The 57443-nt window shown below is 71.4% G+C and carries 49 protein-coding genes and 1 pseudogene (2 of these 50 running past the window's edge); 15 read left to right on the top strand and 35 right to left on the bottom strand.

The window, feature by feature from the left end:
* Positions 1–593, bottom strand: partial view of a class I SAM-dependent RNA methyltransferase gene (locus PZB75_RS24885; RefSeq protein ID WP_275537516.1) — the 5' portion only. 736 nt of this gene lie to the left of the window's left edge; 593 of the gene's 1329 nt are visible here — the first part of the coding sequence; the start codon lies at positions 591–593; its stop codon lies beyond the left edge, outside the window.
* A 127-nt stretch (positions 594–720) separates the two neighbouring features.
* Positions 721–2769, bottom strand: coding sequence for an APC family permease (locus PZB75_RS24880; RefSeq protein WP_275537515.1), 2049 nt, complete (start codon positions 2767–2769; stop codon positions 721–723).
* Positions 2770–3121: 352 nt separating this feature from the next.
* Between PZB75_RS24880 and PZB75_RS24875 the strand changes: the two genes are divergently transcribed.
* Together PZB75_RS24875 and PZB75_RS24870 are read left to right on the top strand one after the other, a co-directional pair.
* Positions 3122–3790 carry a TrkA family potassium uptake protein gene (locus PZB75_RS24875; RefSeq protein ID WP_275537514.1) on the top strand — a complete coding sequence of 223 codons (669 nt, stop codon included), beginning with the start codon at positions 3122–3124 and terminating at the stop codon, positions 3788–3790.
* Positions 3790–4467, top strand: a complete 678-nt coding sequence (locus PZB75_RS24870) for a TrkA family potassium uptake protein (RefSeq protein WP_275537513.1) — start codon at positions 3790–3792, stop codon at positions 4465–4467. The genes PZB75_RS24875 and PZB75_RS24870 overlap by 1 nt, the downstream gene beginning before the upstream one ends.
* Positions 4468–4616: 149 nt before the next feature.
* Here the strand turns inward: PZB75_RS24870 and PZB75_RS24865 are convergent, their stop codons facing one another.
* From PZB75_RS24865 to PZB75_RS24845, 5 genes are all read right to left on the bottom strand, one after another.
* Positions 4617–5366, bottom strand: coding sequence for a DUF3159 domain-containing protein (locus tag PZB75_RS24865; RefSeq protein WP_275537512.1), 750 nt, complete (start codon positions 5364–5366; stop codon positions 4617–4619).
* Positions 5367–5369: 3 nt separating this feature from the next.
* Entirely contained in the window at positions 5370–5795 is a 426-nt protein-coding gene (locus PZB75_RS24860; protein ID WP_275537511.1) for an OB-fold nucleic acid binding domain-containing protein, read from the bottom strand.
* Between the two features lie 389 nt (positions 5796–6184).
* Entirely contained in the window at positions 6185–6877 is a 693-nt protein-coding gene (locus tag PZB75_RS24855; RefSeq protein ID WP_275538858.1) for a response regulator, read from the bottom strand.
* A 59-nt stretch (positions 6878–6936) separates the two neighbouring features.
* Positions 6937–9483 (bottom strand): ATP-binding protein, encoded by a 2547-nt coding sequence (locus PZB75_RS24850; RefSeq protein WP_275537510.1) that lies wholly within the window; start codon positions 9481–9483, stop codon positions 6937–6939.
* Between the two features lie 394 nt (positions 9484–9877).
* Entirely contained in the window at positions 9878–10612 is a 735-nt protein-coding gene (locus PZB75_RS24845; RefSeq protein WP_275537509.1) for an ABC transporter ATP-binding protein, read from the bottom strand.
* Positions 10613–10903: 291 nt separating this feature from the next.
* Here PZB75_RS24845 and PZB75_RS24840 point away from each other — a divergent pair, with 291 nt between their 5' ends.
* Together PZB75_RS24840 and PZB75_RS24835 are read left to right on the top strand one after the other, a co-directional pair.
* Positions 10904–11248 (top strand): tryptorubin family RiPP precursor, encoded by a 345-nt coding sequence (locus PZB75_RS24840; RefSeq protein ID WP_275537508.1) that lies wholly within the window; start codon positions 10904–10906, stop codon positions 11246–11248.
* Positions 11249–11418: 170 nt separating this feature from the next.
* Positions 11419–12465, top strand: coding sequence for a cytochrome P450 (locus tag PZB75_RS24835; protein WP_275537507.1), 1047 nt, complete (start codon positions 11419–11421; stop codon positions 12463–12465).
* Positions 12466–12888: 423 nt separating this feature from the next.
* Here the strand turns inward: PZB75_RS24835 and PZB75_RS24830 are convergent, their stop codons facing one another.
* The 7 genes from PZB75_RS24830 to PZB75_RS24800 form a co-directional block, all read right to left on the bottom strand.
* Positions 12889–13569 (bottom strand): potassium-transporting ATPase subunit C, encoded by a 681-nt coding sequence (locus PZB75_RS24830; protein ID WP_275537506.1) that lies wholly within the window; start codon positions 13567–13569, stop codon positions 12889–12891.
* A 5-nt stretch (positions 13570–13574) separates the two neighbouring features.
* On the bottom strand, positions 13575–15728 hold the full coding sequence (gene kdpB / locus PZB75_RS24825) for a potassium-transporting ATPase subunit KdpB (RefSeq protein WP_275537505.1): 2154 nt from the start codon (positions 15726–15728) through the stop codon (positions 13575–13577).
* Positions 15725–17449 (bottom strand): potassium-transporting ATPase subunit KdpA, encoded by a 1725-nt coding sequence (gene kdpA / locus PZB75_RS24820; protein ID WP_275537504.1) that lies wholly within the window; start codon positions 17447–17449, stop codon positions 15725–15727. Before kdpA ends, kdpB begins: the two co-directional genes overlap by 4 nt.
* A gap of 3 nt (positions 17450–17452) precedes the next feature.
* A complete protein-coding gene (gene kdpF / locus PZB75_RS24815; protein ID WP_275537503.1) occupies positions 17453–17542 on the bottom strand; it encodes a K(+)-transporting ATPase subunit F in 90 nt (29 codons plus the stop codon).
* 318 nt (positions 17543–17860) lie between these two features.
* Complete coding sequence (locus tag PZB75_RS24810; RefSeq protein WP_275537502.1) at positions 17861–18637, bottom strand: DUF3710 domain-containing protein; 777 nt, start codon at positions 18635–18637, stop codon at positions 17861–17863.
* A gap of 1 nt (position 18638) precedes the next feature.
* A complete protein-coding gene (gene dut, locus PZB75_RS24805; protein WP_275537501.1) occupies positions 18639–19166 on the bottom strand; it encodes a dUTP diphosphatase in 528 nt (175 codons plus the stop codon).
* Positions 19166–19750, bottom strand: a complete 585-nt coding sequence (locus PZB75_RS24800) for a PaaI family thioesterase (RefSeq protein WP_275537500.1) — start codon at positions 19748–19750, stop codon at positions 19166–19168. The genes dut and PZB75_RS24800 overlap by 1 nt, the downstream gene beginning before the upstream one ends.
* A gap of 58 nt (positions 19751–19808) precedes the next feature.
* Here PZB75_RS24800 and PZB75_RS24795 point away from each other — a divergent pair, with 58 nt between their 5' ends.
* On the top strand, positions 19809–20264 hold the full coding sequence (locus PZB75_RS24795; RefSeq protein WP_275537499.1) for a DUF3093 domain-containing protein: 456 nt from the start codon (positions 19809–19811) through the stop codon (positions 20262–20264).
* 101 nt (positions 20265–20365) lie between these two features.
* On the opposite strand, the gene PZB75_RS24790 is transcribed toward PZB75_RS24795, so the two are convergent.
* The 4 genes from PZB75_RS24790 to PZB75_RS24775 form a co-directional block, all read right to left on the bottom strand.
* On the bottom strand, positions 20366–21301 hold the full coding sequence (locus tag PZB75_RS24790) for a hypothetical protein (protein ID WP_275537498.1): 936 nt from the start codon (positions 21299–21301) through the stop codon (positions 20366–20368).
* Positions 21302–21314: 13 nt separating this feature from the next.
* Entirely contained in the window at positions 21315–21611 is a 297-nt protein-coding gene (locus PZB75_RS24785) for a DUF4193 domain-containing protein (RefSeq protein WP_003965732.1), read from the bottom strand.
* Positions 21612–22017: 406 nt separating this feature from the next.
* Positions 22018–23247, bottom strand: a complete 1230-nt coding sequence (locus PZB75_RS24780; RefSeq protein WP_275537496.1) for a HAMP domain-containing sensor histidine kinase — start codon at positions 23245–23247, stop codon at positions 22018–22020.
* Between the two features lie 5 nt (positions 23248–23252).
* Positions 23253–23906, bottom strand: coding sequence for a response regulator transcription factor (locus PZB75_RS24775; RefSeq protein ID WP_275537495.1), 654 nt, complete (start codon positions 23904–23906; stop codon positions 23253–23255).
* Positions 23907–24245: 339 nt separating this feature from the next.
* On the opposite strand from PZB75_RS24775, the gene PZB75_RS24770 reads away from it, so the two are divergent.
* Entirely contained in the window at positions 24246–24419 is a 174-nt protein-coding gene (locus PZB75_RS24770; RefSeq protein WP_275537494.1) for a hypothetical protein, read from the top strand.
* A 136-nt stretch (positions 24420–24555) separates the two neighbouring features.
* Here the strand turns inward: PZB75_RS24770 and PZB75_RS24765 are convergent, their stop codons facing one another.
* From PZB75_RS24765 to PZB75_RS24755, 3 genes and pseudogenes are all read right to left on the bottom strand, one after another.
* Positions 24556–25356, bottom strand: coding sequence for an inositol monophosphatase family protein (locus tag PZB75_RS24765; RefSeq protein WP_275537493.1), 801 nt, complete (start codon positions 25354–25356; stop codon positions 24556–24558).
* A 71-nt stretch (positions 25357–25427) separates the two neighbouring features.
* Positions 25428–26552, bottom strand: coding sequence for a ferrochelatase (locus PZB75_RS24760; protein WP_275537492.1), 1125 nt, complete (start codon positions 26550–26552; stop codon positions 25428–25430).
* A gap of 115 nt (positions 26553–26667) precedes the next feature.
* A pseudogene (locus PZB75_RS24755) lies at positions 26668–26823 on the bottom strand (DUF4440 domain-containing protein); the annotation flags it as partial.
* Between the two features lie 90 nt (positions 26824–26913).
* Here PZB75_RS24755 and PZB75_RS24750 point away from each other — a divergent pair.
* Both PZB75_RS24750 and PZB75_RS24745 read left to right on the top strand, forming a co-directional pair.
* Positions 26914–28158, top strand: coding sequence for an MFS transporter (locus tag PZB75_RS24750; protein ID WP_275537491.1), 1245 nt, complete (start codon positions 26914–26916; stop codon positions 28156–28158).
* On the top strand, positions 28115–29437 hold the full coding sequence (locus PZB75_RS24745) for a D-arabinono-1,4-lactone oxidase (RefSeq protein ID WP_275537490.1): 1323 nt from the start codon (positions 28115–28117) through the stop codon (positions 29435–29437). Before PZB75_RS24750 ends, PZB75_RS24745 begins: the two co-directional genes overlap by 44 nt.
* A gap of 10 nt (positions 29438–29447) precedes the next feature.
* Here the strand turns inward: PZB75_RS24745 and PZB75_RS24740 are convergent, their stop codons facing one another.
* Positions 29448–30386 carry a hypothetical protein gene (locus PZB75_RS24740; protein ID WP_275537489.1) on the bottom strand — a complete coding sequence of 313 codons (939 nt, stop codon included), beginning with the start codon at positions 30384–30386 and terminating at the stop codon, positions 29448–29450.
* A gap of 497 nt (positions 30387–30883) precedes the next feature.
* Here PZB75_RS24740 and sepH point away from each other — a divergent pair, with 497 nt between their 5' ends.
* The gene (gene sepH, locus PZB75_RS24735) at positions 30884–31939 is read left to right on the top strand and encodes a septation protein SepH (RefSeq protein ID WP_275537488.1); all 1056 of its coding nucleotides are present in this window, start codon (positions 30884–30886) and stop codon (positions 31937–31939) included.
* Between the two features lie 76 nt (positions 31940–32015).
* Here the strand turns inward: sepH and PZB75_RS24730 are convergent, their stop codons facing one another.
* Positions 32016–32843: a sulfurtransferase gene (locus PZB75_RS24730; RefSeq protein ID WP_275537487.1), complete on the bottom strand. Its 828-nt coding sequence runs from the start codon at positions 32841–32843 to the stop codon at positions 32016–32018.
* 229 nt (positions 32844–33072) lie between these two features.
* Between PZB75_RS24730 and PZB75_RS24725 the strand changes: the two genes are divergently transcribed.
* Both PZB75_RS24725 and PZB75_RS24720 read left to right on the top strand, forming a co-directional pair.
* Positions 33073–33849 carry a VOC family protein gene (locus PZB75_RS24725; protein ID WP_275537486.1) on the top strand — a complete coding sequence of 259 codons (777 nt, stop codon included), beginning with the start codon at positions 33073–33075 and terminating at the stop codon, positions 33847–33849.
* Positions 33850–34074: 225 nt separating this feature from the next.
* On the top strand, positions 34075–34608 hold the full coding sequence (locus PZB75_RS24720) for a ferritin-like domain-containing protein (protein WP_275537485.1): 534 nt from the start codon (positions 34075–34077) through the stop codon (positions 34606–34608).
* A gap of 99 nt (positions 34609–34707) precedes the next feature.
* Here PZB75_RS24720 and PZB75_RS24715 read toward each other — a convergent pair whose 3' ends face one another.
* From PZB75_RS24715 to PZB75_RS24700, 4 genes are all read right to left on the bottom strand, one after another.
* Positions 34708–35358: a thymidine kinase gene (locus PZB75_RS24715; RefSeq protein WP_275537484.1), complete on the bottom strand. Its 651-nt coding sequence runs from the start codon at positions 35356–35358 to the stop codon at positions 34708–34710.
* 70 nt (positions 35359–35428) lie between these two features.
* Complete coding sequence (locus PZB75_RS24710; protein WP_275537483.1) at positions 35429–36616, bottom strand: nucleotide pyrophosphatase/phosphodiesterase family protein; 1188 nt, start codon at positions 36614–36616, stop codon at positions 35429–35431.
* Positions 36616–37212, bottom strand: coding sequence for a DUF5998 family protein (locus PZB75_RS24705; RefSeq protein ID WP_275537482.1), 597 nt, complete (start codon positions 37210–37212; stop codon positions 36616–36618). The genes PZB75_RS24710 and PZB75_RS24705 overlap by 1 nt, the downstream gene beginning before the upstream one ends.
* 72 nt (positions 37213–37284) lie before the next feature.
* Positions 37285–40476 (bottom strand): GNAT family N-acetyltransferase, encoded by a 3192-nt coding sequence (locus PZB75_RS24700; RefSeq protein ID WP_275537481.1) that lies wholly within the window; start codon positions 40474–40476, stop codon positions 37285–37287.
* A 173-nt stretch (positions 40477–40649) separates the two neighbouring features.
* Between PZB75_RS24700 and PZB75_RS24695 the strand changes: the two genes are divergently transcribed.
* Complete coding sequence (locus PZB75_RS24695; RefSeq protein ID WP_275537480.1) at positions 40650–40931, top strand: HPr family phosphocarrier protein; 282 nt, start codon at positions 40650–40652, stop codon at positions 40929–40931.
* A gap of 274 nt (positions 40932–41205) precedes the next feature.
* On the opposite strand, the gene PZB75_RS24690 is transcribed toward PZB75_RS24695, so the two are convergent.
* Both PZB75_RS24690 and PZB75_RS24685 read right to left on the bottom strand, forming a co-directional pair.
* Positions 41206–42588, bottom strand: coding sequence for a pitrilysin family protein (locus PZB75_RS24690; protein ID WP_275538857.1), 1383 nt, complete (start codon positions 42586–42588; stop codon positions 41206–41208).
* A gap of 26 nt (positions 42589–42614) precedes the next feature.
* Positions 42615–44027: a pitrilysin family protein gene (locus PZB75_RS24685; RefSeq protein WP_275537479.1), complete on the bottom strand. Its 1413-nt coding sequence runs from the start codon at positions 44025–44027 to the stop codon at positions 42615–42617.
* Between the two features lie 215 nt (positions 44028–44242).
* On the opposite strand from PZB75_RS24685, the gene PZB75_RS24680 reads away from it, so the two are divergent.
* Positions 44243–46693 carry a DNA topoisomerase IV subunit A gene (locus PZB75_RS24680; RefSeq protein WP_275537478.1) on the top strand — a complete coding sequence of 817 codons (2451 nt, stop codon included), beginning with the start codon at positions 44243–44245 and terminating at the stop codon, positions 46691–46693.
* A gap of 195 nt (positions 46694–46888) precedes the next feature.
* Here PZB75_RS24680 and PZB75_RS24675 read toward each other — a convergent pair whose 3' ends face one another.
* Entirely contained in the window at positions 46889–48040 is a 1152-nt protein-coding gene (locus tag PZB75_RS24675) for a CobW family GTP-binding protein (protein WP_275538856.1), read from the bottom strand.
* A gap of 33 nt (positions 48041–48073) precedes the next feature.
* On the bottom strand, positions 48074–49252 hold the full coding sequence (locus PZB75_RS24670) for a citrate synthase/methylcitrate synthase (protein ID WP_275538855.1): 1179 nt from the start codon (positions 49250–49252) through the stop codon (positions 48074–48076).
* Between the two features lie 122 nt (positions 49253–49374).
* Here PZB75_RS24670 and PZB75_RS24665 point away from each other — a divergent pair, with 122 nt between their 5' ends.
* Positions 49375–50679, top strand: a complete 1305-nt coding sequence (locus PZB75_RS24665) for a citrate synthase (protein ID WP_275537477.1) — start codon at positions 49375–49377, stop codon at positions 50677–50679.
* 189 nt (positions 50680–50868) lie between these two features.
* Here PZB75_RS24665 and PZB75_RS24660 read toward each other — a convergent pair whose 3' ends face one another.
* Complete coding sequence (locus tag PZB75_RS24660; protein WP_275537476.1) at positions 50869–53001, bottom strand: DNA topoisomerase IV subunit B; 2133 nt, start codon at positions 52999–53001, stop codon at positions 50869–50871.
* 437 nt (positions 53002–53438) lie between these two features.
* Here PZB75_RS24660 and PZB75_RS24655 point away from each other — a divergent pair, with 437 nt between their 5' ends.
* Positions 53439–53672: a hypothetical protein gene (locus PZB75_RS24655; protein ID WP_275537475.1), complete on the top strand. Its 234-nt coding sequence runs from the start codon at positions 53439–53441 to the stop codon at positions 53670–53672.
* A 121-nt stretch (positions 53673–53793) separates the two neighbouring features.
* Here PZB75_RS24655 and PZB75_RS24650 read toward each other — a convergent pair whose 3' ends face one another.
* From PZB75_RS24650 to PZB75_RS24640, 3 genes are all read right to left on the bottom strand, one after another.
* On the bottom strand, positions 53794–54618 hold the full coding sequence (locus PZB75_RS24650; protein WP_275537474.1) for a serine protease: 825 nt from the start codon (positions 54616–54618) through the stop codon (positions 53794–53796).
* Between the two features lie 175 nt (positions 54619–54793).
* Positions 54794–56344: an RNA polymerase sigma factor gene (locus tag PZB75_RS24645; RefSeq protein WP_275537473.1), complete on the bottom strand. Its 1551-nt coding sequence runs from the start codon at positions 56342–56344 to the stop codon at positions 54794–54796.
* A 319-nt stretch (positions 56345–56663) separates the two neighbouring features.
* On the bottom strand, positions 56664–57443 hold the 3' portion of the coding sequence (locus PZB75_RS24640) for a FadR/GntR family transcriptional regulator (protein ID WP_275538854.1). 87 nt of this gene lie beyond the right edge of the window; the window shows 780 of its 867 coding nt (coding positions 88–867); the start codon falls outside the window, past its right edge; it ends in the stop codon at positions 56664–56666.

Genomic DNA, 57443 nt, shown 5'->3' with positions numbered 1-57443 from the left:
TCCATTCCGGGCCACTCGCGCTTCTCGACGCCGAGTTCCGAGACACCGGGCGCCGCGATCATGCATTGGTCGATCGGCTGGACGTCGTGCGAACGGTGCTTGCGCAGTCCGGCCCGCCCGTCCTCGTCGACGGCGTACTGGACACGCGTGCGCCAGGCGGGGACCTCACCCTTGGGGAGCTTGTCACCTTCGGCCGGCACGACCGTGCCGTCCCAGCCGGCCTCCTCGGGAGTGAGGCCCGCGAGGCGCCGCAGTTGCTCGGTGATCACCTCGCCCTTGAGCCGTCGCTGGGCACCGGGCTTGGCGTGCTGCCAGTCGCAACCGCCGCACTTGCCGGGGCCCGCGTACGGGCAGGGCGCCTCGACGCGGTCCTTGGACGCCTCGATGACGGTGACGGCGTCCGCGCGCAGGAAGCGGGAGCCGGTCTCGCCCTCGGTGACGCGGGCGACGATCCGCTCGCCGGGCAGGGTGTGCCGTACGAAGAGCACCTGACCCTCGGAGGTGCGGGCGATGCAGTGGCCGCCGTGTGCGACGGGCCCGACCTCGACCTCGTACTCCTCCCCGACCAGCGACGGCGTGGATTCGTTCTGCATGAGGGGGTGGCTCCAGAGGTCAAGGGGATACGAGGGGGAGAAGAGGGGAAGAGGGAAGCGGCCGGACAACAGCCCACCATTCTACGTGGGTGCCGTCCGGCCGCTTACCACATGCGCATACGGAGAGTCAGCTCTTGTTGCCGGGTTCCTTCGGACGGCGCTCCACCGGTCCTCGGCGCACCGATCCCGGGGCGCTCCAGTCGGCCCGCCGTCTGGCGCGCTTCTTCGCCGCCTCGGAGGACTCCAGCTGGTACGGCACGGAGGTGACCATCACCCCGGGGGTGAACAGCAGCCGCCCCTTGAGCCGCAGCGCGCTCTGGTTGTGCAGCAGGTGTTCGTACCAGTGCCCGACCACGTACTCGGGGATGTACACACTGACCACATCGCGCGGGCTCTCCCGGCGCAGGCCCTTGACGTATTCGACGACGGGCCGGGTGACCTCGCGGTACGGCGAGTCGAGGATCTTGAGGGGGATGTCGAGGCCGCGTCGCTCCCAGTCCCCCCTGAGCACCTTCGTCTCCTCGGGGTCGACGCTGATGGAGAGGGCTTCGAGCCGGTCGGAGCGCATCAGCTTGGCGTACGCGAGGGCGCGCAGGGTGGGCCGGTGCAGTTTGGACACCAGGACGATGGAGTGGACGCGGGCGGGACGCATGCTGTCGTCGGAGGGGGTGTCGTCGGCGGCGATCTCCTCGGCGACCCGGTCGTAGTGGCGGCGGATCGCGGTCATCGTGCCGAAGAAGATCACCATGCCGAGCAGGGCGACCCAGGCGCCGTGGGTGAACTTGGTGGCCAGGACCACGACGAGGACCAGGCCGGTGAAGAAGGCGCCGAAGGTGTTGATCGCCCGGGAGCGGATCATGTGGCGGCGTTTGGCCTGGTCCCTCTCGGTGCGCAGATGGCGGTTCCAGTGCCGCACCATGCCGGTCTGGCTGAGGGTGAAGGAGACGAAGACGCCGACGATGTAGAGCTGGATCAGCCGGGTCGAGTCGGCGCCGTAGACGATGACGAGCAGGATGGCGGCGCCGGCCAGCAGCACGATGCCGTTGGAGAAGGCGAGCCGGTCGCCCCGGGTGTGCAGCTGGCGCGGCAGATAGCGGTCCTGGGCGAGGATCGAGCCGAGGAGCGGGAAGCCGTTGTACGCGGTGTTGGCGGCCAGGAAGAGGACGAGCGCGGTGGCCGCGGCGAGTACCACGAAGAAGAACGTCCCGTCACCGAACACGGCCGCCGCGACCTGCGAGATCACCGGGTCCTGGACGAAACCCGAGCCGACCGCCGCGCCGTTGTGGATGAGGTCGCGCGCCGGGTTCTCGGCCATCTTCACGTCCGTGACCATGGCCAGGGCGATGATGCCGCAGAACATCGTGACGGCCAGCAGGCCCATCGCCGCCAGGGTGGTCGCGGCGTTCTTGCTCTTGGGCCTGCGGAAGGCGGGTACGCCGTTGCTGATGGCCTCCACACCGGTGAGGGCGGCGCAGCCGGAGGAGAAGGCCCGCAGCAGCAGGAAGACCATGGCGAATCCGGCCAGGCCCTCCCGCTCGGGCCTGATCTCGTAGTCCGAGGTGGGGGCGTGCATGGTGTCACCGAGGACGAGGCCGCGGAACGCGCCCCAGACGATCATGATGAAGACACCGGCGACGAAGATGTAGGTCGGTACGGCGAAGAGCTTTCCGGACTCCTTGACGCCGCGCAGGTTCATCAGCGTCAGCAGCACGATGGTCGCGACCGCGCAGAGCACCTTGTGCTCGACGACGAAGGGGATCGCGGAGCCCAGGTTCTCCACCCCGGACGCGATCGACACGGCGACGGTCAGGACGTAGTCGACCAGCAGGGCGCTGGCGACGGTCAGTCCGGCCTTGGGGCCGAGGTTGGTGGTGGCGACCTCGTAGTCGCCGCCGCCGCTGGGGTAGGCGTGCACGTTCTGCCGGTAGGAGGCGACGACCGTGAACATGAGGACCACGACCGCGACCGCGATCCAGGGGCTGAAGTGGTAGGCCGACACGCCCGCGACGGAGAGCACGAGGAGGACTTCTCCGGGTGCGTACGCCACCGAGGACAGCGGGTCGGACGCGAAGACGGGCAGTGCGATGCGTTTGGGGAGAAGAGTCTCCCCGAGCTTGTCGCTGCGCAGCGCCCGGCCGATCAAGATCCGTTTGGGCACGTCGGTCAGTTTGGACACGCAGAGGATCGTAAGCGTTGGGTACGGGGCCCGGCTCACCCACCACCCCAAAGGTTGGGCAATCCGTCGCGACCGGCGGTGGCGGCGGCCGGAAGCGGGCGTTCCGGCCGCCGGAACGGCCCTCTCGTCATGCCTCCCCGGTGGCTCTCCCGTCGCGCCTCCGCCCTGTTCGACACGACGCCGCCCCCGAACACCCACACGGATGACGGCTGCGCCGTGGGCGCGGCATAAGCTCGTGCCCAGGCAACGCGGCGCGTTGTCGCCCGTCGTTGCCCGGCAAGCCGAGAGAGAAGAGTGAGCACAGTGTTTTCGCAGGTCAGCGGCATGACCAGGACTGCGGGGTAGGCGCGAGGTGCACATCGTCATCATGGGCTGCGGGCGCGTCGGTGCCGCTCTCGCGCAGACCCTGGAGCAGCAGGGGCACACGGTCGCGGTCATCGACCAGGACGCCACGGCGTTCCGTCGCCTCGGGTCGGGGTTCGGCGGCCGGCGGGTCACCGGGGTCGGCTTCGACCAGGACACCCTCCGCGAGGCCGGGATCGAGGAGGCCGGTGCCTTCGCCGCGGTGAGCAGCGGGGACAACTCCAACATCATCGCGGCGCGGGTGGCCCGCGAGATGTTCGGCATCGACAACGTCGCGGCGCGGATCTACGACCCCCGGCGCGCCGAGGTCTACCAGCGTCTCGGGATTCCCACGGTGGCCACGGTCCGCTGGACGGCGGACCAGATGCTGCGGCGGCTGCTGCCGTCCGGCGCCGAGCCGCTGTGGCGGGACCCGAGCGGCGGGGTGCAGCTCGCCGAGGTGCACACCACACCGTCCTGGATCGGGCACAGGATCAGCACGCTCCAGGAGGAGACGGGCGTCCGCGTGGCGTTCCTCACCCGACTGGGTGAGGCCATACTGCCGTCCTCGCAGACCGTGCTCCAGGAGGGCGACCTGGTCCACGTGATGATGCGTACGGACGAGATCGCCCAGGTCGAGGCGGCCTTCGCCGAGGGCCCCGAGGAAGGCGGTCACTGATGCGCGTGTCGATTGCCGGAGCGGGCGCGGTGGGCCGTTCCATCGCGGCCGAGCTGCTGGAGAACGGGCACGAGGTACTGCTGATCGACAAGGCTCCGACCGCCATCTCGGTGGAGCGGGTACCGATGGCCGAATGGCTGCTGGCGGACGCCTGTGAGATCACCTCGCTGGACGAGGCGGCGCTGCAACGATGCAACGTCGTGATCGCCGCGACCGGCGACGACAAGGTGAACCTGGTCGTGTCGCTGCTCGCCAAGACGGAGTACGGCGTGCCGCGGGTCGTCGCCCGGGTCAACAACCCGAAGAACGAATGGCTCTTCAACGAGTCGTGGGGCGTCGACGTCGCGGTCTCCACACCGCGCCTGATGTCGGCCCTGGTCGAGGAGGCGGTGAGCGTCGGCGATCTGGTGCGGCTGCTGCGCTTCAGCCACGGCGACGCCAACCTGGTCGAGCTGACGCTGCCCCCGGAGTCGGCGCTGGCCGGTACCCAGGTCGGCGACGTGGCGTGGCCCGAGGACACCTCGCTGGTCACCATCATCCGGGGCACCCGGGTGCTGACGCCCGGTGCGGAGGAGACCCTGGAGCCCGGCGACGAGCTGCTGTTCGTGGCCGCTCAGGCCCGCGAGGAGCAGCTGGAGGACCTGCTGTCGGTGCGCCGGGACGGTCCGGAGGACTGATTCCGGTACGGCTCCGACGCGTTCCGCGCGCCACGTGCCGTACGAGACCTCAGGGAAGGGCCCGGAACCATGGAGCGCATGGTCCCGGGCCCTTCCTGCGCCGTTGATACGGGCGGAGCCGCGTCCCTCGGTGGGGTGCGGCCGCGCCGTCAGAGCTCCTGGTCCTGCGGGCTGCGGGCCGCGGCCTTGCGGGCCTTCTCGGCCTGCTCCTCCGCCTCCATCTCGGCGAACACGTCGATGGGCGGGGGCGCCTTGGCCAGGAAGACCCAGGTCAGATAGACCGCCAGCAGGAAAGGCGGGATCTTCAGGGCCACCAGCACCCAGCCGAGCTGGGTGGTGTCGGCCCACCAGTAGAGCGGGAACAGCACCGCGCACTTGGCGAGCAGGATCAGCCCCCAGGCCCAGCTGGCCTTGGCGTAGGCCCTGCGGCGGCCGGGGTTCCTGGTCCGCCAGGAAAGGTTCTCCTTGAAGACCGGGCCCAGGATCAGTCCGATCAGCGGCACACCGGCGATGGTGGTGACGATGTACGCGAGGGCCAGGCCCAGCGTGTAGAGCATGCCCGGGAGGTAGAAGTTCTTGGCGTCGCCGGTCATCATCGCGAAGGCCACGCCGAAGGCGACACCGAAGACGCCGCTGAAGGCGTGCTTGACGGTGTCCCTGCGGACCAGCCGGACGACGACCAGCACCACGGAGAGCGCCAGGGCGGCGATCGCCGAGTGGTGCAGGTTCTTGTTGATGGTGAAGATCGTGACGAAGAGCAGTCCGGGCAGGACTGTCTCCACCATGCCGCGCACACCTCCGAACGCCTCGAAGAGGGCAGCCTCGGTGACCGCCTTCTGGTCGGCTTGCGGCTGATTGCTGGTGTCCGTGTCGGACGTCGGCTTGTCGAGAGACGTCACCGGCTACTCCTTGCCGAGCGGTCGGAGTTCGTATGTGGGGTTGAACAGCACCCGGCGCCCGTGGCTCATGGCGATCCGGCCCGAGGCGATGAGCCGACGGCCCGGCTCGATGCCGACGATGGAACGCCGCCCGAGCCAGACCACGTCCAGAGGCGCGGTGCCGTCGAACAGCTCCGCCTCCAGCGCGGGTACTCCGGCACGGGGGCGCAGGGTGACGGTCCGCAAGGTACCAGTCACCTTGACGATCTGGCGGTCGTCGCAGTCGGAGATGCGGGTGCACCCCGACGCCTGCGCGTCCTCCTGAAGCTCCTCGGACTCCAGATCCTCCTGGGAGCTGGACAGCCGGTCGATCATCCGGCGGAAGCGGCCGGACGGCCTCTCCGCCTTCCCGGCCTTTCCGGTCTTCTCGGATCGGGGAAGAGCACTCATACCCGAAGGGTACCGGGGGCGCGGGGTACGGACGGCTGTCCGGGTGCCCCGTCCGGACGAGTGAGCGCGCGGGGCACGAGAAGTAACCCGAACGAGTCACTCCGGTCCGTCGGGACGGCGCGTTCGGTCGGGGGCGGGACGACGAGGGACCGGCGCCACCGGGCCGCGGAGCAGGCGCGGGAATCGGGCAGGCGCGGAGAGCAGGCACACTCTGGAATCAGGAGGCGGCACAGGCCAGAGGTCGCCCCCGGCCCAGGAGGCGGCACAGGCCAGAGGTCGCCTCGTGCCCAGGAGGCGGCGCGGGGGCGGGGCAGCCCCCGGAGTCAGGCGCGGGAATGGCAGCCGGAGCAGCCGCGGGCGCCCGCCCCGCCCGGCCGGGCGGCCCAGGATCAGCCGCGTTCGAACCGGTAACCCATGCCCGGCTCGGTGACGAAGTGCCGGGGGTGGGCCGGATCGGCCTCCAGCTTGCGGCGGAGCTGGGCCATGTAGACCCGCAGGTAGTTGGTCTCGGTTCCGTACGAGGGTCCCCACACCTCCTGGAGCAGCTGCTTCTGGCTGACCAGCCGCCCGCTGTTGCGGACCAGGACCTCCAGCAGGTGCCATTCGGTGGGGGTGAGCCGTACGTCGCGGCCCTCGCGGTGCACCTTCTTCGCCGCCAGGTCGACGGTGAAGCCCTCCGCCTCGATCACGACCACGTCGTCGGCGCCGTCCTGGCCGACGGGCTCGGCCCTCCGTACCGACGCCCGCAGTCTGGCCAGCAGCTCGTCCATCCCGAACGGTTTGGTCACGTAGTCGTCCGCCCCGGCGTCCAGGGCCTCCACCTTCTCGTCGGAGGTGTGGCGGGCGGAGAGCACCAGGATCGGTACCCGGGTCCAGCCGCGCAGCCCCCTGATGACCTCGACGCCGTCCATGTCCGGCAGCCCCAGGTCGAGGACGACGACGTCGGGGTGGCGGGCGGCCGCGAGCCGGAGGGCGGTCGCCCCGTCGGGCGCCGAGTCGACCTCGTACTTGCGCGCCTTCAGGTTGATCACGAGGGCGCGTACGATCTGCGGCTCGTCGTCGACCACAAGCACCCGGGTCATCGCGGTCCTGCCTCTCTGCTGTACGGACGTGTCAGGGGTCGTGGGGGTGGGCCCGGTCGTCATGAGGTGACCCTGGCGGGCAGGTCGGGGCCGGCCGCGGGGGTGTGGCCCGGGACCGCCCGGAGCGTCAGCACCATGGTCATGCCTCCGCCGGGGGTGTCCTCGGCGCCGAGCGTGCCGCCCATGGACTCCACGAAACCGCGGGCGACCGCGAGCCCCAGTCCGACTCCGGCGCCACGCGGGGCGTCCCCGTACCGCTGGAAGGGTTCGAAGATCCGTTCCTTGCCCTCGTCGGGGACGCCGGGGCCCCGGTCGGTGACGCGGAGCTCGACGCGCTCGCCGAGGGCGCTGGCGGCCACCGCGACGCGTTCGCCGGCGGGGCTGTACTTGACGGCGTTCTCGACGATGTTGGCGACGGCCCGCTCCAGCAGACCGGGGTCGACGGCGACCATGGGCAGTGTCTCCGGGATGTCCAGGTCGACGCTGTCCTCCGGTACGCCGCCGAGTGCCATCGGGACCACCTCGTCGAGGTCGATCTCGCGGATCAGCGGGGTGACGGTGCCGGTCTGGAGCCGGGACATGTCGAGCAGGTTGCCGACCAGGTGGTCGAGGCGGTCGGCGCCGTCCTCGATGGCCGCGAGGAGTTCCGCCTCGTCCTCGTCGGACCAGGCGACGTCGTCGGAGCGCAGCGAGCTGACGGCGGCCTTGATGGCCGCCAGCGGGGTCCGCAGGTCGTGGCTGACCGCCGCGAGGAGGGCGGTCCTGATCCGGTTGCCCTCGGCGAGCCGCCGGGCCGCCTCCGCCTCCCACACCAGCCGCTGCCGGTCGAGGACGACGGCGGCCTGGGCGGCGAAGGCACCGAGCACCCGGCGGTCCTCGGCGGGCAGCACCCGGCCGGACAGCGCGAGCGCCATGTGGTCGCCGACCGGCATGTCCACGTCGGCGTCCTCCGGGCGGGCCGCGGGCGCCGGACCGACACTCCCCGCCCGGGTCCACGGGTCGACGTCGCTCTGCCGTTCGAGCAGGGCCACGGACTCCATGCCGAAGGTCTCCCGTACCCGGTCGAGCAGGGCGTCCAGGGTCGTCTCGCCCCGCAGCACGCTGCCCGCCAGGAAGGACAGGATCTCCGACTCGGCGCGCAGCCGGGCCGCCTGATGGGTGCGGCGGGCCGCCAGATCGACCACGGAGGCCACCGCGACGGCCACCGCGAAGAAGATCACGATGGCGACGAAGTTCTCCGGGTCGTAGACGGTCAGGGTGTGGGTGGGCGGGGTGAACCAGTAGTTGAGCAGCAGCGAGCCGCTGGCGGCGGAGGCGAGCGCGGGCAGCAGCCCGCCGAGCAGGGCCGCCAGGACGGTCATGAAGAGGAAGAGCAGGACGTCGTTGGCGAGTCCGGGGCCGTTCTCCAGGCCGTTGAGCAGCAGGGAGAGCAGTACGGGACCGCCCACCCCTATCGTCCAGCCCCAGAGAATCCGGGCCCGGCCGAGGCGGGCGCCGCGCGCGATGGGCAGGCCACGGCCCTTGGCGACCTCCTCGTGCGTGACGATGTGGACGTCGAGGTCGGGTCCCGATTCGCGGGCGACGGTGGCGCCGACGCCGGGCCCGTAGACGTACTGCCACGCCTTGCGGCGGCTGGAGCCCAGGACGATCTGGGTGGCGTTGACGCCACGGGCGAATTCGAGGAGCGCCGAGGGGATGTCGTCGCCGATGACGTGGTGGAAGGTGCCGCCGACGTCCTCGACCAGGGTGCGCTGGACGGCGAGTTCCTTGGGCGAGGCGGAGGTCAGTCCGTCGCTGCGGGCGATGTACACGGCGAGGATCTCGGTGCCCGAGCCCTTGGCCGCCATCCGGGACGCGCGGCGGATCAGCGTACGGCCCTCGGGGCCTCCGGTGAGGCCGACGACGATGCGTTCGCGGGCCTGCCAGGCGGTACGGATGTCGTGCTCGCCCCGGTACTGCTGGAGGTATTCGTCGACCCGGTCGGCGACCCAGAGGAGGGCCAGCTCGCGCAGGGCGGTGAGGTTGCCGGGGCGGAAGTAGTTGGACAGGGCCGCGTCGACCTTGTCGGACTGGTAGATGTTGCCGTGTGCCATGCGGCGGCGCAGTGCCTGGGGCGACATGTCGACCAGTTCGAGCTGGTCGGCACGGCGGACGACCTCGTCGGGCACGGTCTCGCGCTGCCGCACGCCTGTTATCGACTCGACGACGTCGCCGAGCGATTCGAGGTGCTGGATGTTGACGGTGGATATGACGTCGATGCCGGCCCGGAGGAGTTCTTCGACGTCCTGCCAGCGCTTGGTGTTGCGGGAACCCGGCACGTTCGTGTGGGCCAGTTCGTCGACGAGGGCGACGGCCGGGGCCCGTCGCAGCACGGCGTCGACGTCCATCTCCGAGAAGACGGCGGAACGGTGGACGATCTCACGCCGGGCCATCTGTTCGAGGCCGTGCAGCATGACCTCCGTGCGGGGCCGTTCGTGGTGTTCCACGACGCCGACGACGCAGTCGGTGCCCCGCTCCACACGGCGGTGGGCCTCGGAGAGCATCGCGTACGTCTTGCCGACGCCCGGTGCCGCGCCCAGGTAGATCCGAAGCTTGCCGCGTGCCATGGCCCCATTGTCTTTCACCGAAGCGGTGGCGGCCGACGCGGCAGCCGCTGTCGAAGCTACCGCGCGAATGTCCGGCATATCGGACAGAGGGTGGGCGGTGAGGTCCGTATTGACGGGATTCTGACGCGCGGGCGCACGGGCGCGGAGGTCGTACGCGGGGCGGGCGGTGACCGTACGGAGCAGGCGCGGGAGCGTGCGTGATGCGGGCAAGGCCGTACGGAGTGCGCGCGGACCCGTACGCGAAGCGCGCGGACCCATAGGCGATCCGCACGGAACCGCACGAAACCGCACGGAGTGCGAGGTCGTACGGGTGCACATGGCGGCGCCCAGGGTCTGCCGGAATCCCCGGGCGCCTCACCGGGGTCCTGGGACACCTCAGGAGTGCTCGCCGATCTCAGGCGTGTTCGACGATGTGCCCGTCGCCGAGTTCCAGGACCCGGTCGGCGAGACCGAGCAGCTGGGCGTCATGGGTCGCCACCAGAGCGGTGACACCCTCGCCCCGCACCACCGCGCGCAGCAACTGCATCACCGCGAGCCCGGTATCCGCGTCGAGCTGGCCGGTGGGTTCGTCGGCGATCAGCAGGGCGGGCCGGTTGGCGAGTGCGCGGGCGATGGCGACGCGCTGCTGCTGACCGCCGGAGAGTTCACCGGGGCGCTGAGCGGCGTGGTCGCCGAGGCCGACGAGGGAGAGCAGCAGCGCCACCCGCTCGTCGCGTTCGGCCGGGTCGGTCCTGCGCAGCCGCATGGGGACGCCGACGTTCTCGGCGGCGGTCAGGATCGGGATCAGGCCGAAGGACTGGAAGATGAAACCGATCCGGTCCCTGCGCAGGTCCAGGAGACCGGTCTCGCCGAGCCCGGAGAGGTCGGTGCCGTCGACGGTGATCCGCCCGCCGTCGGGGGTATCGAGGCCACCGACGAGATTGAGCAGGGTCGTCTTGCCCGAGCCGGAGCGGCCCTTGAGCGCGACCAGCTCGCCGCGGGGCACCTCGAAGGACACCCCGCGCAGCGCGTGTACGGCGGCGGGGCCGGTTCCGTACGAGCGACGCAGATCCTCCACCCGCACCATGGGACCGCGGGCCGGCTCGTCCACGACGGCCGTGCCGCCCTGCCCGCTGGTGTTCTCGGCCATGTCTCTCCCCGTACGTGCTCGTTCCCGCAGCCGTCAGTATGTGCGCGCGGGACACGGCCGGGCAATGGCCGGGCCGGACCGCGCGCCCGTTCCGGCGGGTGGCGGGCGGGCAAGGACCGGGGTGGGCGGGCGGGGCAGGGCCCGCCGCCGGAAGCCGGGCACGTGTGTCCTCGGTGGCCGAAAACCGTCGACGCGCGCCCACGCGGGACGCGCTTCCCGGAGGCCGGGCGTCCCGATTCCCGGGCGCGCGGCCGCGCCACCCGATTCCCCGGCGCCGCTGAAATGAAACCCATGGACCACACGAGGCCGGAATTAATTCAGCCCCTCAATGACCATCGGCAGAACCGTGCAAGCGCCATGGAACGAAACATTCAAAAGACCTCACCGGCTGGTGACCTACGCCACGTTGACGGATCTTTCGCGCTGGGCTTCACTTTTCGCGGCGACGAGAGACGGAAATGCGAATTCCGTCGGGCCGGTTCAGTCACCGCCCTTCGAGTCGCTGAATCTCTGTACAGAAACCAGCCTGGCCCATCGCCAAACGGAGGTGTCTTTATGAAGCTCGTCAATTCCCTCAAGAAGAAGATCATGCCCGAGAAGAGCCTGAAGTCGTACGCCTGGTACATCTGGTACTGAGCCGGCCGACCGGCCATTGCCCAAGGCGCGGGCCCCGGCCGCACGATGACCGCTGCCCGCCCAGCGAACACCGCCCTGACCTGGTAGTCCCACCTGTCCGGGCCCGTGTCCGGCGGGGCCGTCCCTCGGCCCCGCCGGACGCGATCCTCTCGCCGTTGGAGGCTCATCGCATGCACAGGTCCGGTATCGACGGGAGCACCCGGGTCACGGTGTTCACACCGCGGATCGACGAACTCCTCCGCACGCGCCGCGGCGAGGACGTGTTCCGCCTCGACCCCGGAACGGTCGGAATCGCCGGCGCCACCCTGATCGACGAAGTCCTCCGCAGCAGACCGGCGAATGATTTCGAGCGGCCGACCTTCAAACCGCTTCAGGGAAAATCAATCAGCCGACCGGAGTCGACAGCGGTCATGCGCGCGGTCTCCCAGGACGTCAGGACCGCACTGAAAGTACCCGTGGAGAATTCGGTCGACCTCTCCGGTGAATGGCCGCGCACAGGACATGCGTATCTTCGCGACCTGGTGTTCGGCGCGGACCCCTATCGGCTCCGTATCCTCATGGACCGCAAGCTGGAATTGACGCCCAAATTGACCTGGACGGTCATCGGGACCGGTGCGGCGCTGCCCGGCGCTCCCCGCCCCGACGCCCCGGTCTCCCGACTCGCGGGCCTCACCGCCCTGGCCACGAGCTACGGGGACCGGCGCCACGCCATGGGCCTGTACCGGCGGGCCGCGGCCCCGGTCTGCTTCACGGTGTCGACGCTCGTCGCCAACGCCCTGTGGCTCGGATCGCCCTTCGACGACGACGTGCCGAACCGGCACATCCTCCTGGAGACCCTGCGGCTGCTGCCGCCGTCCTGGAATCTGCTACGGGTGGCGTCGCCCGAGTTCCACGCCCTGGACAGCCGGATCGGCGTGAAGGACGACGTGCTCATGCTCCCGCTGCTGAGCCATCGCGACCCCGGCCTGTGGGACGAACCCGACGCCTTCCGCCCCGAGCGGTGGAACGGCGTCGATCCCGACCACCGGCCGGGCTACCTCCCCTTCGGCCACGCCAACGAGCACTGCTGGGGACGGCACATGGTGATGCCGTTGGCCGAACGCCTCCTCGACGTCCTGCGCGCCGACGGCCTCGCGGTGAGCCCCGGTCAGACCTCCGCGCGGGTGCCCCTCGCCGGGCTTCTCGGGGTCGCCCGAGTGCGGGTGTCCCGACGGTGAACCGGCCATTTCGATATGAGGGTTCGGCACTCCGCATATCGAAATGGCCGGTGCGCGACCGAACGCACGGGTGAAGGCTGGTACGTACGGTCCGGAATTCCCCGCCGCGACCGGTCCGGCGCCCCGGAGGAGAACCGGAAGACGAATCGGGAGACGGGCCCAGCGGACGGGCGGGCGGGCTGAGTCACGGAATTCCAGCCGCCCCCTCGCACCGCCGGACTCATTCCGCCGCCGCTTGATTCATTCAGGACAGCCCGGCTCATTCCGCGCCACCCGGGCCCTTGTCTCACCGCCCGGCCCTTCCCGCACCAGCGCCCCATCCCTCATCTCACCGCCGGCCCTTCCCGTGCCGCCCGGCCCTTCCCACACCGCCACCCCGGCCCTTCCCTCCCCGCCGCCCTGACCCTTCCCGCACCACCCGGCTCATTCCGCCCCGTGAGTCCGCTCGACGAGGGCCCGCAGCGCGATGTTCAGCTCAAGGACGTTCACCCGGGGCTCCCCCATGAATCCGAGCAGCCGCCCCTCCTCGTGCCGCCGGACGAGGTCCGTCACCCGGGCCACGTCGAGACGGTTGCGCGCGGCGATCCGGCGGACCTGGAGTTCCGCGTACGCCGGGGAGATGTCCGGGTCGAGTCCCGAGCCGGAGGAGGTGACCGCGTCGGCGGGTACGTCCGAGGGGCTGACCGGGTGGCCCGGGACGGAGTTGTCCCGGACGACGGCCGCCCTGGCCGCCCTGACCCGGCCGATCAGTTCCTCGTTGTCGCCCGACAGATTGCTCGCGCCCGACAGAAGCAGGTGGTAGCGGGTGTTGACGCTGTTGGTGCCGAGTCCGGCGGACGGGCGCGGCTGGAACCACCGGAGGTCCGGGGCCGCCGTCTCCTGTCCGTCCCCGGCCGGCCGGTCGTAGCGCTGCCCGATGTGTTCGGAGCCGACGACCTCGCCGTTCACGGTGATCTCGGAGCCACCGGCCTGCCCGGGGAAGAGCGTCCGGGCGACACCCGTCACGGCGAGCGGGTAGACGACCCCGCAGAGCAGGGTCAGGACGAGGAGGGCGCGCAGCCCGGCCCACAGCAACCGGGCGGTGTTTCCTGCGGAGTTGTTCATCATGATCAGGCGATTCCGGGGACGAGGGAGAGGATCAGGTCGATGATCTTGATGCCGGCGAACGGCGCGACGAGCCCGCCGAGTCCGTAGACCGCGAGATTGCGGCGGAGCATCCGGTCCGCACCCGCCGGCCGGTAGCGCACTCCCCGCAGGGCGAGCGGGACCAGGACGACGATGACCAGCGCGTTGAAGACGACGGCGGACAGGATCGCGGAACGGGGCGAGGACAGCTGCATGATGTTGAGCGTGTCCAGGCCGGGGTACACCACCGCGAACATCGCGGGGATGATCGCGAAGTACTTGGCCACGTCGTTGGCGATCGAGAACGTGGTCAGGGCGCCGCGGGTGATCAGCAACTGTTTGCCGATCTCGACGATCTCGATCAGTTTCGTCGGGTCGGAGTCCAGGTCCACCATGTTCCCGGCCTCCTTGGCGGCCGAGGTGCCGGTGTTCATGGCCACGCCGACATCGGCCTGCGCCAGCGCCGGGGCGTCGTTCGTGCCGTCGCCGGTCATCGCGACGAGCCTGCCGCCCGACTGCTCCCGTTTGATGAGCGCCATCTTGTCCTCGGGCGTGGCCTCGGCGAGGAAGTCGTCGACGCCCGCCTCCTCGGCGATGGCCTTGGCGGTCAGCGGGTTGTCCCCGGTGATCATGACCGTACGGATGCCCATCCGGCGCAACTCGTCGAACCGTTCCCGGATGCCCTCCTTGACGACGTCCTTGAGGTGGACGACCCCGAGCACCCTGGCGCCGCCCGAACCCCCGTGGCCGCCGCCCGAGCCGTCACCGTGGCCGCCGTCCGAACCCCCGTCACCGTCGTCCAGGGCGACCAGCAGGGGTGTGCCCCCGGCCCGGGAGATCCCCTCGGTGAGCGCCCGGATGTCGTCCGGGACAGTGCCGCCGCGCTCCGTCACCCACCGGAGCACCGAACCCGCCGCCCCCTTGCGGACCTCGCGCCCGCCGGTGTCCACCCCCGACATCCGGGTACGGGCGGTGAACTCCACCCACCGCGCCCCGGCGAGGTCACCGCGTTCCGGTTCCCGCAGGCCGTACGCCTCCCGCGCCAGGGCGACGATCGAACGGCCCTCGGGCGTCCCGTCGGCCAGCGAGGCGAGCCTGGCCGCCTCGGCGAGTTCGGCCTCCGTGACTCCCGCGGCCGGTACGAACGCGGCGGCCCGCCGGTTGCCCAGCGTGATGGTGCCCGTCTTGTCGAGCAGCAGCGTCGACACGTCGCCCGCGGCCTCGACGGCCCGGCCGGACGTGGCGAGCACATTGCGCTGGACGAGCCGGTCCATGCCCGCGATGCCGATGGCGGAGAGCAGCGCGCCGATGGTGGTCGGGATCAGACAGACCAGCAGGGCCGCGAGCACGACCATCGACTGTTCGGCGCCCGCGTGGGCGGCGAACGGCTGCACGGTGACGACCGCGAGCAGGAAGACGATGGTGAGGGAGGCGAGCAGGATGTTGAGCGCCAGCTCGTTGGGCGTCTTCTGTCTGGCCGCCCCCTCGACCAGATGGATCATCCGGTCGATGAAGGTCTCGCCCGGTCTGGTGGTGATCTTGATGACGACGCGGTCGGAGAGCACCTTCGTACCCCCGGTGACGGCACTGCGGTCGCCGCCCGACTCCCGGATGACGGGTGCGGACTCCCCGGTGATCGCCGATTCGTCGACGCCCGCCACGCCCTCGACGACGTCACCGTCACCGGGGACGACATCACCGGCCTCGCAGACCACGAGGTCACCGACGCGCAGGTCGGTGCCGGGCACCCGCTCCTCACCGCCCGCGACGAGCCTGCGGGCGACCGTGCCGGTCCTGGCCTTGCGGAGGGTGTCGGCCTGGGCCTTGCCCCGGCCCTCGGCGACGGCCTCCGCGAGGTTGGCGAAGACGGTGGTGAGCCAGAGCCAGCCGGTGATCGCCCAGCCGAACCAGTCGGTCGGGTCCCCGATCGCGAGCACGGTCGTGAACACGGAGCCGACCAGGACCACGAACATCACCGGTGACGTGATCATCATCCGCGGATCGAGCTTGCGGACGGCGGCGGGGAGGGACGCGATCAGCTGCCGCGGGTCGAACAGTCCCCCGCCGACCCGTCCGTCGCCGGGACGGTGACCGATGGGCTCCTCCTGCGGGGCCCGGGTGGGAGTGACGGTGCTCATGAGGCGAGCCCTTCGGCGAGCGGGCCCAGTGCCAGGGCCGGGAAGTAGGTCAGCCCGGCGACGATCATGATCGTGCCGGCCAGCAGCCCGCTGAAGAGGGGCTTGTCGGTGGAGAGGGTGCCCGCGGTCGCGGGCACGGGTCGCTGCCCGGCGAGCGATCCGGCCAGGGCCAGGACGAACACCATCGGCAGGAACCGGCCCAGCAGCATCGCGAGCCCGATGGTGGTGTTGAACCACTGGGTGTCCGCGTCGAGCCCGGCGAACGCCGAACCGTTGTTGTTGGCGCCCGAGGTGTAGGCGTACAGGATCTCGGAGAAGCCGTGCGCCCCCGAGTTGGTCATGGAGTCGCCGGGGGTGGGCAGGGCCACCGACAGCGCGGTGAAGCAGAGCACCAGCGCCGGGGTGACCAGGATGTAGCAGGCGGCGAGCTTGATCTGCCGGGTGCCGATCTTCTTGCCGAGGTATTCGGGGGTACGGCCGACCATCAGGCCCGCGATGAAGACCGCGATGACCGCCATGACCAGCGCCCCGTACAGCCCGGAGCCGACACCTCCCGGGGCGATCTCGCCGAGCTGCATCCCCAGCATGGTGATGCAGCCGCCGAATCCGGTGTACGAGGAGTGGAAGGAGTTCACCGCGCCGGTCGAGGTGAGCGTGGTGGCCACCGCGAAGAGCGAGGAACCCCCTATGCCGAAACGATTCTCCTTGCCCTCCGTCGCCCCGCCCACCAGCTCGAACGCCGGCCCGTGGTGGGAGAACTCGGTCCACATCATCAGCGCCGTGAAGGACAGCCAGATGACGCCCATGGTGGCGAGGATCGCGTACCCCTGCCGCAACGAGCCGGCCATCCGGCCGAAGGTGCGGGTGAGCGCGAACGGGATCAGGAGGATCAGGAAGATCTCGAAGAGGTTGGAGAACCCGTCGGGATTCTCGTACGGGTGGGCCGAGTTGGCGTTGAAGTAGCCGCCGCCGTTCGTGCCAAGCTCCTTGATGACCTCCTGGGAGGCGACCGCGCCGCCGTTCCACTGCTGGGTGCCGCCGAGGAACTGCCCGACCTCGTGGACGCCCGAGAAGTTCTGTATGACACCGCGGGAGACCAGCACGAGCGCGCCGACGACGGAGAGCGGCAGCAGTACGCGGACGACACCGCGCACCAGGTCCGACCAGAAGTTGCCCAGCTCGCCCGAACGGGACGCGGGGTCGTCCGCGCCGCCGGAGTCCTCGCCCCCGCGACCGGACCCGGCGGTCCCGGTGCGGGCGAAGCCCCGTACCAGCGCCACCGCGACCGCCATGCCCACGGCGGCCGAGACGAAGTTCTGCACCGCCAGCCCGCCGGTCTGGACGACATGGCCCATGGCCTGTTCACCGGCGTACGACTGCCAGTTGGTGTTGGCGACGAAGGACGCCGCCGTGTTGAACGCCTGGTCGGGATCGATCGCGACGAAGCCGAGCGAGCCCGGCAGGCCGCCCTGGAGCCGCTGGAGCAGATAGAGGAAGAGGAGGCTCACCAGGGAGAAGGCGAGGACTCCGCGCAGATACGCGGGCCAGCGCATCCGGGCGTCGGGATCGACGCCGACGGCCCGGTAGATCCACTTCTCGGCCCGCAGGTGCGGGCCTCCGGAGTAGACCCGGGCCATGTGGTCACCGAGCGGGCGGTACGCCAGACCGAGCGCCACGACGAGCGCGAGGAGCTGGAGCACGCCGGCGAGGACGGGGCTCATCGCTCAGAACCTCTCCGGGTGCAGAAGGGCGAGGACGAGACAGCCCAGCAGGGCGACGGCCACGAGGAGGCCGGCGATGTTCTCGGCGGTCACAGCTTCGCCACCCCTTTGGCGACGAGGGCCACCAGAGCGAAGACCGCGAGTGTGATGACGACGAAGGCCGGATCGGCCATTTCGTGTGCTCCTGGATGAGGTGCGGATTCTCTGACCTCTTGAGGAGACATCGCCCGGGAGCCGCCCCGGCGTCCGTTGACGGCTTCCTTACGAACCGGGGCGGTCCGTTGACGTCATTCATACGGCTCCACCGCCCCGACCTGCGTGAAGGCGCGTGAAAAGGCCGGTGGGCCGCACTCCCGGGGAGGAGTGCGGCCCACCGGCCCGAGCGGCCTGGCGCCGCTCGTCGCGCTCTGTTCAGCGGATCTCGGTGATCTCGGGCCCGCGCTGGAGCTGCCCCATGCCACCGGAGAACTTCGAGTTCTCCTGATCCTCCTGCTGGACGCCTTCCGGCACCATCTGGGCGTCGTTGGGGAGCTTCAGGACGATCGGGTCGCGCGGCGCCATCGGACCCTCGCCACGGACGACCACGGTGTCCCGGAAGATCGTCTCCAGCAGTCCCGCGGCCTCCGGCTGCACCGCGCCCTGACCGGAGATCACACCGCGCAGGAACCAGCGCGGCCCGTCGACGCCGACGAAACGCACCAGCTGCACGCCGTTCGTCCCGTCCGGGAGCTGCACGGGGACCTGCGCCCGCAGCTCCCAGCCCAGCGGTCCCTCGACCTCGTCGATGATCCCGCCCTGCTGGGTGATGCCCGAGGCGATCTCCTCGCGGACCTCGCCCCAGATGCCCGTCTTCTTGGGGGCGGCGAATGCCTGGAGCTGGATCGCGCTGTCGCGCAGGACGACGGTCGCGGCGACGATCGCGTCACCGGCCACCTCTACCCGCAGCTCCATGCCCTCGACCCCGGGCACGAAGATGCCGCCCAGGTCGACCCGGCCCTCGTCGGGCTGGGAGACCTCGTCGATGTCCCACGGTCCGTCCGGCCGGGGGGCCGGCGGGAGGTTGGTGCGGCGCGAGCCACCCCCGGCGGCCTCGTCGGTGCCTTCGAGCTCGTCGGCGACCTGCTCGGCCTCGCGCGCTTCGTCCGCCACGTCCTCGGCGGAATCACTCTTCTTGCGACGTCCGAACACGTCACTGTCCTTCCCGGTCGGATACGACCGAAGCGTAGCTGTTCCCACCCTGGGTGATCCCGTCCCTGGCGCCATCGACGGCGGCGTGGCCACCGGTGGAGCCGAAGCCCCCCTCGCCCCGCGCCGAACCGGGAAGCTCCGCCACCTCGTGGAAGCGCACCTTCTCGACCTGCTGGACGACCAGTTGGGCAATCCGGTCGAACCGTTCGAACCGTACGGTCTCCCGTGGATCGAGGTTGATGACGATCACCTTGATCTCCCCACGGTACCCGGCATCAACCGTCCCCGGGGCATTCACGAAGGCGACTCCGCAGCGGGCGGCGAGACCGGATCGGGGATGCACGAAGGCCGCGTACCCGTCCGGGATGGCGACGGAAACCCCGGTCGGCAGGACGGTCCGCTCGCCGGGAGCCAGCTCGGCGGCCTCGGTGGTCACCAGGTCGGCCCCCGCATCGCCCGGATGGCCGTACGACGGGATCGGCACGTCCGGGTCCACCAGGCGGATCAGCACATCGACGGGACGGCGCATCAGGGGTTCACCTCGAAGGCACGGGCCCGCTTGACCTGGTCCGGATCGGCCATCGCGGCCCGGATCTCGGCCGGGCGGCCGTTGTCGACGAAGTGGTCGACCTTGACCTCGATGAAGAGGGCGTCGGCGCGGACCGCGACAGGCCCGTCCGGACCACCGATCCGGCCGGTCGCGGTGGAGTAGATCTTCCGGCCGTGCACGGCGGTGATCTCGGCGTCGAGGTGGAGCACGGTGTCCACCGGCACCGGCCGGACGAAGTCGGTCTCCAGCCGGCCGGTCACCGCGATCACCCGCAGCAGCCAGTTCAGCGAGCCCAGCGTCTCGTCCAGCGCGCTGGCCAGGACTCCTCCGTGCGCCAGCCCCGGGGCGCCCTGGTGGGCGGCCTGCACGGTGAACTCGGCGGTGACGCGCACGCCCTCGCCCGCGCGGGCCTGGAGGTGCAGTCCGTGCGGCTGTCCCCCGCCGCAGCCGAAACAGTGTTCGTAATGCGAGCCGAGGAGTTCCCCGGGCGCCGGTGCTTCGGGATGACGTACCGGCGCGACCGCGTCGGTGGGGGGCGTCAGAGCCGTAGATGTTCCACTCACAGGCGCAGACCTTACCCGCGCGGCTGCCCGCGGGTCGCGCCGTGCCAAGCTTGGATTCATGCAGCCTTCCGCGCCCCCCTTCGACGAACGTCTCACCGCGCCCCGCTCCTGGTGGCTCATCGCCTTCCTGGTCGGGATCGCCTGCGCCTTGATGCTGCTGCCGCTCGGCACGCTGCCGCTGCTCGGCGGACTGGTCGGCGGCACGGCCGTGACGGCGGTGCTGGTGAGCGCGTACGGATCGGTGCGCATCCGGGTGGTGGCGGGCTCCCTCGTCGCGGGCGACGCCCGCATCCCGGTCTCGGCGCTCGGTGACGCCGAGGTGCTGGACGAGGAGGAGGCGCGCGCCTGGCGTTCCTACAAGGCGGACACCCGGGCGTTCATGCTGCTGCGCAGCTACATCCCGACGGCCGTGCGGGTGAAGGTCACGGACCCGGCCGACCCGACGCCGTACGTCTATCTGTCGACCCGGGAGCCGCAGGCCCTGGTGGCGGCGCTGGCGGCCGGGGGCCACTGACGCCGTTCGGCGTACCGCGCCCCTCGCTGTGGCGCGGACCCGTCGTCCGGCCCGGCGGGGACCGAGCCGTCCGGCCGCCCGCGCGGGCTCGCGGTACGGGGTCAGTCCCCCAGCTTCTCCGCGATTTCCCCGGGCAGCGGGTCGGGCCGCTCCAGTGGAGGCAGCTCGGGCAGCCGGTCCCACGGGACCTGGTGCTCGCGGAGGTCCTTCCTGACGCGTTCGGCGAGCTTCGCGGTGTCACGTCGGTTCATGATCGCGCCGAACGCGGCACCGACCAGGAACGGGGCCAGGTTCGGCAGATCGCGCACCATGCGCCTGGTGATCTGCTGACGCAGTTCGCGCTTCATCCGGCCGCCGAGCGCGGCGTCGAACGTCGAGAGGCGCAGCACGTCGATGCCGCGTTCCTCCGTCCAGGACGTCAGGTACGCGGTGCTGCGCCGGCCGAGGTGGCCCGGCGGGCGCCGTCCGTAGACCTCGTGGAGTTCGGCGATGAGCTTCAGCTCGATCGCGGCGACCCCGGTGATCTCCGCGGCCAGCTCGGCGAGCATGGCGGGCGGAACGGGCATCATGGCCGCCGCGCCGATGCCGGCGCCGACGGCGGCGGTGGCTCTGGTCGCACCGGCGACGAGCCGGTCGGCGATCTCCTCCGGGCCGCGGTCCGGGAACTGCCTGCGGAGTGTTCCGAGATCGCGGACGGGGACGCGGGGGGCGATGTCGATGACGCGGTCGGTGATGTGACCGACCGCTGCTCGGGCGCCCTCCCCGCCCCTGCGTACTCCCCGTTTCACCACGTTCGGACGGCCTGCCCCGGTCACGGGCTCCGTCCTGTCGACCTCTTCGGCCCTGTCGGCCGTGTCGACTGCTTCGAGCGAGGCCGGACGGCCCCGCTCGTCGTCAGGTGCGTCCGGGGAGGGTGCCAGGGCGGACCGCTCGGCGGGCGCTGCTACGCCCTGCGCCGAGCCTGTACCGCCCTGATCCGCCTCCGACGACTTCTTGCGCCGCGAGCGGCGCTTCCGGAACGGTGTGTCGCCTGCCACGGCCGACCGGACCTCAGTCGCAGTCGCGGCAGATCGGCTGGCCGTTCTTCTCGCGGGCCAGCTGACTGCGGTGGTGCACGAGGAAGCAGCTCATGCATGTGAACTCGTCGGCCTGCTTGGGCAGGACCCGGACGGCCAGTTCCTCGTTGGAAAGGTCCGCGCCGGGCAGCTCCAGTCCTTCGGCCGCGTCGAATTCGTCGACGTCAACGGCGGATGCCGTCTTGTCGCTCCGACGAGCCTTGAGCTCTTCAAGGCTGTCCTGATCGACGTCGTCGTCGGTCTTGCGTGGGGTGTCGTAATCCGTTGCCATGTCGCTCTCCCCCTCTGGGTGTCTGCGGGTGTCTCAGCGCACGTAACGCGTGAGAGGCCGGACTTGTGCCCGACCTGAGGCGGAGATTTTGCCTCACATCAAGGTCTGTTACTCAATCGACACCCAACCGGCCCCCTGGGGAGGCGGTCGGCTTGGGTGGCGATGGGGACCGTACACGGTCCGAATGGTGCACCTTACGTGCGCCACCCCGTGTACTTCCCGTGATATCGCCCCTCGAAAACCCGGACGTTTCCCGGCTTTCCGCTGGGAAGTCCGGTTACTGAGCGTGGATGGCCGGAAATTCGATTCTGTGATCGATCACACATGAATTGCTCGGGTTCCGGCCCTGAAAATTCCGCTCCGAGCGAACGAAGTGGTCTGAACCTCCTCGTCCCGCCCCAGCTTCTCAGAGGGGCAGGGTGACACGCATCACGAGACCACCGCCCTCGCGGGGTTCCGCGAAGATCCGGCCCCCGTGGGCCCGCGCCACGGAACGCGCGATCGACAGACCGAGCCCGACCCCCTTGTCGCTGCCCGTCCGCTCGGTACGCAGTCGCCTGAAGGGCTCGAAGAGGTTGTCGATCTCGTAGGCGGGCACCACGGGGCCCGTGTTCGAGACGATCAGCACCGCCTGCCCCGGCTGCGACTCGGTGGTGACCACCACCCAGCCGCCCTCGGGGACGTTGTAGCGCACGGCGTTCTGTACGAGGTTCAGCGCGATCCGCTCCAGCAGGACGCCGTTGCCCTGTACGACCGCCGGGGCCCGGTCGCCCAGGATCTCCACGCCCCTGGCCTCGGCCTCCGCGTGCGCCTGGTCGATGGCGCGGGTGGCGACCTCGGCGAGGTCCACCGGTTTGCGCTCGACGATCTGGTTGTCGCTGCGGGCGAGCAGCAGCAACCCCTCGACCAGCTGTTCGCTGCGCTCGTTGGTGGCGAGCAGGGTCCTGCCGAGCTGCTGGAGCTCGGGCGGGGCCTCGGGGTCGGAGAGGTGGACCTCCAGCAGCGTGCGGTTGATCGCGAGGGGGGTACGCAGTTCGTGCGAGGCGTTCCCGACGAACCGCTGCTGTGCGGTGAAGGCCCGCTCAAGCCGGTCGAGCATGTCGTCGAAGGTGTCGGACAGCTCCTTGAGCTCGTCGTCGGGGCCGTCCAGCTCGATCCGCCGGGACAGGTCCGTCCCGGCGACCCGGCGGGCGGTACGGGTGATCTTGCCGAGCGGCGAGAGCACCCGGCCCGCCATCGCGTAGCCGAAGGCGAAGGCGATCACGCTGAGACCGACCAGCGCGAACAGCGCCCGGTTCAGCAGATCGTCCAGGGCGTGCTGGCGCATGGTCGCCGTGCACGCCTTGATGCCGCCGTTCAGCTGGTCGTTGTTCAGCGCTCCGCCGAGCTGGGGACAGGAGTCGCTGGTGATCTGGATGTTCGTGCCCGACACCTGGAAGTCAGGGCCCCCGGCGTCGTGCAGGGCCTGGGCCGCCAGCATGTAGATGATCGAGAGCAGCAGGATGCCCGCGATCAGGAACATGCCGCCGTAGAGCAGCGTGAGGCGTATCCGGATGGTCGGACGCAGCCAGGGACGGCCCGGGTCCCGGGGGTCCCAGGTGGGCTTGGGAGGCGTCTGCGAGGGCGCGGCGGACACCGGCCTCAGATCCGGTATCCGGAACCGGGCACGGTGACGATCACCGGCGGCTCGCCGAGTTTGCGCCGAAGGGTCATGACGGTGACCCGGACGACGTTGGTGAACGGGTCGGTGTTCTCGTCCCAGGCCTTCTCCAGCAGCTGCTCGGCGGAGACGACCGCGCCCTCGCTGCGCATCAGGACCTCCAGCACCGCGAACTCCTTCGGCGCGAGCTGGATCTCCTGATCGCCCCGGAAGACCTCGCGGCGGTTGGGGTCGAGCTTGATGCCGGCCCGCGCCAGGACGGGCGGCAGCGCGACGGTCGTACGCCGCCCCAGCGCCCGGACCCGCGCGATCAGCTCGGTGAACGCGAACGGCTTGGGGAGGTAGTCGTCGGCGCCCAGCTCAAGACCCTCCACCCGGTCGCTGACGTCCCCGGACGCGGTGAGCATGAGCACCCGGGTGGGCATGCCCAGCTCCACGATCCTCCGGCAGACGTCGTCGCCGTGCACCAGGGGAAGGTCCCGGTCCAGCACCACCACGTCGTAGTCATTGACCCCGATGCGCTCCAGAGCCGCCGCGCCGTCGTACACGACGTCGACGGCCATGGCCTCCCGGCGCAGTCCGGTGGCCACCGCATCGGCGAGCAGTTGCTCGTCCTCGACGACGAGTACGCGCACGGCGCTGTCCTTCCTTCGAAACTTCGCAACCCGTGAGGGGAGCCCGCGGGGACACCCGCGGGTGCCTCCATCCTGCCCGGAACACGTATAAACCGGCGGTAAGACGACCGGGGCCGACCTGCGGATTCCAGGAATACGGCGGATTTCCGGGCCAGTTGAGGTTTCTCCGGGATCGGCCGCGGGGAGGACGAATTCACACCCGCGATCACGCCTTGCCGACGGCATGCCGTAGCCCGCTCTGTCCCCCAGAGGGAGCGCGTGATCACTCGCCTTCTGTGCTCCGCAGAAGGAACCCCGGGCACAGCCCCGTGCCACCGACCCACGATGAGGGGGCGCTTCATGGACGCTTTCACCGCAGGACTGCTGCACCGAATCAGGACCACCGAATCGGACCTCACGAGGGCTCGCGAGACGGGAGACGACTTCCTCGCGGATGTCGAGCAGGGAGAGCTGGACGACCTGCGCCGCCTCGCCGCCGAGCACGGCGTTCAGATCGGCGCCACAACCGCCTGAGCCGCCGGGAGAGGGCCCCGGGAGCCGTGACCGGCCCCCCGGGGCCCTCTTCGCGTGTGCGCGCCCCTGTGGGGCCCTCGGCGGTCCGGTGGCCGTGTCCGGGCGCCGCTCGACGGGACGGGCCCCTCTGCCGGGCTCAGTCGTGCCAGGCGCCCAGCTCCTCCAAGGCGGCCTGGAGCGGTTCGAAGACACCCGGGACGGCGGCCACCGCCAGATCGCCGTCGGCGGGCAGGCCCGGCCTGCCGCCGGTGCGCGCACCCGCCTCGCGGGCGATCAGATCGCCCGCCGCGAGGTCCCAGGGGTGCAGTCCGCGCTCGTAGTACCCGTCCAGCCGGCCGGCCGCGACGTCGCACAGGTCGATCGCGGCCGATCCGCCGCGCCGGATGTCCCGCAGCCGGGGGATCAGCCGCCGGGCCACGGCCGCCTGGTGCGTACGGACCTCGGTGACGTAGTTGAAACCGGTCGCCACCAGCGCCTGGTCGAGCGGCGGCGCGGGACGGCAGCGCAGCGTCAGGTCACCCAGCCGGGCGCCGCCGCCGAGTACCGCGTGGTACGTCTCCCGGCGCATCGGGGCCTCCACCACCCCCACCACCCGCTCGCCGTCGCGTTCGGCGGCGATGGAGACGGACCAGGTCGGCAGCCCGTAGAGGTAGTTCACCGTGCCGTCCAACGGGTCGATGACCCAGCGGATGCCGCTGCTGCCCTCGGAGCCGGCGCCCTCCTCACCGAGGAATCCGTCGTCCGGGCGCCGCTCGCCGAGGAAGTCGGTGATCAGTTTCTCGGCGGCGATGTCCATCTCGGTGACGACGTCGATCGGGCTGGACTTGGTCGCGGCGACGCCCAGATCGGCGGGGCGGCCGTCGCGCAGCAGCGCCCCGGCGCGGTGGGCGGCCTCCAGGGCGAGGGCGAGCAGTTCGGACAGGGTGGGGTCGGTCACGGTTCTCCTGGTCGACGGGGGCGTCGTCCGGCCGCCGGGGCATGCCGGTGCGGGCCCGTGCGGGTGCGGACTCAGAACGGGCTGTCGGCGCCCGCGGCGGCGGGCTTCGGGGCGCGGGCGGGGCAGCAGCCGACCGGGCAGAGGTCGTGGGAGGGGCCGAGCGCGCCGAGGGCGCAGCGGTCCACCGGGCGCCCCCGTTCGGCCGCCGCGCGCTCCTGGACCAGGTCGCGGACGGCCGCGGCGAACCGCGGGTCGGCCCCGACGGTGGCGGAGCGGCGCACCGGCAGTCCGAGTTCGGCGGCCCTGGCGGTGGCCTCGGTGTCGAGGTCGTACAGCACCTCCATGTGGTCGGAGACGAAGCCGACGGGGACCATCACCACGGCGGGCACGCCCTGGCCGTGCAGTGTCTCCAGGTGGTCGCAGATGTCGGGCTCCAGCCAGGGGATGTGCGGGGCGCCGCTGCGCGACTGGTACACGAGCCGCCACGGGTGGTCGACGCCGGTCCGCTCGCGCACGGCGTCGACGATCACCCGGGCCACGTCCAGGTGCTCGGCGACGTAGGCGCCGCCGTCGCCGTGGTCCTCACCCGGACCTGAGGTGTCGGCGGCCGAGGTGGGGATGGAGTGCGTGGTGAACGCGAGGTGTGCCCCCGCGCGTACGTCCTCGGGGAGGTCGGCCAGGGACCTGAGGACGCCGTCCACCATGGGACGGACGAAGCCCGGGTGGTTGAAGTAGTGGCGGAGCTTGTCGACGCGTGGCGCCGGCAGGCCCTCCGCCTCCAGGGCGGCCAGTGACTCGGCGAGGTTCTCGCGGTACTGCCGGCAGCCGGAGTACGAGGCGTAGGCGCTGGTGGCGAGGACGGCGACGCGGCGACGCCCGTCCCGGACCATCTCGCGGAGCGTGTCGGTGAGGTACGGCGCCCAGTTGCGGTTGCCCCAGTAGACCGGCAGATCGAGCCCGTGGTCCGCGAAGTCCTCGCGCAGCGCCTCCAGCAGGGCCCTGTTCTGGCCGTTGATCGGACTGACCCCGCCGAACAGGAAGTAGTGCTTGCCGACTTCCCTCAGCCGCTCCTCCGGGATTCCCCGGCCGCGGGTCACGTTCGCCAGGAACGGGACCACGTCGTCCGGGCCTTCGGGGCCGCCGAAGGAGAGCAGCAGCAGGGCGTCGTAGGGAGCGGGATCGCGCAGATCGGACATGACACCGATCCTGCCACTCGCCTCCGGCGGTCCGGCGACCGGCGCCCTGACCGGCACCGGGCGGGCGGCTCCCCTCCGGCGGCCTCGCCCACGAGGACCCGGGAGGCCGGGTCGCCGGTTCCAAGCGGGGCCGGTTGGCCGGCGCCTTCTCCCACGGCCCACGGATCGCCTTCCGCCCCGCCGTCGGTACGCCGGGCGGGTAGGCCATCACCGCGTCCTCCTCGTGACGGGCGGCGACCCCGGCCGTGTCACCGGCGTCGGACCGTTCGACGGAGGCGTCGGGAGCCCGCTCCCGGCCGTGGACGAGGCCGTAAGCTGTGTCGGCCGCCTTCACGCATGACACGTTTCACCGGAGCCCCGCTTGCCCAGTCCCTATCGCGCGATCTTCGCCGCCCCCGGCACCAAGGCGTTCTCGGCGGCCGGGTTCTTCGGCCGGATGCCCCTGTCCATGATGGGCATCGGCGTCGTCACCATGGTGTCGCAGCTGACCGGCCGTTACGGTCTCGCCGGCGCGCTCTCCGCGACGCTCGCCATGGCCGCCGCCGTGTTCGGCCCGCAGATCTCCCGGCTGGTGGACCGGCACGGGCAGCGCCGCGTCCTGCGTCCCGTGACGCTCGTCGCGGTGGCCGCGGTGGCCGGGCTGCTGATCTGCGCCCAGCAGCGACTGCCCGACTGGACCCTCTTCGTCTTCGCGGCCGGCGCGGGCTGCGTCCCCAGCGTCGGGTCGATGGTCCGGGCCCGCTGGGCGGAGATCTACCGGACGTCCTCGCGCCGGCTCCACACCGCGTACTCGTGGGAGTCGATCGTCGACGAGGCGTGCTTCATCTTCGGGCCGATCATCTCGATCGGTCTGTCCACGACCTGGTTCCCCGAGGCCGGCCCGCTGCTCGCCGCCGGGTTCCTGGTCCTCGGCGTCTTCTGGCTGACGGCCCAGCGCGCGACCGAGCCGGTGCCGCACCCGCGCGAGCAGCACACCGGCGGGTCCGCGCTCCGCTCCTCCGGCCTCCAGGTGCTGGTGGTCACGTTCGTGGCGACCGGGGCGGTCTTCGGGGCGGTCGACGTGGTCACGGTGGCCTTCGCCGACGAGCGCGGCCACAAGGCGCTGGCCAGCGTCGTCCTGGCGGTCTACGCGCTCGGTTCCTGTCTGGCCGGCGCGGTCTTCGGACTGCTGCACCTCAAGGGGGAGCCGTCCGTGAGGTGGCTGGTGGGAGTGTGCGCGATGGCCGTGAGTATGATCCCCCTCCAACTGGCCGGGAGCCTGCCGTTCCTGGCCGTGGCGCTCTTCGCCGCGGGTATCGCCATCGCACCGACGATGGTGACCACCATGGCCCTCGTCGAACAGCACGTACCGCGCACGCATCTGACCGAGGGCATGACCTGGACCAGTACCGGGCTCGCCGTCGGAGTGGCGCTCGGCTCGTCGGCCGCCGGCTGGGTCGTCGACGCGTCGGGGGCCAGGGCGGGGTACGCGGTGCCCGCCGTGGCGGGAGCGCTCGCGGCCGCGGTGGCGTTCCTGGGGTACCGCCGGCTTGTGCCGGTTCCTACGGGAGGGCGCGGGGAAGATGACCGACACCTACGCACGGCCGACGACGAACACCTGGCGTAACTGGGCGGGGAACGTCACCGCCCGGCCGGTGAGAACCGTGACCCCCGCCTCGGCCGATGAGCTGGCCGAGGCGCTGCGCCGGGCGTCCGAGGACGGTCTGCGGGTGAAACCGGTCGGCGCGGGTCACTCGTTCACGGCCGCCGCCGCGACCGACGGCCTGCTGATACGTCCCGGGCTGCTGTCCGGCGTCCGGGAGATCGACCGCACCGCGATGACCGTCACCGTCGGGGCCGGTACCCGGCTGAAGCACCTGAACACCGCGCTCGCCGGGCACGGCCTCTCGCTCACCAACATGGGCGACATCATGGAACAGACCGTCGCCGGGGCCGTCTCCACCGGCACCCACGGGACCGGCCGGGACTCGGCGTCGATCTCCGCGCAGATCCGCGCCCTCGAACTGGTGACGGCGGACGGCAGGGTGCTGACGTGTTCCGAGAAGGAGAACCCGGACGTCTTCGCCGCCGCCCGGCTGGGTCTGGGCGCACTGGGCGTCATCACCTCGATCACCTTCGCCGTGGAGCCGGTCTTCCTGCTGACGGCCCGTGAGGAACCGATGACCTTCGACAAGGTCACCCATGAGTTCGATCAGCTCGTGACCGAGAACGAGCACTTCGAGTTCTACTGGTTCCCGCACACCGGCAACTGCAACACCAAGCGCAACAACCGCAGCGAGGGCCCGGCAGCGCCGCCCGGCCGGGTCAGCGGCTGGATCGACGACGAACTGCTCTCCAACGGCGTCTTCCAGGTGGCCTGCTCGCTCGGCCGGGCGGTCCCGGTGACCGTGCCGGTGCTGGCCAGGCTCTCCAGCCGGGCACTGTCCGCCCGTACGTACACCGACATCCCGTACAAGGTCTTCACCAGTCCCCGCCGGGTGCGCTTCGTGGAGATGGAGTACGCGCTGCCGCGGGAGGCAGCGATCGAGGCGTTGCGCGAGGTCAGAGCGATGGTCGAACGTTCGCCGCTGCGGGTGGGCTTCCCGGTGGAGGTCCGCACGGCGCCGGCCGACGACATCCCGCTCTCCACGGCGTCGGACCGCGAGAGCGCGTACATCGCCGTCCATCTGTACCGGGGCACCCCCCACCGGGCGTACTTCACCGCGGTCGAGCGCATCATGACCGCGCACGGCGGCCGTCCGCACTGGGGCAAGCTCCACACCCGCGACGCCGGGCAGCTCGCCGCGGTCTACCCGAGGTTCGGCGAGTTCACCGCCGTACGCGACCGGCTCGACCCGGACCGGCTGTTCGGCAACGACTATCTGCGCCGGGTGCTGGGCGACTGACCGCGGCCGTTCACCGGCCGGTGTCCGGGGCGGTCGTCCCCCGCTGGTCCTGACCCGGGGCGCCCGCGGGCCCCGACGGGCCGGTGGCGCCGTCGCCGGGTGCGGTCGGATCGGGGGCACCGGTCGGGCCGGTGTCGCCGCCGGACCGTGAGGGCGCGGGCGTCGGCCCCGCCGTCGAGCCGTCGTCCCGGCCGGAGTCCGGGCTCGGGTCCCCCTCGGGAGTGGTCGCGGGGGTCCCGCCGTCGTCGTCCGTGCCGGGGCCCTGGGACGCCGTGCCGGAGTCGCCCGGCCGCCGGTCGTCCTCGCCGTCCTCCCCGGTACCGCTCGAAGGGGCCGGATCGACGGTGCCGGGGTCCGGGTCGCCACCGCGCACCACGGAGCCGACGGTCGTGCCCCGGCCACCGCTCAGGTCGTTTCCGGCGATCAGTTCGTACGTGGTGATCCCGATCATCGACACGACGAAGACGACCACGGCGGCGAGGGCCGACCGCTTCCAGCCACGGACGCGGGTGCCGTACGTCCGGGCCTCGCCGAACTCGTCGTCCCGCCCGTCGTCCCCCCGTCCGCCCCGCTCCGGCGCGGAACCGGCCGCGAGGGGCGCCGTACCGTCGAGCGAGGGCAGCATCTGTGTCCGGTCGACCGGACAGGCGTCGACGCCGTCCGCCGTCCCCCGCGTCCGTACGGTGATCCGGCGCCCCATCGGGTGCTTGAGGACGGTGACCTCGCGGATCTGCTCACCCGTGCGCCGGAAGAAGTGCTGGAACACCGAACCGCCGCAGGTGGCGACGACGCTCATCACGCCCGCGCCCAGGATCGTCCCGTACACGCCCAGTTGCGAGGCCGCCACCGCCGCCGCGACCGCCGCGACCGCGCTGCCCGCGACCTGCGGCAGGCTCAGCTCCATGCGCCTTGCCCGGGGTTCCGTATCGCTCTCTGCCCTTCGCGCCATCAACCGGTCCTCGCTCGACATCTCCCCCGCCCTGCACCAAGGAGGGACAGGTAAGCGAAGTGAATAGTTCCGCTTACGTCGGTTCTGTGAAGGAGGACACTTCCCGGGAGCGTTTCGCGAACGACTGGGTAACAGCCCCTTCAACGCGCGGTGAGAACTTCGGCGGCGCGGCGGTCCACCCATGTGGCCCGAATGGAGTACTGTGGCGAGCCCTGGGGCCGGACTCCCGCAAGGGGGCCCGGACCTGCGGAAAGGGGGTCGGAGACGGCACTCTGACCGGTCATCGCCGCGGCTGCGTGCGGCCGTCGGCGGCACAGAGCGACCCTGGTCACTTTGAGTCGCGACAGGCAACCGTGCCACCATGGCGCTCCAGGACAAGTGCCCGACACGCCGGGCAACACGGCAATGTTGTGGCAGGCTGCACCCGGGCAGGCCACACTCGACCAGCGGAAGCAGCGACGCACGTGACGTCGGCAGGCACCACCCGGGAGGTCCCCATGCCCGAACTGCGTGTCGTGGCCGTCTCCAACGACGGCACACGACTGGTGCTCAAGGCTGCGGACAGCACGGAGTACACGCTTCCGATCGACGAGCGGCTGCGCGCCGCCGTGCGCAACGACCGCGCGCGGCTCGGCCAGATCGAGATCGAAGTGGAGAGTCACCTCCGCCCCCGCGACATCCAGGCACGGATACGTGCCGGTGCCTCCGCGGAGGAGGTCGCTCAGTTCGCCGGGATTCCGGTCGACCGTGTACGCCGCTTCGAGGGCCCTGTGCTCGCGGAGCGCGCCTTCATGGCCGAGCGGGCCCGGAAGACTCCCGTGCGCCGTCCCGGCGAGAACACCGGACCCCAGCTCGGCGAGGCGGTGCAGGAGAGACTCCTGCTGCGCGGCGCCGACAGGGAAACCGTTCTGTGGGACTCCTGGCGCCGCGACGACGGCACCTGGGAAGTCCTGCTCGTCTACCGGGTGGCGGGCGAACCGCACTCGGCGAGCTGGACCTACGACGCGCCGCGCCGGCTGGTCCAGGCCGTGGACGACGAGGCCCGCTCGCTGATCGGCGAGACCGACGACGTCGCCGCGCCCGAGCCGAGCTTCCCGTTCGTGCCGAGGATCGCCCGGCTGCCGCGCGACCGGCCGCTCGACCGCGCCCTGGACCGGCAGATGGAGCGTCCGGCGCCGCCCGCTCCCGAACCGGAGGAGTACATCGGCGGGGTCTCGGCCAACGAACGCGATTCGCTGACCAGTCTGTTGGAGGCGGTGCCGAGCTTCCGGGGCGACATGGTCGTCCCGGAGCGGCCCGCACCGCCCGAACCGCCGACGGACGAGCCCGGCGTGCTGGAGCCGGAGGCCGAGGAGCCGCCCGCCGCCTCCGCGGGCGCGGGGTCCGCCTACGCGGACGTGCTGATGCCCCGGGCGGTCGCCGGTCATCGCGACCGGCTGACCGGGACTACGGACCGTCAGGCCGAGGCGGACGGGGTCCGTCCCGGTCGCCGGGCCGCGGTGCCGAGCTGGGACGAGATCGTCTTCGGCACCCGCCGGAAGAAGCAGGACTGACCCGGGTGACCGTGGCATGACGTGGGCCCGTACGCCGTCGCGTACGGGCCCGCGTGCCGTTCCGGGTCCGGTGGTGTCAGCTCGGGTCGGGGCCGGTGGCGACCGGGCGGGACGCGTCGGCCGACCACTCCGACCAGGAACCCGCGTACAGGGCGGCCGGAATACCGGCGACGGCCAGCGCGAGCACTTCGTGCGCGGCGGAGACACCGGAGCCGCAGTACACACCGACCTCACGGCCGTCGCCCGCGCCGAGCCCCTTGAAACGGTCGGCCAGCGCCTCCTCGGGGCGCAGACGGCCGTCCTCCTCCACGTTCTCCGAGGTCGGCGCCGAGACCGCGCCCGGGATGTGTCCGGCCACCCGGTCGATCGGCTCCACCTCGCCCCGGTACCGCTCCGCCGCCCGCGCGTCGAGCAGCAGCCCCGAGCGGGCCAGCGCGGCGGCGCCGTCCGCGTCCAGCAGGGGGACGGCTCCGGGCACGGGCACGAAGTCGCCCTCGGCCGGGCGCGGTGGCTCGGTCGACAGCTCCCCCGTCCAGGCCGCGAGACCGCCGTCCAGCACCCGGACGTCCTGGTGACCGGTCCAGCGGAGCATCCACCAGCACCGGGCCGCCGCCCAGCCCTGTCCCCCGTCGTAGACGACGACCGGCGTGTCCTGGGAGACCCCGGCCCGGCGCATCACCGCTCCGAAGGATTCGGGGTCGGGCAGCGGGTGCCGGCCACCGGCGCCCGCCGGGCCTGCCAGTTCGGCCTCCAGGTCGAGGAAGACCGCGCCGGGGATGTGTCCGGCGTCGTACTCGGGTCGGCCGTGCGGGCCGCCCAGCCGGTAGCGGATGTCCAGGAGCACCGGCGGACGTGGCCCGGCCGACTCGCTCGCGCACTCGGATGCGGAAATGATGGGTTTCATGTCCGCCATCCTCGCGCAGAGGCCGGCCCGGCCGGGACGACTCCGAAACGAACGTGCCGCGTCGAAGCGGGCTTCCATGACCGGGAACCCGGAAAATGCGGTGCGACCGGGGCGCGTCGCGCCCCAGGGGGTGCGGACATTCGCGCGGGGCGCGTACCCGTACAACCGGGCGCAATGTCCGCCCCGTTCCCCCGTACGGCCACCACAATGGTCCGAGGAGAGAATGACGATGACCGAGGCTGCCGCTCGGCGCACGCCCGGAACACCTTGCTGGGTCAGTCTGATCGTGCACGGTCTGACCGCGACCCAGGATTTCTACGCTGCCCTGTTCGGCTGGGAGTTCCGTCCCGGCCCTGACCAACTGGGCCCCTACGTACGGGCCTTGCTCGACGGCGAGGAGGTGGCGGGGATCGGGCAGCTGCCGCCCGAGCGCCATCTGCCGATCGCCTGGACCACCTATCTCGCCACCGACGACGCCGATCTCACCGCGGAGACGATCCGGGCCTGCGGAGGCACGGTGGCGGTCGGGCCGCTCCAGGCGGGCGAGGCGGGCCGGATGGCCATCGCCTCCGACCCGGGCGGAGCCGTCTTCGGCATCTGGCAGGCGGCCGCCCACCCCGGTACGGCGGTGGAGGCGGCCCCCGGCACCCCGACCTGGAACGAGCTGGTGACCCGGGAGACGTCGGCGGTCGTCAAGTTCTACGAGGCGGTCTTCGGCTACGGGACGAGAACCGAGGACCCGGCCGGGTCCGACCACCGGACCCTGTTCCTGGACGGCAGACCGGTGGCGTCGCTGCGCGGCGTCGGCCGTGCCATGCCGCGCGACCGGGGGCCGCACTGGATGACCTACTTCGAGGTGGCGGACGCCGACGAGGCCGCCGTCCGGGTCGTGGAGCTGGGCGGGCTTGTCGTCAGACCGCCCGAGGACGGTCCGGGTGGACGCGCGGTGACGGTCGCGGACCCGGAGGGCGCGGTGTTCACGCTCGTACGGTCGAAGGCCCGCTGACCGCGGCCCCGGCCCGATCGCCCGCCGGGCGGCGCGTCCGGGTCGCCCGGACGCGCCGCCCGTTGCCGGGCCCGTCCCGGTGTCCGTCCGGACCGCTCGCCGGGTCCGGCGCTCCCGTCGGTCCGGCAAACCGGTGGTACTGCCCCGCCACGCGCGAGAACCGGGCCACGGGGTGGAAGGGGTGGTGTACCCGGAGATGGGCACGACCACAAGGAGCACGCAGCCATGAGCACCGATTTCGTCCTCGACGTGAGCAGAATTCGTGACGAGGCCCGCAAGAAGATGGATGAGGGCCCGGTCACCGAGACGTACGGCAGTGACAAGGAACGTGTCATCGCGGTGCTCAACGAGGTGGTCGCGACGGAGGTGGTCTGCTGGATGCGCTACACGCGCCACGCCATCTCGGCCACCGGCATCGACCGCGCCCAGGTGTCGGCGGAGTTCACCGAGCACGCCAAGGAGGAGATGCAGCACGCCATCATGGCCGCGGAGCGGATCTCCCAGCTCGGCGGCGACCCGGACTTCGATCCGGCGACGGTCCAGCAGCGCGCGCACACCGACTACACGACGCCCGCCGACCACGACCTGAAGCAGATGCTGCGGGACAACCTGCTGGCCGAGCGCATCGTGATCTCCACCTACCAGGAGATCATCCGCTGGCTCGGGGACAAGGACCCGACCAGCCGGCGGGTCCTGGAGACCATCCTCGAAGAGGAGGAGGAACACGCCGACGATCTGCTGGACCTGCTCGGCGGCTGACGTCCGTGCGGCCCGGCGCGGCACCGTCGCCGGGGCGCGGGTGTCCCGGCCGCCGCCCGCCCGGTACGACGCGTCGCCACGTGTCGGGCGGGCGGGCCGTCAGCCGGGGCCCATCGGCAGCACGTCCGGGGACAGCACCCCGGCCCGCGCCGTCGCACTGGTGGCCCTGCGCTGGTGGTGGCGCCGGCACAGCACCTCGTAGCCGATCTCGGCGGCCGGCCGGTTGACGTCGCCGACCACCACCTGCGCGCCCTCGACCACCATCTCGCCGCCGACCGTCCTGGCGTTGTGCGTGGCGCGGGCGCCGCACCAGCACAGCGCCTCGACCTGAAGGGCCTCCAGTCGGTCGGCCAGCTCGATCAGCCGCTGCGAGCCCGGGAAGAGCTTCGTCCGGAAGTCGGTGGTGATGCCGAAGGCGAAGACGTCCAGCCCCAGGTCGTCGACGACCCGGGCGAGCTGGTCGATCTGGGCGGGCGCCAGGAACTGGGCCTCGTCCACGATCACGTAGTCGGCACGGCCGCCCCGGCTTATGTGATCGACGAGGTACGCGTACAGGTCCATGCCCTCGGCCGCCTCGACCGCGTCCGTGACCAGCCCCAGCCGGGACGAGAGCTTGCCCTGGCCCGCCCGGTCGTCCCGGGTGAAGATCACGCCCTGGAGGCCGCGGGCCGACCGGTTGTGCCCGATCTGGAGGGCCAGCGTGCTCTTTCCGCAGTCCATCGTCCCGGAGAAGAACACCAGCTCGGACATGAGGGGTCGGGGGCCTTTCGAGGTGAGTGGGCAGCGGTGCTCGTACGGGGGCGCGGGGCGCTCCGCGGCGTTATGAGCGTACTTCGAGGAGCGGCACGAACTGCTCGGCGGGGGTCATCGAGCCGTGCATGCCGACCATCGCGGATTCATGCGGCTCCTTGACGGACGCGGTGATCACCACGTCGTCGTGGGCCGCCGCGACCACGTCGCCGATCCTGCCGCGCACGCGTGCGTCGATCCGCGGTCCGAACCAGCCCGCTCCGATCGCCTCTTCCCGGCTCGCCACCCAGAACTGCTCGCCGAGCACCTCGCGCCAGACGGCGAGCACGTCGGCCTCGGCGCCGGGGACCGCGTACACATGACGGGCCCGGCCCTCGCCGCCGAGGAGGGCCACGCCCGCGCCCAGCTCCCAGTCCTCGTCGAAGTCGATCCGGGACCGCTCGTCGAACGGGATGTCGATCATGCCGTGGTCAGCGGTGACGTACAGGGCGGTACGCGGCGGCAGTTGCTCGGCGAGGCGACGTACCAGACCGTCGACGTACATCAACTGCCCGCGCCAGGCGTCGGAGTCCATGCCGAAGCGATGGCCCTTGCCGTCGACCTCGCTGTAGTACGTGTAGACCAGCGACCGGTCCCCGGCGGCGAGTTCGGCGGCGGCGAGGTCCATCCGCTCCTCGCCCGAGAGCCTGCCGTGGAACGTGCCGCCGCTGAGCGCGACCTTGGTGAGCGGGGTGTGCTGGAACGCCGGGGCGGAGACCTGTGCCGTGTGCACTCCGGCCCGGTCGGCGAGCTGGAAGACGGTCGGGTGCGGCTGCCAGACGTGCGGATCGGTCCAGGGCTTCCAGCGGAGCTGGTTCATCAGCAGGCCGGCCGCGGGGTCGCGGACGGTGTAGCCGGGGAGCCCGTGCTCGCCCGGAGGCAGGCCCGTGCCGACCGAGGCGAGCGAGGTCGCGGTGGTGGCGGGGAAACCCGCGGTGATCGGGCGGCCGGTGCCGCCGCGCGAGGTCGCGAGCAGCCCGTACAGGTACGGGGCCTCGTCGGGGTGGGCCCTGATCTGCTCCCAGCCGAGCCCGTCGATCAGGAACACGCAGTTGCGGTCGGCCGGGGTGAGTTCCGCGATCAGCGGCTCGAAGCCGGGCACGCCCTGTCCGGCGGCGAGCGTCGGCAGCAGGTCGGCGAGCGAACCGCCGCCGTACGCCGGGACGGGGGCCGTGTCGAGGGCCAGCGGGACGGGGTCCGGCCAGGGCGACCCCGCCATCAGCGGCCGGTCGTCGCGGTCGCGGCCGTCGCCTCGGAGAGCGACTGCGCGAAGACGAGGGTCTGGCGCACGGTGTCCGGTCCGTCGCCCGCCTCGCTGACCCGCAGGCTCAGGTCGTCGGCGGTGGAGCTGCCGGTGTAGCCGTGGTCGGCCTCGCAGTTGGGGTCGCCGCAGGCGGCGGGCTCCAGGTCGATCCGGGAGACGGCGCCCCAGCCGATGGTGAGGACGACCTCGCGGGGCAGTGTCCCGGGGACGTACTTCTCCGGGTTGGCGACGACCCGGCTGACCACGACGGACGAGATCCGGTCGAGCTTCACGGACTCGGTGGACGTGGTGGCGTAGGGCGTCGGCGAGCTGGTGTCGGCGGCCTGCTCGTCGGTGTGGCTGACGATGAAGCGGTTGTCGGTCAGGACGAGGACCGTGACGTGACGGCGCACCTCGTTGGAGTCGAAGGTGGTCTCCTGGTGCACCAGGTACGAGGCGACCGGTTCTCCACCGACGGCGGCCTCCACCGCCTCGGCCACAAGGGCCGGGTAGTAGCCGCTGCGCTCGATCGCCGCGCGCAGCCCCTGGGTCGTCGTACCGGTCTTCGCCATGCGGACCATCCTACGGGGGCCCGATGACTGCCGGGGACGCCGTGCGGGCGGGGCGGGGACCCGGCCCGGAGGTCAGTAGTTCGGGAGGCGGCGCGGGCCGAGGTCGGTGCGGGCGGGCGGCGGCGCCAGCCGGACGTCGGCGCCGAGCACGGTCAGCCCGTGGGTGGCGACCACGACGGGTTCCAGCGTGATCGAGACCACCTCGGGGTGGTCGTCCACCAGGCGGGACACCCGGAGCAGCAGCTCTTCGAGGGCGGTGGTGTCGACCGGCGCCGAGCCGCGCCAGCCGAACAGGACCGGGGCCGCCCGGATGGACCGGATCAGCTCCGCGGCGTCCCGGTCGGTGACCGGGACGAGCCGGTGCGAGGTGTCCCCCAGCAGCTCGGAGGGTGCCCCCGCCAGGCCGAAGGAGAGGACGGCGCCCGCGCCCGCGTCGACGGTGGCCCGTACGACGGTGTCGACGCCGCGCGGTGCCATGGACTGGACGACCGGCCGGAGTTCGGCGGGCTCGCCGAGCAGGTCGGTCAGCTCTCCGTACGCGCGGCGCAGCGCCTTCTCGCTCGCCAGGTCCAGCCGGACACCGCCGAGGTCGGCGCGGTGCCGCAGATGCGGTGCGGTGGTCTTGAGGGCCACCGGATAGCCGAGCCGGGCCGCCGCCTCGACGGCGGCCTCCGGGTTGGGGGCCGGGAGCGTCGGCCGTACGGCGACGCCGTAGCGCCCGAGGAGTTCGCGGGCCTCTTCGGGGCGGACCGGCCCACCCCTCGGGTCGGGGTCGGGACCGAGCAACGCGTCGATCAGACCGGCGGCGCCGGACTCGTCGATGGTGTCGTCGAGGAATTCGGGCACCTTGCCCGGGGCCGCCGCCTGCCGCCGCCACTGCGCGTACCTCACCGCCTCGGCGAGGGAGCGCACGGCGCGTTCGGCGGCGGGGTAGGCGGGGATACGGCCCTGGAGTACGCGGGCGGGAATGTCGGCGGCCTCGAAGGTGCCCCCGTGGGCACTGGGCGGGACGGCGGGGCGGGCGGGCGCCGCGTGGGTGGGGCGGGCCGGGCGGGCGGGTGCCCGTTCGGTGGAGGGGGTGGTGCGGGCGGGCGCCGGGTCGGTGGAGGGGCCGGGGGACATGGTCGGGGTGGAGTCGGTGGGCGGGCCGGGGGTCGCGCTCGGGACGGAGTGGGTACTCGGGACGGAGTGGGTGCTCGGGGCCCCGGCGTTGCCGCCCGTGTCCCCAGCGCGTGATGCGGGAGTGGTGCCGTCCGGCGCCGGGGCAGCGGTGTCCGGGGCGAGAGCGGTCCCGTCCGGCACGAGGGGGGCGTCCTCCGGCGCCGGGACCGTGCCCTCCGGAACGGGCGTGGCACGGTCCGGGCCGGCCGCCCGGCCCGGGTGGCCGACGGCTGTGCTCGCGGCTGCCGCCAGGGCCTCCGCCAGGCCGCCGATCTCCACATGGACCACGGCCACCGGCTTGGCCGGTCCGGTGGCCGCCGCCTCGCGCAGGGCCGCGGCCAGTTCCTCGCCGTCGCCCGACCGCGCCTCCCCGTCGTCCCCCACCCAGGGAATCGCCGTCACGACCACCGCGTCGCACGTCGGATCGTTCAGGGCCTCGGCGAGCGCGTCCCGGAAGTCCCTCGGTGTCGCGCCCGTGGTCAGGTCGCGGGGCGGGCGGGGCCGCAGCCCCTCGGTCAGGCAGGCGTCGTACGTGAGCAGGCCCAGCGACTCCGAGTTGCCGAGGATGGCGACGCGCGGACCGGCCGGTAGCGGCTGCCCGGCGAGCAGCACTCCCGCGTCGACCATCTCCGTGACGGTGTCGACGCGGATCACCCCGGCCTGGCGCATCAGCGCGGAGACCGTCGCGTCCGGGATGCGGCTGACCGGCACCGCGTGGCCGGGCGGGGTGGAGCCGCTGTGCCGGGCGCCCTTCACGACGACCACGGGCTTCACGGCGGCGGTGCGCCGGGCGAGCCGCGTGAACTTTCGGGGGTTGCCCAGCGATTCGAGGTACAGCAGGACGACATCGGTGTCCGGGTCCTCGTACCAGTACTGGAGGAAGTCGTTGCCCGAGACGTCGGCCCTGTTGCCCGCGGAGATGAAGGACGAGAGCCCGGCGCCGCGCCGGTACAGCCCGGAGAGCAGCGCGATGCCGATGGCGCCGGACTGGGTGAACAGGCCGATGCGCCCGGCGGTGGGCGGCTCGGGGGCGAGGGAGGCGTTCAGCCGGACGGCGTCGGAGGTGTTGATGATCCCGAAGGCGTTCGGGCCGATGACGCGCATGCCGTACGAGCGGGCCTGGCGGACCAGTTCGCGCTGGCGCTCCCGGCCTTCGGCGCCCTGCTCGGCGTAACCCGCGGAGAGCACGACCACTCCCTGTACGCCGTGCTCGCCGCAGTCCGCGACGGCCTCCGGCACCCGGTCGGCGGGGACGGCGACGACCGCGAGGTCGACCGGTTCGTCGATCTCGCCGACGGAGCGGCGGGCTGGGACGCCGTCGATCGTGCGCCGGTCGGCCGGCCAGGCCCGGTTCACCGCGTACGTGCGTCCGGTGAAACCGGCGTCGAGGAGGTTGCGCAGGACCGTGCGTCCCACCCCGCCGGGTTTCCGGCCGACGCCGATGACGGCGACCGTGCCGGGGGCGAGGAGGCGCTGCACGGAACGGGCCTCGGCGCGCTGTTCACGGCCGCGCTGGACGGCCAGGGACTCCGCGGTGGGTTCGAGATCGAGGGTGAGATGGACGGAGCCGTCCTCGAAGCTGCGCTGCTGGGTGTACCCGGCGTCCCGGAACACCTTGATCATCTTGTTGTTGGCGGGCAGCACCTCGGCGGCGAAGCGCCGGATGCCGCGTTCCCGGGCGACCGCCGCGATGTGTTCGAGGAGCGCCGACGCCACTCCCCTGCCCTGGTGCGCGTCCTGTACGAGGAACGCGACCTCCGCCTCGTCGGCGGGGGCGGACGCGGGCCTGCCCCGCTCGTCGATCCGGTCGTAGCGGACCGTGGCGATGAATTCGCCGCCGACCGTGACGGCGAGCCCCACCCGGTCGACGTAGTCGTGGTGGGTGAAGCGGTGCACGTCCCTGTCGGAGAGGCGCGGGTAGGGCGCGAAGAAGCGGTAGTACTTCGACTCGTCGGAGACCTGCTCGTAGAAGCTGACCAGCCGCTCGGCGTCGTCCGTGGTGATCGGCCTGATACGGGCGGTGCCACCGTCGCGCAGCACCACGTCCGCTTCCCAGTGGTCGGGGTACGCGTGATGCGGACTCTGCTCCGGCGAAGGGTGCATGTTCCAAAGCCTACGACCCTGTCAGCGGTCGCGTGGGGGCCGGGCCCGGGGCAGTCTGGGAAGGCCGATCCGCCTGATGGCAGGGGCTGCGGACGGGTTTCGGGCCGTCCCGAGGCATTGCGCACTGCATGAGAGACTGGTCTAGACAATACTGAATCGTGAAGGGCAGAACCATGGCTGAGCGCCGCGTAAACGTCGGTTGGGCCGAGGGCCTGCACGCCCGCCCCGCTTCCATCTTCGTCCGTGCCGCCACGGCGTCCGGTGTTCCCGTGACGATCGCCAAGGCCGACGGCAACCCGGTGAACGCCGCTTCCATGCTCGCGGTGCTCGGTCTGGGCGCGCAGGGTGGCGAGGAGATCGTGCTCTCGTCGGAGGCGGACAACGCGGACGCCGCCCTGGACCGCCTGGCGAAGCTGGTGGCCGAGGGCCTCGACGAGCTTCCCGAGACCGTCTGAGTCCGGCCGCTCCGGCAGCCCCCTTTCCGCGTCGAGGCCGCGGCATCCTGACCAGGATGCCGCGGCCTCTTCGTTCGCCGGCGCGGGAGTCTTCCCGCCGACGCGGGCGCGGGAGTCTTCCCGCCGGTCGCGTGCGCGGGAATCCGGTGGCCGGTACGCGTCCGGCGTCGCCTTCCCGCACGTCACCCTCCCGCACCTCACGTCCCGCGCGTCGCCCTCCCGCGCGTCACGCCTTCAGCGGCCGGGTGTACGGCCGGCCCCACGCGTCCGTCCGTCAGCCCGCGACCACCGACACCTCGCCGATGCCCAGCGCCCTGACCGGCTCCGCGATCTGCGAAGCGTCCCCGACCAGCACCGTGACCAGCCGGTCCACCGGGAAGGCGCTCACCACGGCGGCGGTCGCCTCGACCGTGCCGGTCTCGGCGAGACGCGCGTACAACTGCGCCTGGTAGTCGTCGGGGAGGTCCTGCTCGACCTGGTCCGCCAGGGTGGCCGCGACGGATGCCGCCGTCTCGAACTTCAGCGGCGCGACCCCCACCAGATTCTGCACGGCCGTCTCCCGCTCCGCGTCCGTCAGCCCCTCGGCCGCCAGCGTCCGCAGGACCGTCCAGAGGTCGCTCAGCGCCGGTCCGGTGGACTCCGTGTCCACCGAGCCGCTGATCGCGAGCATCGCCGCGCCGGTCGCCCCGGAGGGTGAGCCGGCCGCGGACGAGCGCAGCACCTGGCCGAAGGCCCGTACGCCGTACGTGTAGCCCTTCTCCTCGCGCAGCACCCGGTCCAGCCGGGAGGTGAGCGTGCCGCCCAGGCAGTACGTGCCGAGCACCTGGGCCGGCCACACCCGGTCGTGCCGGTCGGGCCCGATCCGGCCGATCAGCAGCTGCGTCTGCACCGCCCCGGGGCGGTCGACGATCACCACCCGGCCGGTGTCGTCGGCCGTGATCGGCTGCATCGGCCGGGGCTCGGCGGCGTTCCCGGTCCAGTCGCCGATGGTGTCGGCGAGCAGCGCGTCCAGGTCGATCCCGGTGAGGTCACCGACGACCACGGCGGTCGTCGTGGACGGGCGGACATGGGCGCTGTAGAAGGCCCGTACGGCCGCCGAGTCGATCCGCTCCACGGTCTTCTCGGTGCCCTGGCGCGGGCGCGACATCCGTGCCGTGGCCGGGAAGAGCTCCTTGGAGAGCTGCTTGGCGGCCCGCCTGGCCGGGTTGGCCTGCTCGTGCGGGATCTCGTCGAGCCGGTTGCGCACCAGCCGCTCGACCTCGCTGTCGGCGAAGGCCGGAGCCCGCAGCGCCTCGGCGACCAGCCCGAGCGCCTTGGCCAGCCGGGAGGCGGGAACCTCCAGGGAGACCCGCACCCCGGGGTGGTCGGCGTGCGCGTCGAGCGTGGCGCCGCAGCGCTCCAGCTCGGCGGCGAAGTCCTCGGCGCCGCGCTTGTCGGTGCCCTCCGACAGGGCCCGCGCCATGATCGTGGCGATCCCGTCGAGTCCTTCCGGCTCCGCGTCCAGCGGGGCGTCCAGATGGATCTCGACGGCCACCACCTGCTGGCCGGGACGGTGGCAGCGCAGCACCGTCAGACCGTTGGACAGTGCGCCGCGCTCGGGCGCGGGAAAGGCCCAGGGCCTGGGCGCCCCGGCGGTCGGCTGCGGGTGGAACTCCATCGCTACTCCAGTCACGGCGGCGTCGGTCACTTGTCCGCCCCTTCGTGCGTGTCGGTGCCCTCGGCGGAGGCGCCGTCGGTGGATTCGGCGGTCTCCGCGCCTTCGGCGCTGCCGGTGTCCTCGGCGCTGTCAGCGCCTTCGACGGGCTCGTACACGAGGACCGCGCGGTTGTCGGGCCGCAGCTGGGCCGCCGCGGCCGCCTTCACCTCGTCCGCCGTGACGTCGAGCACCCGTGCCACGGCGGTCAGCGCCAGCTGCGGGTCCCCGAACAGCACGGCGTACCGGCAGAGTTCGTCGGCGCGGCCCGCGACCGTACCGAGCCGGTCCAGCCACTCGCGCTCCAACTGCGCCTGGGCCCGTTCCATTTCCTCCGGCGTGGGCCCCTCGGCGGCGAACCTGGCCAGCTCTTCGTCGACCGCCGCCTCGATCCGCTCCACCTCGACGCCGCCGGACGTCTTGACGTCCAGCCAGCCGAGCGAGGGCGCTCCGGAGAGCCTGAGCAGTCCGAATCCGGCCGCGACCGCCGTACGGTCACGGCGGACCAGCCGGTTGTGCAGCCGGGAGGACTCCCCGCCGCCCAGCACGGTCAGCGCCAGGTCGGCGGCGTCGCACTCCCGGGTGCCGTCGTGCGGCAGCCGGTACGCGGCCATCAGCGCACGCGCCGGGACCTCCTCGCGCACCTCCTCGCGCAGCTGCCCGCCCATGGTCCCGGGCAGCTCGCCGCCGCGCGGCGGCTGCTTGCCGTCGTGGGACGGGATCGAGCCGAAGTACTTCTCGATCCAGACGAGCGTCTGCTCGGGATCGATGTCGCCGACGACGGAGAGCACGGCGTTGTTCGGCGCGTAGTACGTGCGGAAGAAGGTCCGCGCGTCGTCGAGGGTCGCCGCGTCCAGATCGGCCATGGAGCCGATCGGGGTGTGGTGGTACGGGTGGCCCTCCGGGTACGCGAGGGCAGTCAGCCTCTCGAACGCCGTGCCGTAGGGGACGTTGTCGTAGCGCTGACGGCGCTCGTTCTTGACGACGTCACGCTGGTTCTCCATGGACTCCTCGTCGAGCGCGGCGAGCAGCGAGCCCATCCGGTCGGCCTCGAGCCACAGGGCCAGCTCCAGCTGGTGCGTGGGCATGGTCTCGAAGTAGTTGGTGCGCTCGAAGCTGGTGGTCCCGTTGAGTGAACCGCCGGCCCCCTGTACCAGCTCGAAGTGGCCGTTCCCCTTGACCTGGCCCGAGCCCTGGAACATCAGGTGCTCGAAAAGGTGAGCCAGGCCGGTGCGTCCCTTGACCTCGTGTCGGGAACCGACGTCGTACCAGAGGCAGACCGCGGCGACCGGGGTCAGATGGTCCTCGGAGAGCACCACGCGCAGGCCGTTGGCCAGGCGGTGCTCGGTCGCTGTCAAGCCGCCGGAACCGGCCTGAGCGGTGGCCGTGTGACCCATGGGCATGTACGTCCCTTCGATCGCGATACTGGATGTGATGCGAGACCTGCCACTGTAAGCAAGCGCACCGGGGCCTGGCGAAGTTCCCGTACCCGTGGAAGTTCGCGGGAAAGAGCGCTTGGGACGGGTCGAGGTCGGCGTTGTCAGTGCGGCGGTCCACAATGGTCGGCGTCAGAACCAGAGGTTGCCCGAACAGAATCTGTGAAGGAGTCGCAGCAGCGATGGCCCGCCGCAGCACGAAGACCCCGCCGCCGGACGACTTCGAGGAGAAGATCCTCGACATCGACGTCGTCGACGAAATGCAGGGCTCCTTCCTCGAGTACGCGTACTCGGTGATCTACTCACGGGCCCTGCCCGACGCGCGCGACGGCATGAAGCCGGTGCATCGCCGCATCGTGTACCAGATGAACGAGATGGGCCTGCGCCCCGACCGCGGCTATGTGAAGTGCGCCCGTGTGGTCGGCGAGGTGATGGGCAAGCTGCACCCGCACGGCGACGCGTCGATCTACGACGCCCTGGTGCGGATGGCGCAGCCGTTCTCCATGCGGCTCCCCCTCGTCGACGGACACGGGAACTTCGGCTCGCTCGGCAACGACGACCCGCCCGCCGCCATGCGGTACACCGAGTGCCGCATGGCCGACGCCACCTCGCTGATGACGGAGTCGATCGACGAGGACACCGTCGGGTTCCAGTCGAACTACGACGGCCAGGAGCGGGAACCGCTCGTCCTTCCGGCGGCGTACCCGAACCTCCTGGTCAACGGCGCGTCCGGGATCGCGGTCGGCATGGCGACCAACATGCCGCCGCACAACCTGGGCGAGGTCGTCGCCGCGGCCCGCCACCTGATCAGGCATCCGGGCGCGGACCTGGAGACGCTGATGCGTTACGTCCCCGGTCCGGACCTGCCGACCGGCGGCCGGATCGTGGGACTCACCGGCATCAAGGACGCGTACGCGAAGGGCCGCGGGACGTTCAAGATCCGCGCGACCGTCGCCGTGGAGAACGTCACTCCGCGCCGCAAGGGCCTGGTCGTCACCGAACTGCCGTTCACGGTCGGCCCGGAGAAGGTGATCGCCAAGATCAAGGATCTGGTCTCGGCGAAGAAGCTCCAGGGCATCGCGGACGTCAAGGACCTCACCGACCGCGCGCACGGTCTGCGTCTGGTCGTCGAGGTCAAGAACGGCTTCGTGCCCGAGGCCGTGCTGGAACAGCTCTACAAACTGACGCCGATGGAGGAGTCCTTCGGCATCAACAACGTGGCGCTGGTCGACGGACAGCCGCTCACGCTGGGTCTGAAGGAGCTGCTGGAGGTCTACCTCGACCACCGCTTCGAAGTGGTGCGGCGGCGCAGCGAGTTCCGCCGTACCAAGCGCCGGGACCGGCTGCACCTGGTCGAGGGTCTGCTCGTCGCGCTGATCGACATCGACGAGGTCATCCGGCTCATCCGGTCCAGTGACAACTCGGCGCAGGCGAAGGAGCGGCTGATCGAGCACTTCTCGCTGAGCGAGGTCCAGACCCAGTACATCCTGGACACACCGCTGCGGCGGCTCACCCGGTTCGACCGGATCGAGCTGGAGAGCGAGCGGGACCGGCTCAACGGGGAGATCGACGAGCTGACCGGCATCCTGGAGTCGGACTCCGAGCTGCGCAAGCTGGTCTCCGCCGAACTGGCCGCGGTCGCGAAGAAGTTCGGCACCGAACGGCGCACGGTGCTGCTGGAGTCGGCGGGTTCGCAGGTCGCCTCGGTGCCGCTGGAGGTCGCGGACGACCCGTGCCGGGTGCTGCTCTCCTCGACGGGTCTGCTGGCGCGCACGGCCAACGCCGACCCGGTCGTCTCCGGGGAGGACGCGAAGCGCGCCAAGCACGATGTGATCGTCTCGGCCGTCCCGGCGACGGCCCGCGGCGATGTCGGCGCGGTGACCTCCACCGGCCGGCTGCTGCGGATCTCGGTGATCGATCTGCCCCAGCTGCCGGACACCCACGCGGCGCCGAACCTCTCCGGTGGCGCTCCGATCGGTGAATTCCTCACGCTGGAGCCCGACGAGGAGCTGATCTGCCTCACCACGCTCGACGAGGCGTCACCGGGACTGGCGATCGGCACTCTCCAGGGCGTCGTCAAGCGGGTGGTGCCCGACTACCCGGCGAACAAGGAGGAGCTGGAGGTCATCGGCCTGAAGGACGGTGACCGGATCGTGGGCGCCGTCGAACTGCGCACGGGCGAGGAGGATCTGGTCTTCATCACCTCCGACGCGCAGTTGCTGCGTTACCCGGCGGCGCAGGTGCGTCCGCAGGGCCGTCCCGCGGGCGGCATGGCGGGGGTCAAGCTCACGGCCGGGGCCGAGGTGCTGGCGTTCACCGCGGTGGACCCGGCCGCCGACGCGCTGGTGTTCACGGTCGCGGGGTCGCACGGCACCCTGGACGACTCCGCCGTGACGGCGAAGCTGACGCCGTTCGACCAGTATCCGCGCAAGGGCCGGGCCACGGGGGGTGTGCGCTGCCAGCGCTTCCTGAAGGGCGAGGACGTCCTGGTGTTCGCCTGGGCGGGTGAGACGCCGGCACGGGCCGCGCAGAAGAACGGCACGCCGACGGATCTGCCCGAGCTGGACCCGAGGCGCGACGGCTCGGGCGTACCGCTGGCGAAGCCGGTCGCGGTGATCGCGGGACCGGTGTAGCCGAGGGCGCCACGCACCGCGCCGAGACCGCCGCCGACGCCCGGCGTCGTACGCGCACGGTCGTCGTACACGTCCGGCCGTCGTACGCGCACGGCCGCCGGTCCTGTCGTGCGGGAGGAGACGCATGGCCGGCCGAAGGCGGCGCGGACCTGACGTGCGTGCCTACGCGTCGTGCGTGCCTGCGTTGCGCGTGCGCTACGCCTCGTCGTCAGGCTGTTGTACGTACCGCAGGACGCCCCACATGCTCTGTTCCAGAGCGTCGGCGTCCTGCGGGATGTCCTGCGGGATGCTCCGAGGGGCGCCCGACGAGGACGTACCGCTCTCCCGGCAGTCGGCGAGCCGCGCGGAGAGCGCGGGCGCGTCCAGGCCGGTACCGATCAGCACCAGCTGGGTGAGGCGGGGTTCGTCCCGTGCCCACGGCTGCGGGACGAACCGGAGGAATCTGCCGACCGCGTGCAGGGCGTAGCTGTGCCGGGGATCGCCGGGGCCGAAGTCCACGAATCCCTTGATCCGGTACAGACCCTCGGGCCGGGAGTCCAGGAAGGCCATGAAACGGCGGGGACTCATCGGTACGTCGGCGGTGAACGCGACGCTCTCGTACGCCGCGTGCGGATGGTGCCCGTGCCCGCCACCCGACTGCCCGTCGCTCGCCCGCTCCCGCTCGCGCTCCCGCTCGTGCTCGCGCTCCGCCTGGAGCAGATCCTCGAAGGTGAGCTGACGGACCTTCTCGTCGGCATCCGGCCGGTGGGCGGGATCGAAGAGGAGTTCCGGATCGATCCGGCCGTGGGTCGCGGAGATGACGGCCGCCCCGCTGCCCATCGCCTCGACGAGGGACCGTAGCCGGTCCTCCTCCGCCTCGTCGATCCGGTCCGTCTTGTTGAGCACCACGAGGTCGGCGACGGCGAGATGGCGGTCGATCTCGGGGTGGCGCCGCCGGGTGCGCCCGAACTCCGCCGCGTCGACGACTTCCACCAGTCCCCCGTACACGATGTGCGGATCGTCGCTGGCCAGGAGCATGCGCACGAGTTCCTGGGGCTCGGCGAGGCCGCTCGCCTCGATGACGATCACGTCGAGGCGAGCGGCCGGGCCGGTCAGTTTCCCCAGGAAGGTGTCGAGTTCGCTCGCGTCGACGGCGCAGCACAGACAGCCGTTGCCGAGCGACACGGTCGAGCCGACCTGTCCGGAGACCGTCATCGCGTCGATCTTGATGGCCCCGAAGTCATTGACGATCACACCGATCCGGTTGCCCGCCCGGTGCCTCAGCAGGTGGTTGAGCAGCGTGGTCTTCCCGGAGCCCAGGAAGCCCGCGAGGACGATGACCGGGATCTGCTTGCGGGGCGGCGTGATCGACGAGGACAACGGGGGCCTTTCTCCGAGGGGTCAGAGCGCCGGGACGGGCTGCGGCGGGGGTGCGCCGACATAGCGCGCCGCCGGACGGATGATCTTCGAGTCCTCCGCCTGCTCCAGGATATTGGCGCTCCAGCCGACCACCCGCGCCGCGCAGAAGGTCGGCGTGAACATGGTGCGCGGCAGCCCGCACAGCTCCATGACGACGCCCGCGTAGAACTCGACGTTGGTGTGCAGTTCGCGGCCGGGTTTCAGCTCGGCGAGGATCGTCTCCACCTGTCGCTCGACCTCGACCGCGAGGTCGACGAGCGGGCCGCCGAAGCCCCGCGCGATGTCCCGCAGCATCCGGGAGCGAGGGTCCTCGGTGCGGTAGACAGGGTGTCCGAAGCCCATGATCCGCTCCCCGGCGAGCACCCGGTCACGAATCCAGCCGTCGATCCGGTCCGGGGTCCCGATCGCGTCCAGGGTGTCCAGGGCCCGGCTCGGCGCTCCGCCGTGCAGCGGCCCGGAGAGCGCGCCGATCGCGGCGACCAGGCAGGCGGCGACATCGGCGCCGGTGGAGGCCACGACGCGGGCGGTGAACGTGGAGGCGTTGAAGCCGTGGTCGATCGTGGACACGAGATAGCGCTCGACGGCCCGGGTCCGCTCGGCGTCCGGCGCGCTTCCGGTCAGCATGTGGAGGTAGTTGGCCGCGTACGGAAGGTCGTCACGCGGTTCGACGGGCTCCAGCCCCTGGCTCAGCCGGTGCAGTGCGGTGAGCGCGGTGGGTACGGCCGCGCAGAGGGCGAGGGCGTCCTCCCGGCGCTGTCCGGCGTCGATGTCGTAGACGGGCCGGAGGCCGGCCGTGGCCCCGAGCAGCGAGAGGGTGGTACGCAGTCCGGCGAGCGGGCCGGAGACGGAGCCTGACCGCGCTATCGCGGGCAGCGCCTCCCGCACTTCCTCGGGCAGGTGACGCAGGGGCGCGACGCGGGCGGCGAACCCGTCGCGGGCGCCCCGGTCGGGCAGCTCACCGTGGAACATCAGGTACCAGACGTCCTCGAAGGAGCGGGTCCGCGCGAGCTCGAGGGCCGAGAACTGCCGGTAGTGGTAGAACCCTTCGCGCCCCCGGACGTCTCCGAGAGCGGTGTCGGTGACGACCACCCCGGCCAGGCCGCGAGGTACGTCGAGCGGGTTCCTGACGCCGGTGGCTCCGGTGTCGCCGATGGTGGCCATGTCGCCCTCCAGGGGTCGTTCCGAGGATCGTTCGCGGTTCATCCGTAACTTGATTCGACCATCCATGGTTGACTCCAACCTTGTCAATATTGATTGAATCAATATGTGTACTGTGAGGCAGCGTGACGGATCAAGAGAGAAGTGGCGGCGACAGCGGCCCACCGGTGGCCCGTCGGCTCACCACCCGGGAGACGGCCGAGCGGTTGGGGGTGAAACCGGAAACGGTCTACGCGTACGTCAGCCGTGGCCAGTTGAGCAGTGAGCGGGCGCCAGGGGGGCGCGGCAGCACGTTCGACGCCGCCGAGGTGGACGCGCTGGCCAGGCGTACGGGGCGCAGAGAGCCCTCCCCGGCCGCCGGTGACCTGGTCTTCCGTACCGCGATCACACTCGTCGAAGGCGACCGCTACTACTTCCGGGGCGTCGACGCCACCGAACTGGCCCGCCGGCACAGCTACGAGGAGGTCGCCGAGTGGCTGTGGACCGGCGAACTGCGGCCGGGCATCCGCTTCACCGCGCCGGCCGAGGCACTGGACGCCGCACGGCGAGCGGTCGGCGCGCTGCCCGCGCACAGCGGCTCCACGGACCGGCTGCGGGTGGCGGTCGTCGCTGCGGCGGCAGCCGATCCGCTGCGCTTCGACCTCTCGCCCGGCGCGGTGCTCGCGGGCGCGCGGAACCTGATCCCGACGCTGGTCGGCGCCCTGTCGGCCGAGGGGCCGGGCGGGGGCCCGGACGACGACGGGGACCGCGGCGGTGGGGACGGCGGTGGCGGGTCCGCCCGTCGGCTCTGGTCGAGCCTCACCGCGCGTCCGGCCGACGACGCCTCGCTCGCCGTGCTGGACACGGCACTTGCCCTGCTGATCGACCACGATCTGGCCGCGTCGACCCTGGCCGCCCGGTTCGCCGCGTCCGCCCGCGCCCATCCGTACGCCGTGGTCTCGGCGGGCCTCGGAGTGCTGGAGGGGCCGCTGCACGGCGCGGCGAGCGGCCTGGCGCACCGGATGCTGGCCGAGGTGCTGGAACGGGGCGGCGCCGCTCCCGTGGTGTCGGACCATCTGCGCGCGGGACGCGGGGTGCCCGGACTCGGCCACCGTCTCTACACGGGTGAGGACCCGCGCGCCCGGACACTGTTCGACCTGCTCGCGCGGGTGCCGTGGGCCGCGTCCGCCCTGGAGGCCGCCCGTGACGTGGTCACCACGACCGCCCGCCACGTCCCGCTGCACGCCAATGTCGATCTCGCGCTCGCCGTACTCTCGGTGTCCGCCCGCATGCCCGCGGAGGCGGGGGAAACGGTGTTCGCGGTGGCCCGTACGGCGGGCTGGATCGCACACGCACTGGAGGAGTACGCGGAACGGCCGCTGCGCATGCGCCCCAGTGGCCGTTACGAGGGGCCCCGGCCGCCCCAGCCGCTGCCCGGACCCGCTCCGTGACCGCCTCTCTTCGGCGCGCCCCGTCGACGGCGCTCACCCTGCCACCGCTCCCCCGCCGGCTCCGCGACCGTCGGCGGTCCCACCGCTCCGCCGACCTGCTCACACGCACCGGGGCCGCCGCGTGCCGACGGGCATCGGCTCCGGGCCGGCCGTGGGTGGAGAACGCGTCCCCACCCACGGGTGGACGACTCAGGCGTCGATGCGCGAGCGGTCCAGTGTGGCCGCCGAGCTGGTGATGAACTCCTTGCGAGGAGCGACCTCGTTACCCATCAGGAGATCGAAGATCTGCTCGGAGGACTCCAGGTCGCCGATGTTGATCCGGCGCAGCGTCCGGTGCCTCGGATCCATCGTGGTCTCCGCCAACTGGTCGGCGTCCATCTCACCGAGACCCTTGTAGCGCTGGATCGAGTCCTTGTACCGGATGTTCTTGCGCTGGAGGCCGAGCAGCCGCTGGCGCAGCTCGTTGTCCGAGTAGGTGTAGATGTACTTGTCCTGGCCCTTCTTGGGCTGGACCAGCTCGATCCGGTGCAGCGGCGGCACCGCGGCGAAGACCCGGCCGGCCTCGACCATGGGCCGCATGTAGCGCTGGAACAGCGTCAGCAGCAGACAGCGGATGTGGGCGCCGTCCACATCGGCGTCCACGAGCAGGACGATCTTGCCGTAGCGAGCCGCGTCGATGTCGAACGTCCGGCCGGAACCCGCTCCTATCACCTGGATGATGGCGCCGCACTCGGCGTTCTTGAGCATGTCCGAGACGGACGACTTCTGGACGTTGAGGATCTTGCCCCGGATGGGCAGCAACGCCTGGAACTCGCTGTTGCGGGCGAGCTTCGCCGTGCCGAGCGCGGAGTCCCCCTCGACGATGAAGAGCTCGCTGCGGTCCACGTCGTCGCTGCGGCAGTCGGCCAGCTTGGCCGGGAGCGAGGAGGACTCCAGCGCGGTCTTGCGTCGCTGCGCGTCCTTGTGCTGACGGGCCGCGATCCGGGTACGGGCGGCGGCGACCGCCTTCTCCAGCACCGACCTGGCCTGCGCCTTCGCGTCCCGCTTGGTGGAGGTCAGGAACGCCTTGAGTTCCTTGGCGACCACATGGGCGACGATCCGGTTGGCCGCGGAGGTGCCGAGCACTTCCTTGGTCTGCCCCTCGAACTGGGGCTCGGCCAGCCGGACGGTGACGACGGCGGTGAGCCCTTCCAGGGCGTCGTCCTTGACGATGTCGTCCTCGGCGACCCGCAGCAGCTTGGCGGAGCGCAGGACCTCGTTGACCGTCCTGGTCACGGAGCGTTCGAAACCGCTCACATGTGTGCCGCCCTTGGGGGTGGCGATGATGTTGACGAACGACTTGACGTTGGTCTCGTACCCGGTGCCCCAGCGCATCGCGATGTCGACCCCGAGCTCACGGGTCACCTCGGTGGCCGTCATGTGGCCGCGCTCGTCCAGGACCGGCACCGTCTCCTTGAAGACCCCCTGTCCGGTCAGCCGCAGGACGTCGCAGACCGCCTTGTCCTGGGCCAGGTACTCGCAGAACTCGCTGATCCCGCCGTCGAAACGGAACGTCTCCACCGTCCTGCCCTCGCCGTCGGCCTCCCGCTCGTCGCGCACGACGATGGTGAGGCCGGGGACGAGGAACGCCGTCTGGCGGGCCCGTTGGTACAGGTTCTCCAGGTTGAGCTTGGCGTCCTTGAGGAAGATCTGCCGGTCGGCCCAGTAGCGCACCCGGGTGCCGGTCCGGTTCTTCGGCACCCGCTTGCCCTTGTGCAGCCCGTTGGCCGGGTCGAACGGACTGTCCGGCCCCTGCTCGGTGAAGAAGCCCGGAACGCCACGGCGGAAGCTGATCGAGTGGGTGGCGCTGTTCCGGTCGACCTCGACGTCGAGGCGTGCCGACAGGGCGTTCACGACGGAGGCACCGACCCCGTGCAGACCGCCGGAGGCCGCGTACGACCCGCCGCCGAACTTGCCTCCCGCGTGCAGCTTGGTCATCACGACCTCGATGCCGGAGAGCCCGGTCTTCGGTTCGACGTCGACCGGGATGCCCCGGCCGTTGTCCCGCACCTCGACGGAGCCGTCCTCGTACAGGATGACCTCGATGTGGTCGCAGTAGCCACCGAGGGCCTCGTCGACGGAGTTGTCGATGATCTCCCAGAGGCAGTGCATCAGGCCCCGGCTGTCCGTGGACCCGATGTACATCCCGGGGCGCTTGCGCACCGCCTCCAGCCCCTCCAGGACGAGCAGGTGCCGCGCGGTGTAGTTGGAGCTGTCCTTGTCTACGACGCCCCCTGCTCCGGTCAGCAGCGCAGTGGACGGCACGGACGTATCGGCGGTCACGCGGTTCGCTCCTCGCTGAATTTCATTTGGGGCCCAGTGGGTAGCGGGCTCGGCTTCGGTTGCCGCTGAGAGGGTACCGATGCCTGGTGGAGCGGGTGCAACGCCACCCTCGGAGAACCCTCACACTAGTCCAGCCTCGCATGCACGTTCGATCCCAGGGTGAGAGTGACATGCACATCACGTTCCCTTCGGAGGCATGAACCATTTAGGCTCCGGGCACGTCCTCATGAACAAGCCGGCAAGCCAGCCGGAGGGACCGACCGAAGACAAGCAAAGCGAAACCGTAGAGCTACGCGATACGGCACATTCGCCGCCAACCGGCAACAGACAGCCATCTTGAGAAGAAGTTTCGAAGAAAAGCCACGAGCGGGAACGTTTTCGGCCTGGTTGGATGTTGACCCTGGTACGACAGCTCGTCGAGCTAGAGAAGAGGCGACGTGACTACTGTTCTGACCCCCGCGAGCCCGCTGACCGCAGCAGACCGCTGCGACCGCTGCGGCGCCCAGGCATATCTGCGCGTCGTCCTGACCAGCGGCGGTGAACTGCTCTTCTGCGCCCACCACGGTCGCAAGTTCGAGCCGGAACTCAAGAAGATCGCCGCGGAAATACAGGATGAGACGGACCGGCTGACGGCCGCACAGGCCCACGCCGCCCAAGAGGAACAACACTGACACCTCGCGTCCACGACGAGCCAAGGGTCGGTTTCCCGGACCGGCCGACGGGCGGCCTCCCCCCGCGTGGGGGCAGGCCGCCCGTTCTCGTGCGCGCTCGTACGCGGGGAGACCGCCCCGCTCAGACCCGGCCGGCCATCCACCGGGCGGCGGCCGAGAGACGCGTGTAGACACCCGGACTGGCCGCCTGGCCGCATCCACTGCCCCAGGAGACCAGGCCGATGAGCCTGCCCCGGGCCACCAGCGGCCCCCCGCTGTCTCCCTGGCAGGCGTCGTGCCCGCCCTGAGGGTCGCCCGCACAGAGCATCGAGGACGCGTCGTACGCCCCCTCCTGGCCCCCCGGGTACGCCTTCTGGCAGGTACTGTCGGGCAGGACGCGCACGCGTGTGGAGCGCAGGGCCGATGCGTAGCTGCCGCCGCCACTCGTATCGCCCCAGCCGTAGACCACCGCACCGGTCCCCGGCTCGTACGCCGCGTCCCCGGCCTCCGCCACCGGGATCGCGCTCCCGGCCGGGAGCGCTTCGGTCAGGGTGAGCACCGCCAGATCACCGGCGTTGGTGGTCGGGTCGTACCCCGGATTGACCCACGTCCGGCTCACCGGGATCTCCCGGCCACCGCCCGCGTTCAACTCGTCGCGCCCGGTGATGACCCCGAGATCGCGCACCCTGCCGACGTCGATGCCGAGCACGTCCGCGCTGAGGCAGTGCGCCGCGGTCAGCACCTTCGTCGGGGCCACCACGACCGCCCCGCAGAACTGCCCCGCCCGGCCTTCACCGAAACGGTCACGGCTGGACAGGGCCACGACCCACGGAGCGTCCCTGACATGGGCGGGCTGGCCACCGATGACGATGCTGTCGGCCACTGCCCGCGACGGAGCGAGCGGCACGGTTGCCGCTGCGGTCAGCGCGAACACCGAAAGGGCGGTGCGGACGGCGGTGCGGGGCATGGGAACTCCTGACGCTGTGGTGAACGATGTCCACCCAGAGTCATCCCCACGGACGATCACCGCATGCCCGGATAGGCCGAGGGCCCGGCTCCCCTGGAGTCCGGGCCCTCGGCCTGCGTAGACGCACCCCTACCGCCACGGCATGCCGCCGCGTCGGCCGGTACCGCTCACGGCTCTAGTCGAGGTAGTCCCGGAGCACCTGGGAACGGGACGGGTGGCGCAGCTTCGACATCGTCTTGGACTCGATCTGGCGGATGCGCTCGCGCGTCACGCCGTACACCTTGCCGATCTCGTCCAGGGTCTTCGGCTGACCGTCGGTGAGGCCGAAGCGCATCGAGACCACACCCGCCTCGCGCTCCGACAGGGTGTCGAGCACCGAGTGGAGCTGCTCCTGGAGGAGCGTGAAGCTGACCGCGTCGGCCGGGACGACCGCCTCGGAGTCCTCGATGAGGTCACCGAACTCGCTGTCCCCGTCCTCACCCAGCGGGGTGTGGAGGGAGATCGGCTCGCGGCCGTACTTCTGGACCTCGATGACCTTCTCAGGGGTCATGTCGAGCTCCTTGGCCAGCTCCTCCGGGGTGGGCTCGCGGCCCAGGTCCTGGAGCATCTGACGCTGCACGCGCGCGAGCTTGTTGATGACCTCGACCATGTGCACCGGGATGCGGATGGTACGGGCCTGGTCGGCCATGGCGCGGGTGATCGCCTGACGGATCCACCAGGTGGCGTACGTGGAGAACTTGTAGCCCTTGGTGTAGTCGAACTTCTCGACCGCGCGGATCAGACCGAGGTTGCCCTCCTGGATGAGGTCCAGGAAGAGCATGCCGCGACCGGTGTAGCGCTTGGCCAGCGAGACCACCAGACGGAGGTTGGCCTCCAGCAGGTGGTTCTTGGCGCGGCGGCCGTCCTCAGCGATGATCTCCAGCTCACGCTTGAGCTTCGGCGCGAGCTTGTCGGCGTTGGCCAGCTTGTCCTCGGCGAACAGACCGGCCTCGATGCGCTTGGCGAGTTCGACCTCCTGCTCGGCGTTGAGGAGGGGAACCTTGCCGATCTGCTTCAGGTAGTCCTTGACCGGGTCGGCCGTGGCGCCGGCGACAGCGACCTGCTGCGCGGGCGCGTCGTCCTCGTCGTCGTCGGAGAGGACGAAGCCCTTGTTCTCGCCCTCGCCCTCCTCCTCCTCGCCCTTGCCGGCCTGGACTTCCTCGGTCGCCTCGTCACCGTCGAGCAGCTCGTCGGCGTCCTTCTTGCCGGCCTTCTTCGCCGTGGTCTTCTTGGCCGCGGTCTTCTTCGCCGTGGTCTTCTTGGCAGCCGTCTTCTTCGCTGCCGCCTTCTTGGCGGGAGCGGAGGCGGTGGCGTCGTCGGCCGCCGCGTCCACGGTCTCGGCCGTCGGCCTCGCGGTGGCCGCGACGGTCCTCGTCACCGCCGTCTTGGCGGCGACGGTCTTGGTGGCGGTGCGCTTGACCGGGCTCTTCGCTGCGACGCTCTTGCGGGTGCGCTTCGGCGATTCCGCGGCACTGACCATCAGCGTCACACCCTCTTCCTCGAGGATCTGGTTGAGGCTGCGCAGAACATTCTTCCACTGGGTTGGCGGAATCTGGTCGGCCTCGAAGGCCCGACGCACGTCATCGCCGGCGATCTGCCCATCAGCCTTTCCCCGCTCGATGAGCGCCATCACAGACTCGGACTCGGCGATCTCCGGCGGGAGCGTACGGGATGTGCTGGCCGACACGAACAACCTCTCGGAACGATGGAAACGGCTTCCGGTCCGGCCCTGGAGGGCTGGAACCGACGACCGTCGGCCGGGAATGTGCCGACGGCGCGGGTTTGGCCTCAGAACTGCACAGCGCACCCTGGGGTTGCTGTATTCCTTCTGCGACGGTCACCTCTTAAGTCATCGCACTGTTTCGAGGAGTGTTACGCCCAATCCACGTGGCCCGAGTCACACCCCATTTGCGATGAACGGTGCGCAAGGTGACAAGACTCCACAATTGTGTCGCCGGACCGTGCGGTCCGGCGACACTGGTTCGTACACCCCGGTCGCGCCGCGTTCAGTGCTCGCGCGGCGCGGGCACCACCCGTTCCACGTCCGGGTGAGCGACGAGCAGTTGGCGCATGGCCGTCTCGGCGCCGACGGAGTCGCCCGAGGCGAGGGCACCGGCGATCCGGGCGTGGTGGGCGAGGGACGTCTCCGTGGGGCGGTCACAGCCGGCGACGGGGCCTCCGGAGACCTGGAGGGCCGAGGAGACGATGCCCGAGAGGTGTTCGAGCATGCGGTTGCCGGCGGCCTGGATGAGCAGGGCGTGGAACTCGGCGTCCGCCCGGGAGAAGGTGATCCCGTCGCTCTGGGCGAGCGCGTGGCTCATGATCTCGACCATGTCCCCGAGACGCTGCTGGATGTCCTCGCGACCGTGCCCCGCGGCCAGCCGCGCGGCCAGCGGCTCGATCGTCCAGCGGAGCTCGCTGAGCTCCCGGCGCTGGTCGTCGCGCTGCGGCCCGAAGGCCCGCCACTCGATGATGTCGGGGTCCAGGAGGTTCCAGTCGCTGACCGGGCGGACCCGGGTGCCCACGTTCGGACGGGCGCTGACCAGCCCCTTCGCCTCAAGTACGCGCAGCGACTCGCGTACGACGGTCCGGGAGACCTCGAAGCGCTGGCCGATCTCTTCGGGGACGAGCGGCCGGTCGGCGCCGAGGTCGCCGGAGACGATCATCTGTCCCAGCTGCTGAACGAGTTGGCCGTGCAGGCCACGGCCCCGGCTGGCCGAACCGCGTCGGCTCACCCGGCCCAGCTCGGCGTCGGCGCCGTCCCACGGGCGGATGGCGGCGCGCTC

Source organism: Streptomyces sp. AM 4-1-1, assembly GCF_029167625.1.
Taxonomy (GTDB): Bacteria; Actinomycetota; Actinomycetes; order Streptomycetales; family Streptomycetaceae; genus Streptomyces.
The sequence above is the reverse complement of the archived record's forward strand: the minus strand, read 5'-3'. Positions and strand labels throughout refer to the sequence as shown.

Bases quoted from the DNA above. Each gene is read 5' to 3' on its own strand.
- PZB75_RS24870 (WP_275537513.1), top strand. From the start codon at position 3,790: ATGCGCGTGTCGATTGCCGGAGCGGGCGCGGTGGGCCGTTCCATCGCG.
- PZB75_RS24860 (WP_275537511.1), bottom strand. From the start codon at position 5,795: ATGAGTGCTCTTCCCCGATCCGAGAAGACCGGAAAGGCCGGGAAGGCG.
- PZB75_RS24855 (WP_275538858.1), bottom strand. From the start codon at position 6,877: ATGACCCGGGTGCTTGTGGTCGACGACGAGCCGCAGATCGTACGCGCC.
- PZB75_RS24850 (WP_275537510.1), bottom strand. From the start codon at position 9,483: ATGGCACGCGGCAAGCTTCGGATCTACCTGGGCGCGGCACCGGGCGTC.
- PZB75_RS24845 (WP_275537509.1), bottom strand. From the start codon at position 10,612: ATGGCCGAGAACACCAGCGGGCAGGGCGGCACGGCCGTCGTGGACGAG.
- PZB75_RS24840 (WP_275537508.1), top strand. From the start codon at position 10,904: ATGGACCACACGAGGCCGGAATTAATTCAGCCCCTCAATGACCATCGG.
- PZB75_RS24835 (WP_275537507.1), top strand. From the start codon at position 11,419: ATGCACAGGTCCGGTATCGACGGGAGCACCCGGGTCACGGTGTTCACA.
- PZB75_RS24830 (WP_275537506.1), bottom strand. From the start codon at position 13,569: ATGAACAACTCCGCAGGAAACACCGCCCGGTTGCTGTGGGCCGGGCTG.
- kdpB (WP_275537505.1), bottom strand. From the start codon at position 15,728: ATGAGCACCGTCACTCCCACCCGGGCCCCGCAGGAGGAGCCCATCGGT.
- kdpA (WP_275537504.1), bottom strand. From the start codon at position 17,449: ATGAGCCCCGTCCTCGCCGGCGTGCTCCAGCTCCTCGCGCTCGTCGTG.
- dut (WP_275537501.1), bottom strand. From the start codon at position 19,166: ATGCGCCGTCCCGTCGATGTGCTGATCCGCCTGGTGGACCCGGACGTG.
- PZB75_RS24795 (WP_275537499.1), top strand. From the start codon at position 19,809: ATGCAGCCTTCCGCGCCCCCCTTCGACGAACGTCTCACCGCGCCCCGC.
- PZB75_RS24785 (WP_003965732.1), bottom strand. From the start codon at position 21,611: ATGGCAACGGATTACGACACCCCACGCAAGACCGACGACGACGTCGAT.
- PZB75_RS24770 (WP_275537494.1), top strand. From the start codon at position 24,246: ATGGACGCTTTCACCGCAGGACTGCTGCACCGAATCAGGACCACCGAA.
- PZB75_RS24760 (WP_275537492.1), bottom strand. From the start codon at position 26,552: ATGTCCGATCTGCGCGATCCCGCTCCCTACGACGCCCTGCTGCTGCTC.
- PZB75_RS24745 (WP_275537490.1), top strand. From the start codon at position 28,115: ATGACCGACACCTACGCACGGCCGACGACGAACACCTGGCGTAACTGG.
- PZB75_RS24740 (WP_275537489.1), bottom strand. From the start codon at position 30,386: ATGGCGCGAAGGGCAGAGAGCGATACGGAACCCCGGGCAAGGCGCATG.
- sepH (WP_275537488.1), top strand. From the start codon at position 30,884: ATGCCCGAACTGCGTGTCGTGGCCGTCTCCAACGACGGCACACGACTG.
- PZB75_RS24730 (WP_275537487.1), bottom strand. From the start codon at position 32,843: ATGAAACCCATCATTTCCGCATCCGAGTGCGCGAGCGAGTCGGCCGGG.
- PZB75_RS24725 (WP_275537486.1), top strand. From the start codon at position 33,073: ATGACCGAGGCTGCCGCTCGGCGCACGCCCGGAACACCTTGCTGGGTC.
- PZB75_RS24720 (WP_275537485.1), top strand. From the start codon at position 34,075: ATGAGCACCGATTTCGTCCTCGACGTGAGCAGAATTCGTGACGAGGCC.
- PZB75_RS24715 (WP_275537484.1), bottom strand. From the start codon at position 35,358: ATGTCCGAGCTGGTGTTCTTCTCCGGGACGATGGACTGCGGAAAGAGC.
- PZB75_RS24710 (WP_275537483.1), bottom strand. From the start codon at position 36,616: ATGGCGGGGTCGCCCTGGCCGGACCCCGTCCCGCTGGCCCTCGACACG.
- PZB75_RS24705 (WP_275537482.1), bottom strand. From the start codon at position 37,212: ATGGCGAAGACCGGTACGACGACCCAGGGGCTGCGCGCGGCGATCGAG.
- PZB75_RS24700 (WP_275537481.1), bottom strand. From the start codon at position 40,476: ATGCACCCTTCGCCGGAGCAGAGTCCGCATCACGCGTACCCCGACCAC.
- PZB75_RS24695 (WP_275537480.1), top strand. From the start codon at position 40,650: ATGGCTGAGCGCCGCGTAAACGTCGGTTGGGCCGAGGGCCTGCACGCC.
- PZB75_RS24690 (WP_275538857.1), bottom strand. From the start codon at position 42,588: ATGGAGTTCCACCCGCAGCCGACCGCCGGGGCGCCCAGGCCCTGGGCC.
- PZB75_RS24685 (WP_275537479.1), bottom strand. From the start codon at position 44,027: ATGCCCATGGGTCACACGGCCACCGCTCAGGCCGGTTCCGGCGGCTTG.
- PZB75_RS24680 (WP_275537478.1), top strand. From the start codon at position 44,243: ATGGCCCGCCGCAGCACGAAGACCCCGCCGCCGGACGACTTCGAGGAG.
- PZB75_RS24670 (WP_275538855.1), bottom strand. From the start codon at position 49,252: ATGGCCACCATCGGCGACACCGGAGCCACCGGCGTCAGGAACCCGCTC.
- PZB75_RS24650 (WP_275537474.1), bottom strand. From the start codon at position 54,618: ATGCCCCGCACCGCCGTCCGCACCGCCCTTTCGGTGTTCGCGCTGACC.